The organism is Streptomyces sp. HD, assembly GCF_028369295.1.
Classification (GTDB): Bacteria; Actinomycetota; Actinomycetes; order Streptomycetales; family Streptomycetaceae; genus Streptomyces.
The window spans coordinates 57,672-115,342 of record NZ_JAQMYP010000016.1; the positions used below are offsets into that span (position 1 = coordinate 57,672).

The window sequence follows — 57,671 nt, forward strand, 5'->3', positions numbered from 1 at the left end:
CCAGCGCAATGTCGCCGCGTTCAACGCCCACCAGAAGGCGAGCCCGCGGGCGGGGAAGTGATCCGGTGGGCCGGTCGTTGCGGTTCGGCAGCGAGCCGAAGGGGCGCGGGCCGTATGGATGCGCGGCTCCGCGTGGGCGCGACCAGCCACGACGTAACCGCAGAGGACCGACGACACAGCGCGGCACTTCTCAGCACGGCCTTCCCGCGGAGCGCTACGCGGCGACCGGCTCCTGAGCCAGCAACCTCCTGATGTCCCGTACGGCCGCGCGCCCGGCCCGGTTGGCGCCGATCGTGCTGGCGGACGGGCCGTAGCCCACGAGGTGGACGCGGGGATCGGCGACGGCGCGTGTCCCGTCCACCCGGATTCCACCGCCCGGCTCGCGCAGCCGCAGCGGAGCCAAGTGGTCGACGGCGGCCCGGAAACCGGTCGCCCACAGGATGACGTCGGCCTCCACGCGGCCCCCGTCCCGCCACTCCACACCGTCGGGTGTGACCCGGTCGAACATGGGCTGCCGGTCCAGGACCCCGTCCGCGAGGCCCTGCCGGACCGCGTCGTTGAGGGGCAGTCCCGTGACGGAGACGACGCTCTTCGGTGGCAGTCCCTGCCGGACCCTCTCCTCGACGAGAGCGACGGCCGCCCGGCCCACGTCCTCGCTGAACGGGCCCTCGCGGAAGACGGGCGGGCGCCGTGTGACCCATGTGGTGGCGGCCGCGTAGGGGGCGATCTCCAGCAGATGCTGGGTGCCGGAGGCGCCGCCGCCCACGACGACGACCCGCCGACCGGCGAACTCCTGCGGCCCGGCGTACTGCGCGGTGTGCAACTGCCGCCCCCGGAACGTCTCCTGCCCCGGATAGCGCGGCCAGAACGGCCGGTCCCAGGTGCCGGTCGCGTTGATCAGCGCCCGCGTCGCCCAGGTCCCCGCCGAACTCTCGACGAGCAGCCGCCCGTCCGGGCCCTCACGCACGGCCTGCACGTCGACCGGCCGCCGAACCCGCAGGTCGAAGGTCCGCTCATAGGTGTCGAAGTACTCCGCGACGACCTCGGACGACGGCCGCTCGGCCGCGGCACCGGTCAGCTCCATGCCGGGCAACGCGTGCATCCCGTGCACCTTGCCGTACGTCAATGAAGGCCACCGGAACTGCCAGGCGCCGCCCGGGCCGGGGGAGTGGTCGAGGACGACGAAGTCACGGTCCGGTTCGAAACCGGTGCGCCGCAGGTGGTAGGCGCTGGAGAGTCCTGCCTGACCAGCGCCTATGACGACCACGTCGACCATGCCGACTGCCTTGACCGCCTCAGTGTTGTTCACGCTTCCACTAACAGCCCCGGGTTCGCGGATCTTCCCCGACACCGGACCGGGTGCCGTCGCGGGGCGTGAGCGTGCGGCGCGTCACGAACCCTCCGAGGCATGCGCAGCAGTCGTCGACGGCGGCAGACCGCCGTTGTACCGGGTGTCCACGAAGTCGCCGAAGTCGACCTTGTTCGGGATGAGCTTCAGCGCGGTGAAGGTGTCGGCGATCTCCTGCTCGGAGGCGATGAGCGGCTTGTCGACCGCGACCGATATCCGGGTGGCGTTGGTGCGCTTCACCGAGGCCAGCGCGACGTCGTAGGGCAGTCCGGTGTCCTTCGCCCAGACCTTGGCCCACTCCTCCTCGTGGTCGTGCACCCACGTCGTGGCGCGCCGCAGCCGCTCCAGGTAGTCCTTGATCGCCGCGGCCTTCTTCTTGTCCCGCAGGGCGGAGGGCGCCGCCACCTGGAAGGTCAGACCGTTGGTGACCCCGTCGCCGGTCGTCAGGATCCGCCCCTGCCTGGACAGGAGCACCTGCGAGGTGTACGGGTCCCACACGGCCCATGCGTCCACCTTGCCGGCGCTGAACGCGGCCAGCGCGTCGGCCGGTTGCAGGTACTTGACCTTGACGTCGCTCAGGCTCAGCCCGGCCTTCTTGAGGGACGCGACCAGCTGGTAGTTGGCGGAGGACCCCTGTGCCACGGCGATCGACCTGCCCTTGAGCTGCTCGGGCTTCGTCAGCTTCGAGTCGTTCGGCACGAGGATCGCGTCGCCCTTGGAGGTGCCCTTGAAGGCCGCCACCGCCGTGATCTTTGAGCCCGCGCCGGCCGCGAAGACCGGCGGGGTGTTGCCGACGCCACCGATGTCGACGGCCTTGGCGTTCACGGCCTCCAGCAGCGGCGGCCCGGAGGTGAAGGTGGACCACTTGATCTTGTAGGCGAGGTTCTTGAGCTCCCCGGCGGCGCGCAGGATGGCCTCCGAACCGCCCTTCTGGTCACCGACGTTCAGGGTGAGGGAGCCCTGGCCGTCGATGTCCGTCGAGGTGTCGGCCGCCGAGTTCCCGCCGCAGGCGGTGAGCACAAGCGCGAGGGGGAGGAGAAGCGCGGCGGGGACGAGGCGTCGTCGCATGGTGGTTCCGTTCTCGGGTGGGTGATCAGGCGGCTTCGGCGGCGGCGTCGACGCCCAGCCGGTGAAGGAGTTCGGCGCGCAGTTCCGCGAACCGGGGGTCGGCGATGTCGCGGGGGCGGTCGAGGTCGATGCGCTGCTCGTGCGCGATGACCCCGTCGTCCATCACGAGGACACGGTCGGCGAGCAGTACGGCCTCCTCGACGTCGTGCGTGACGAGCAGGACCGCGCAACCGCGCCGCTGCCACAACTCACCGACCAGCCGCTGGGCCTTGATACGGGTGAGCGCGTCGAGCGCGCCGAACGGCTCGTCGAGCAGCAGCAGATCGGGCTCGCGCACCAACGCCCTGGCGAGGGAGGCGCGTTGGGCCTCACCGCCGGAGAGCGTCTTGGGCCAGGCGTTCGTACGGTGATCCAGGCCGACCTCCTTGAGTGCCCGCTCGGCGACCGTGCGGTCGGGCTTGCCCGGCAGGCCGAGCAGCACATTGCGCCACACCTTCTTCCACGGCATCAGCCGCGGTGCCTGGAAGGCGACGGCCTTGCGACGCGGCACCAGCACGGTGCCCTCGATGTCGCGGTCGAGCCCGGCGAGGACGCGCAGCAGCGTGGACTTGCCGCAGCCGCTGCGGCCGAGCAGCGCCACGAACTCGCCCGGCCGGACGTCGAGTCGGAGCCGGTCGATGACGGCACGCCCGTCGAAGGAGCGGGTCAGCTCCGCCACGTGCACGGCCTGCGTGGCCGGTGCTGTGCGCGCGGGCTCGGTGGCCGGTACGGCCTCGGGGCTCACCGGCCCGTGAACGTCGGTCGCCATTGCAGCAGCAGCCTTTCGAGGGAGCGGACGATGAAGTCGGCGAGCAGGCCGAGGAAGGCGTAGACGATGAGGCAGACCACGATCACGTCGGTCCGCAGGAAGTCCCGTGCCTGCACCATCAGGAACCCGATGCCGGAGTCGGCGTTGACCTGCTCGGCGAAGACCAGGGCCAGCCAGGCGATGCCGAGCGAGTAGCGCAGGCCGGTCAGGGCGCCGGGCAGCGCACCGGGCAGTACGACATGCCGTACCAGCCCCCACCTGGACAGCCCGAGGGACTCCCCGGCCTCGATCAGCTGGGCGTCCACGCCGCGGATTCCGGCGTAGACATTGAGGTAGAGCGGGAAGGTCACGCCGAGCGTGATGATGGCGACCTTGGGCGCCTCGCCGATGCCGAACCAGATGATGAACAGCGGGATCAGCCCGACGAAGGGCACGGTCCGCAGCATCTGCACGGGCGCGTCCACGAGATCCTCGCCGATCCGGAACAGGCCCGAGACGAGGGCGAGTCCGGTCCCGACAACGGTACCGAGCGCCAGCCCGGCGGCGACGCGCTGGAGTGACGTACCCATGGCCGAGGGCAGCGATCCGTCGGCGATCAGGTCGCTCCCGACCTGGGCGATACGGCCGGGCGAGGCGAGGACGTCGGCGGTCAGCACGCCGGTGCTGGTGAGCAGTTGCCACAGGAGGAGGAGCAGGACCGGGCCGGTGGTGCGGCGCAGCCAGCGGGGGACGCGGGTGCGGCGGGAAGAGGCGGGGAGGAGGGGGACGAGGTCTACGGAGATCGGCGTTGAGTCATCCGCAAAATTGGATTTAAGGGGAATATCCTTCTCGGGGGAGCTGGGTGGGGCATGGCTGATGCTCATGAGTGCTCCAGGGGGCGATGAGCGGTCGGTGAGGAACGCGCGTCAGCGCCGCCGGGTCAGGTCAGGACCGGGCGGGTACGCGCGGGGGAGGCGCGAGTGAGGCGAGGAGAGAGGGGAGGGGCGTCAGCGGCCGCGGCGACACGCGGCGGAGGCCACCCGCAGCAGGTCGATATGACCGCGCGTGGTGAGCAGGACTGAACGCAACATGCCGTTGAAAGTAGCCAGATGGCGCGGTGACGGTCAACGGTGTCTCGCGAAGTGGACCTTGCGTATCACCGCTCGACCACCACCGCGCCGTCTCCTGGCGGGTGAACTCCGCGGCATGGGCGAGGATGGAAGGCATGTCAGACGCCTTCACCACCCGAGTACTGAACGTCGCCTCCGGTTCCGCTGAGCGGGTCGTGGACATCACCCCCGACTGCGTGGCCTTCCTGCGGGAGGCGGCGGCCGGCCGCGACGGCCTCCTGAACGTCTTCGTGCCGCACGCCACGGCAGGCATCGCGATCATCGAGACGGGCGCTGGCAGCGACGACGACCTCCTGGCCGCCCTGCACACCCTCCTCCCCGCCGACGACCGCTGGCAACACCGCCACGGCAGCCCCGGCCACGGCCGCGACCACGTCCTCCCGGCCTTCGTCCCACCCCACGCGACGCTGCCGGTGCTGGACGGCCGATTGGAGCTCGGGACATGGCAGTCGGTGTGCCTGGTCGACACGAACAAGGACAACGCCAACCGTCAGGTTCGGCTGACCTTCCTTGCGGGTTCCTGAGGCTGGTGGAAGCTGCGGGGTCGTTCGACGCGCACGGTTCCGTCGGCTGTCTCCGCGACCGGCGCGTATCCCTCGGTCCGCAGTGCGGCGAGGGTTTTCTCCAGCGGGGTGCGGCTGACGAGGACGGTCGGGGCGAGGTGCCGCAGGCCCAGTTCGGAGAGTTTGCGGTGGGCGGCGATGTCGGTGAGGAGGGTGGGTTCCTCGCCGTGGAAGACGCAGGCGGCCGAGGCGATGCGGATCCGGCCGTGGCTGCGTGCCGTGTCCATGATCAGGTAGGACAGGGGCTGGGGCAGCGGGTTGGCGGTGACGGCGGCCAAGTCGGCCTCGATGGAGTCCGGGCTACGGCCGGCGTACAGGGCGCGGCGAACGCTCGCCGGGCTGAACCGCCACACCGAGGCCGTGCCGCCGGCCTCCCGATCGGCGACCGAGTCCAGGAGCGTGACGAGCCGTGCGGCGGGTGTGCCGGTGACGACGGCGGTCAGGTCGCCGCCGAAGCGGGCCGTCGCGGTGGCGGCGGGAAGCAAGCGGTGGCAGGCGGTGGCCAGTCCTTCGGTGCTGTCGGCCAGCAGAGCGGCGCCGATCGGGGACAGCGCGCCGCGGGCGAGCACGCCGAGGAGTTCCGCCTCCCCGATCACGGTGGCGAACGGCGTCGCGTCCTGTGACAGCACCTCGGCGAGCGGCCGTGACCAGTGGGTGAGAGGACCCAGTTCGGCCGAGTTCTTCGCGGCTTGCCCGGCCGGGAGACGGGAAGCGGCGGTGAGCAGCCCCTTCCGGGCCTGGAGGCAGCCGGCACAGGGCGGGGCCCCGGCCAGGGCGGGCAGCGCCTTGTTGTCGCCGTCGCGGGCCTGCGAGGGGGTGAGCCCAAGTGCCCACCAGGCGTGCAGCAATACCGGGAGCCGCTCTGCGGGCTCCGACTCGGCCCAGGTGTCGTAGGCGTCCGTCGTCGCGACCCGGTCACCGTCACGGGCCAAGAGACCGCCCTCGTACGCCGTCTCAAGGGTGAGGCGTACGACGGTCTCCTCGCAGCGTGCCGCCCTGCCGATCCTGGCCAGTTCGCGGGCTCCGACGCCGCCGGACTTCAGCCGGGCGGGCGGAGCCGTCGCACACACCGACAGGACCGAGGCGGCGTGGGCGGCGAATGCCGTGGCCGCGGCGGACGCCTCAGTGTCGACCTCCGCCGGGCTGACGGGTACGAGCAGCGTGACGGGCGGCGCGGGGGCGAACGGAGCATGCCAGCCCGGCCCGCGCAGCGCGAGCACCACCTCGGCGGGCATCCGTACGGGGCCGTAGCTGTACCGCCCCTGGACCAGCAGTCCCCGCTCCAGCGCCCAGTGCGCACCCGGTTCAGGGGCGGACTGGCCCCCGAAGAGGACGAATGCCTGCGGCCGGTACGCGGGGTCCGCCCTGCGTTCCAGCAGTTTCCGGGCGTCGGCCGGTGCCTGTGCGACCACCGCGGCGACACGTGCCGGGTCGCTGTGGTGTTCCACGAGCGTCGCGAGGCGCTGCGGTTTGGTGCCGGGAGGCCGCACGCCCAGAGCCGTGAGCATGCGGCGCAACTCCTCGGAGGTCGTGTCCTTCAACAGCGTCGCCAGCGGCTGGTCCAGTCCGAGCGGTGTGTCCCACGCCTGCCGCAGGGGCGCGGCCATGCGCAGTGTTCCCTCGTTGTCCAGCCAGACCAGCGCATGCGTGGACAGCGTCTGGAGCGCCGCTTCCAGGCCGTGTGCGGTCTCGTCCTCCGTCGCGTCCAGCAGGTCCGCCAGGACGTCCCGAGAGGCCGGCGCACTCAGTGACGCCAGTGCTTCGGCTGCCTGCAGTGCGGGCAGTGCGAGCCGGGGCAGCGCGAGCGCGACCGAGCCCGGGCGTTGCAGGCGTTCGGCCAGTTCGCTCACCGAGCGGGGTTCCGGCGGGGACACGGCGTCCGGCCGTGCCGCGAGTACCTGCTCCAAGTGTTCGGCGTCGAGGCGGTGGAGCCATGCTGCGAGGGTCGACTTACCGGACTTCACTGATCAGTGCACCTCGTCGAGGGAAACGCCACGCTTCGCGCCGGCAGGCCGGGCGAGACGCGCTGTGCCGTACGGCCTCCAAGCACGGCGCATCCGGCGGGTGCCGTCGGTGCCGTCGTCAGAGATTCGCGGACGGGCCGCACTGGTTCTTCCCCGCGAAGTCGCCCCCGTGGCAACTGGAGAAGCCGGAGGGGGAACGGTTCCGAAGGGCGAGAGGGATCATGGTGGCCGCGGCGTCGATCGGGCTTGCGGAGCCAGTCGGCCCAGTTGCTGCTCGTCCCGGAGGTAGTTGGACAGGGCGGCTCGCAGACCGTCGCGCCCTGCTCCCATGCGGGGAGCATGCATGGGTGCGAAACGAGCGAAGATCTTGTGCTGGGAGATGAGTCCGGCGAAGACCGGGAGAATACGGGTGAGCACATCGAGCCCGCGGGTGATGTAGTCACGGAGGTTGTCCTCGACGGTGCTCCGACCGGCCACCGGCGGTTCACCGGCGCCAGTCATGACGGTCGTGACGTGCGCGTGCAGGGCTTCGGCGAGGAGTTCTTCCTTGGCCGCGAAGTGGTTGTACAACACGCCGTCGGCGACCTTGGCCTCGCGGGCGATGCCGCGCACGGTCAGGTCCACGCTCCCGTGTTCGGCGATGAGGCGTGCAGCAACGGCGATCAGGTGCTCGCGGGGCTTCTGATCGCCTCCGCCGTCCCGCAATAGTGCGGGTTTCCTAGGTGACATCACGTCGCAGTGCAGTGAGGCTCGCAGCGGTGGCGATCACCACGGCGTACATGGCCGACATGACGCACCACCCCACAGAGGCAGCAGGGCCGTCCTTCACTCGTGGGCCCTCGACAGGTTGCGTACTGATCGCGTTCGGTAGGCACCGGGGGTCGCACCAGTCCACCGGCGGAAAGCGCGGATGAATGCCGCTGCGTCGGCGTACCCGAGACGTATGGCGATCTGGTCGACCCCGAGTCCGAGGGTGGACAGCATCTCGACAGCACGCGTGTGCCGCGCTGCGTCGACCAGACGCCGGTAGGACGTGCCCTCCACCGCCAGATGCCGGCGCAGAGTGCGGGTGGAGACGTGCAGCGCGGCTGCGGCAACGCCCATGTCAGGGATGCCGTCCGGCCACTGCATGAGCAGTTCCCGTACCCGCGCTGCGAATCCGGTGTCGGTGCGCCGGGCCAGCAGGAGCCTGCACTCGCGTTCGCACACCTGCATGGTGTGCTGGTCCGCCTGCGGCAGCGACTGCTCCAGTACCGCCGCGAGGGTGACGATCGCGTTGCGCGGCGCCCCGAAGGCGATGGGCACGTCGTCAAACGTCTCGTACGGCGCGGACGTTTCAGGCCGTGGAAAGCGCAGATCCAGCCGGAGGGGGGTGAAGGGCCTGCCCACAATGGTGTCGAGGATGGCCCGGATATTGGCTATTTCCCGCTCGATGAAGAAGTGCCGGACGGGCGGGGGCACCAGCCCGTCGTCCAGGACGAGACGGACCTCGTTTCCGTCCTCCTGAAGGTGGATCCCGACCATGGCGAAGGTGAGTTCCAGGTAGCGCAGTCCCACAGCCGCGGCCTCGCGCAGCGTCGGGCTGGCGAGCAGTGCGAAGCCCAACACGCTGTACGTACGCAGCGGAATCCGGCTGCCGACCTCGAGCCCCAGGCCGGGAGCGTCGCCCGTGGCGCGGACCAGGTTCTGCGCCACAGTGAGCTCCTGCCAGGCCCGGACATGTGCGGCATCGTCGGCAAGAGCGTTCTCGTCCACACCACTGCCGTCGAGGCATGCCGGTACGGGCACTCCACGCTCGACGCCCACGTCCACCATCGCGCGCACACCTGCGATGCCTCGGGTGAACAGCCGTGGAGCTGTGGAGACTTCGTCGGCCGCCGCCCTGTGGCCGGAACGGCCAACAGCATGGCCGCCATTGCCTGGAACCAGCACTGCCAATCCCCCTAGCATCGGAAGGGATCGATGCGGCGGATCCCGCCGTAGGCTCCCATTCAGCCTAGTCGGGATGTGCGTGCGGGCCAGGGGGCGCACGCGTTATCAGCCACCGCTGTCTGTAGCGCTCGGCGCGGCCCGCGGTCCTCACGTGCGCGACCGCTGCACCGGAAAACATTCTCGAGCACAGCTCGTGAAACGCACAGTTCCGGTTGCTGGCTACCGAAGGCAACGGGGGCACTTCCAAATTGCACGGGAGGAGCGAATGATGGACGACTTCAGAGCGTTGGAAGTAATGCTGGTCGACAATGAGGATCTCGTGCGCCGCGGATTCCGGCAGGCCCTCGGGGAGGAGCCGGATATCACGGTGGTCGCCGATACGAGGGTCGGTGAGGAAGCATTACGCATGGCCGAGCTGCGGCGACCGCAGGTCATCCTCGTGGATGCCGAATGCGAATTTGTCCGGAAACTCGCCCGGCCCTTGGGGACGGCAGTACCCGGAGTCGCGCCGGGGATAATTGTCCTGACCAGCAACGCCCTTGACAGCCATCTGCTCGGGTCGCTGAAGGCGGGCGCACGTGGTTTTCTGCTCAAAAGTGCCAGCCAGGACGAGCTGATCTCAGCTGTCCGTGCGGTTGCTGACGGCGCGGCCTTCTTGTGCCCCACGATGACCCGACGGCTGATCGATCGGTTCGAGATTCTGCCGCCGCCACATGAGCGGTCTCACGCGGTCGCCCTGGCGAGCCTGAGCGGCCGCGAGACCCAAGTTCTCTGCGGTATAGCCATGGGCAGGTCGAACCAGGAGATCGCCCACGAGCTGCATGTCACGCTCGCCACCGTGAAGTCCCACGTCTCGCGCATCCTCGCCAAGCTCGAGTTGCCGAACCGGATGCACGCGGCGCTGATGGCCCAGCGGAGCGGTCTCGTGCACCTGCCCCAGCCACCGCGGGCCAAACAGGCCGCGGCAGGCCCCCTGTCCTCCGGCCGCCCGTCCCGAGCCCGTGGTCAGGCGGGCTTGGTGAATGCGAGGACCACGTTGTGACCGCCGAAACCGAAGGAGTTCGAGATGGCCGCGGTGACCCTGATGCGCCGCTGGGTTCCCGTGACGATTTCCACCTTCACCTCGGGATCCTTGTCGTCGAGGTTTCTGGTCGCGGGAATCACGTCGGTGAAGACGCTCAGGACCGTGAAGATGGCCTCGATCGCGCCGGCCCCGCCTATGAGATGGCCGGTGATCGACTTGGTCGCCGTCACCAGAGCATGCGGACCGAGCGATTCCAGCAATGCCGCCGCCTCGATACGGTCACCGACGGGCGTACCGGGAGCGTGGGCGTTGACGTGAACGATGTCCTGCGGGCCGAGGCCGCCGGAGCGCAAGGCCTCGCGGATCGCACTGATCTGACCGTCCGCTGACGGAGACGTCATGGTGTGCGCGTCGGAGCTCATCCCTGTACCGGCGAGCGTGGCATACATCCGCGCGCCACGAGCTTTCGCGAACTGGGTCCGCTCCAGCACGACGGCGCCGCCGCCCTCGGACATGACGAAGCCGTCACGGGCACTGTCGAACGGCCGCGATGCGTTCTGAGGGTCCTCATGACGGCCGGACAGGGCTCCCATGCGGGCGAAAGCCGCCATGGACAGTCGGCCGATGCATGCCTCGGTGCCGCCGGCGACAACGACATCGGCCCGCCCGTCCCGCAGTAAGGCGAGCCCCATGGCTATTGCCTCCGCTCCGGAGGCGCAGGCGCTGGTCGGCGCGTGGGCGCCGGCCCGGGCGTCGAGAGCCAGACTGACGGCGGCGGCCGAACCGTTGGGCATCAACATCGTCACCGCGAACGGCGACACGCGGCCCGGCCCTTTGGCCAACGACACGTCGTGCTGGTCGACCAGCGTCCCCCCGCCGCCGAGACCGGTGCCGATCACCACGGCCAGCCGCTCCGGCGCCACCTCGGGCGCGCCGGCGTCGGCCCATGCCTGCCGGGCGGCCACCATCGCGATCTGCTGGCAGCGGTCCATCCGTCGGGCCTCGACCCGGTCCAGTACCTCGGTCGGTTCCTGACTCAGCCGACCTGCCAGTCGTACGGGCAGATCGCGAGACCACGGTTCGTCGAGCACGGTGATCGGGGATTCGCCGGCGAGCAGCGCCTTCCAGGTGGAGTGGACGTCGCCGCCCAGCGGCGTGGTCATTCCCAAACCGGTGACCACCACGCCGGTCGTACCCAGGACCTCCCCGTCCGGGCGACCGGGGAGATCGGGGAGTTCGGGGAGCTTCGGATAACCCAAGAAGTAGTCGTCAGATGCGTCGTAGGACATCGAGGTTCCCTTTCTGAAGCCTTCTGGGGAAACGTTCTCCCTTGGATACGGGCCATTCGTCGTCGACTGGCCGTCGTCATGACGTTATCCAGTACGAGGCACTTTCCGTAACGGCCGACGGACCGAACCGTGACGGCGACCGGAGGATGGCTTTCATCCGTCTTCCGGCCTACTCGAACTCGCCTCCGGTAGGGGGGATGGACCCATCCCGCGGCGGATACCCGATATTTCTCCGCCGACTTAGCATCTCTTCGAGCGGAAACCACCAAGACGCACACGTACAGCAATGGCTGAATACTTAACCAAGTCCCGGCGGCTCAGTGGGGAAATGGCAGGGGAAATGCCAATGGCCGAGTCGAACAGGAGGACCACGATGTCAGAGGATGCCGTCACAGAATCCCGACTGGAGCCGACGACCTTGGTCGAGCTCTGCAGGTATCGCGCTTCCAGGGAGCCGGATCGACGGATGTTCGCCTTCCTGGAGAACGGCCTCGAAGAGTCCGACTCGCTCACCCTCGCCCAACTGGACGCCCGGGCAAGGGCAATCGCGGCGCGTCTGAGCAGGCAAGCCCCGCAGGGCGCCCGCGCCGTGCTGAGTTACCCGCCCGGCCTGGACTTCGTGTCCGCCTTCTTCGGCTGCCTGTATGCCGGCCTGATCGCGGTGCCGGCTCCTCCGGTGCTGCGCGTCGGTGTCGACGACCGGTATGCGCGCTTCCGGGCAATCGTCAACAGCTGCCAACCGGATGTGCTGCTGTCGAACGGGTCAAGGCTGAACCGTGTCGACGCGTTGCTGAAGGACATCTCCACACCACGCCGGCCGACCTCTGTGGCGACCGACGAGATCAGTGAGACGGACGCGTATGGCTGGAATGCCCCCGGCATCGGCCCTGACACGATCGCGTACCTGCAGTACACCTCCGGCACGACCGGTCCGCCCCGGGGTGTGGAGCTCACCCATGGCAACGTTCTGCACAACCTCTCGTTGATCTTGGCCAACGGTACCCGGGCCACGGACGACTTCGACCGGCTGCCGCCTGTTGTGTCCTGGCTGCCCGTGTTCCACGACATGGGGCTGATCACCGGGGTCCTGCAGCCGATCTACGTCGGGTACGACGCCGTAATGATGCCGCCCTCGGCGTTCACCCAGCATCCGGTCAACTGGCTCCGCGCGATATCGGAACGCGGGGCGGGCATCAGTTCAGCACCCGGTTTCGGGTACGAGTTGTGCCTGCGGCGCGTCTCCGAGGAGCAGGTGCGTTCCCTCGATCTCAGCGCCTGGCGGATCGCGGTGGTCGGCGACGAGCCGGTGCGTGCAGAGATGATCGACCAGTTCAGTGCCATGCTCGCCCCGGCCGGCTTCCGCCGCGAGGCGTTCTTCCCGAGTTACGGCATCGCCGAGTCCACTGTCATGCTCAGCGGCGGGCCGGTGGAGCCCGAACCGGTGATCCGCCGGTTCGACGCGGTGGCGCTGGCGAAAGGCAAGGTGCAGCGAGCCGGACCCGAGGACGAGGTGCGCTGGCTGGTCGGCCTGGGCCAGGTGCACCCGTCCATGACCATCGCGGTGGTGGATCCGGCCACCGGCGATCCGTGCGCCCCGGACGAGACAGGGGAGATCCTGGCGTCCGGACCGAGTATCGGTGCCGCGTACTGGAACGCCCCGAAGGAGACAGCGCGTACGTTCAACGCCACCGTGCGCGGCCACGAGGGCCGCCGGTTCCTGCGCACCGGCAGCCTGGGCTTCCTGGACGGCGGTCAGCTCTTCGTCACCTGCCGTGTGGACGACCTCATCGTCGTGGAGGGCATGCAGCACTACCCGTACGACATCGAGGCGACCGCAGCAGCAAGCCATCCCGCCATACGGGAGGGCTGCTGCTGCGCCTTCACCGCCGAGGACGGCGGACGCACACGCCTCGTCGTCCTGGCTGAGATCAACAGCCGGTACCGCGTCATGACCGGCCCCGTCCCGGACACTCCGCCAGGTGCCCGCGCGACCCACGCGGCGGATGAGGTCGAAGAAGCCGTCCGGGAGGCCGTCTTCGCCGGGCACGGCCTCCGGGCCGACGACGTCCTCCTGGTCAAGGCCGGTGCGCTGCCGTTCACCACCAGCGGCAAGTTGCAGCGCGCACAGTGCCGGTCCAGGTACCGGGCGCGGGCGTTCGCGACAGTCTGAACCTCGCTCCATGCAGGGGGCGCGCGCACTGTCCGCCGCCTTCTTCCTCTTCCTCCGTTTGGAGTGGTCATATGCGAACCAATCCCGAGCACGGCGTCCGACTGCCCGAGGCGGTGGCCGGCGAGCACGGCGCACTGCCGACGCTGATCGACCTGTGCCGCACTCGTGCGGCAGCCGAGCCCGACCGGAAGAACTTTGTGTTCCTGGGCGACGGTGTCGAGGAATCAGAATCACTGACCCTGGCCGAACTCGACCGCCGGGCGCGGGCGGTCGCCGTGACGCTGCGACAGCAGGTTCCTGCCGCGCGCGCACGCGTGCTGCTGAGTTACCCGCCGGGACTGGACTTCCACGTCGCCTTCCTGGGCTGCATCTATGCCGGTCTGATTCCGGTGCCGGTGGCTCCGCTCGACGGGACGCGGAGCAATGCAAAATGGACTCGGGTGGAGTCGATTGCCGCGAGTTCCGAGCCCTCCCTGTTCCTGTCGACCGGCCCCGTGCTTGCCGCCGCGGAGCCCGTCCTCACCGACACCGACGGGCTCGCCCAACTCAACCGGGTGGCGACCGACGAAGTACGCCTGGACCTGGCCCAGGAGTGGACCCCACCGGTGGCCGCCGCCGAGATGGTCGCCTATCTGCAGTACTCCTCGGGATCGACCGGCGTGCCGAAAGGCGTCGCGATCACTCACGGCAATGTGCTGAACAATCTGTCGTTGATATACGACAACACGCGTCGGTCTGCCGACGACGCCGGGCTGCCCCGACCGTCGGCGGTGTCGTGGCTGCCGCCGCACCACAACATGGGCCTCATCTGCAATGTCCTCGACCCCCTCTTCTCCGGCCGGGATGCCACCCTGCTGCCGACGATGACCTTCGTGCAGCGTCCGCTCACGTGGCTGCGGGCCATCTCCCGGCTCGGACGCGCGGACAGCTGCGCGCCGAACTTCGCCTACGACCTGTGCGTCCGCCGGGTGACGGACGCTCAGCGCCGGGAACTCGACCTCAGCCGCTGGGAGATGGCGCTGGTCGGAGGCGAGCCCGTCCGCTCCGATACGCTCGACCGCTTCAGCGCGGCATTCGCGGAGGCCGGCTTCCGGCGCGAGGCGCTGTCCCCCGCGTACGGCCTCGCCGAGGCGACAGTGATGGTCACGGCCGTACCGGTCGGCCAGGCCCCGGAAGTCCTGCGGCTGGACTCCGAGTCGCTCGCCGCCGGAAAGGTGCGCCCAGTCGCGTCGGCACAGGACAGCCGGGAGTTGGTCGGCTGCGGCCCGATCCATCCGTTGAGCACGGCTATAAGCGTAGACCTGGAGACAGGCAAGCCCTGCGGGGAGGACGAGGTGGGTGAGATCTTCGTATCCGGCCCGAGCGTCGCAACGGGGTATCTGAACGCTCCCAAGGAGACTGCCGAGACCTTCATGGGGTCCATTCCCGACCAGCCGGGGGAGCGGTTTCTCCGTACTGGTGACCTCGGATTCGTGCAGAACGGGGAGCTGTTCATCACCGGCCGGGCAAAGGATGTCATCATCATCGCCGGTGCCAACCACTACCCGCAGGACATCGAGGCCACCGTTGAGGCCAGCCACCCGGCAGTCCGCGAGTTCGGTACCTGCGCGGTGTCGGTCGACGACGGCGCACACGAACGGCTCATCGTGCTCGCCGAGACGACGATGGCAGCCGGAGGCGAGACCGGTGATCAAGTGATCGCCCAGGAGATCAAGCAGGAGATCAGGCGCGCGGTCCATGCCGGACACCGCATCCAGGTACACGATGTCGTCCTCCTCAAGCCGGGGACGCTGCCGCTCACGACGACCGGCAAGCTGCAACGGCGCGACAGCCGGGACCGGTACCTCGGGGGTTCCTTCGAGGCGGCCCTCATCGAATGACGGTGCGTCCTCTGCGCATCCGGTGCCCTGGCGGGCCTTGCCCGGCCAGGGCACCGTGCAGGTACGCCGACGCAGGATCCCGGCGCCGGGTAACCGGTGCCGGTCGGCACTCTGCGCTCAGGCCGCAGGCCCGTCCCTTCCTCCTTCAGCATGTGGTGATCGACATGCACCGGCGGTGTCGGTGTGTCTTGCAACGGCTAAACGCAGTGAGGTGAATCGGCGCTGCTGGTCATTCATGAGCCCCGTAAGCGGTAGCAGTCTCGGCAAGCCGTCGGCCGTGGGTTCGAGTCCCACCCGCCCCACCATTGCTAAGTGTGCAGAAACCTTCTGACCTGCGGAAACGCCGGTTTTTGCTAGTGGGCGGCGTGCAGCGGAAAGGTGCACGATGGTGCAGCGAACTGTGCTTCGTGTGCGTCCAGGGAGACGCTTTCATGGCTATGACCTGCGGTTCCTTCGCAGAGTTGCCGTGGGAGTGTCGATGCCCGGATCCCACGTCCGTCTACCGACCACTGCCGGTGCCGCTCAAGGGTGTCTCGCAGCTGCCAACTGCCCTGGGGAGACGATCCGATCCGCCGGACGGATGCTGATGCGGTTGTTCTCTCGTAGCGCCCAGTCATGGGGAAGCCGACCATGGAGGTGCAGGCCGATCCGGTCGCTGGGGGCGTGAGCCCAGGGGCGGCTGCGACTGCTTTCCGGCGTGTTGGTTCAGGCGGAAGAGCGTTGTCTTTCCGTGCAGATGTCAGGGGTTCGACTCCCCTAGGCTCCACCTGTGATAGCCCCTCTGACCTGTGAAAACGCGGATCAGAGGGGCTACTCTCGTGCTGACGGGATCTAGAGCCAATGCCGTTGCTCTACGCGTTCGCGGGTTGAGGTCGTTTGATGCGGACTGCTCGGGTGCCGGTGCGGGTGGGCTGGGGCCAGGTGTGATGTTCGGCCCGTTTGAGACGGTAGTTGGACATCTTGCGTTTGACGACGCGCGGCTGGCTGCGCAGGCGTCTGTGCGGCAGGAGACGTTCGAGTAGGTCGTGCTGGAGCACGACGAGCGTTCTGACCAGCAGGTCAGGGGGAAAACTGCCCGGCGTGACGGTCACGCTGCGCCGGGTGGAGCGCAGGGCTTCGGTGAAGGAGATCCGGTCGGCATCCAGGCCCCGGGTTGCGGCGGTTCTCACCATCAGCTCGTGCAGCGCGTGGTGGACCAGCAGATGGGCCCAGATCTGTTGCAGGACGCCGTCGGGGGTTTTGCTGCTGAGCACGATGCGGGCTCCGCGTTGATGGGTCTTGAGCTCGGCGAAGACGGCTTCCGCCTCCCAGCGCTCTTGGTAGAGCGCGGCCAGCTGGCGGGCGGGACAGCGGCGGGCATCGAGCAGGCTGGTCACCAGCCGGTAGTCCTCACCCTCACGGCCAGTGCCGTTGAGCTGGTGGGCCACCACCCGCACGATGACGGGAGCGGTCCGTGCGCGATCGGTCTGAGCGTGGATGCGGGAGAGCCAGGAGCCGTCCCGCACCTGCCGGTCGACGGGCAGGATGCGGTTGGCGGGCACCCGCCACGGCAGATCGGCGCCGCTGGCGGTGAAGGCCCGCCACAACGGCACGCCGAGGAACTCCCGGTCGGCCAGGACGAGTTGGCCCCGCCCGCAGGAGCGGGGCAGGTGGCCGACCAGGGTGACTTCGCCGGTGCGGCAGCCGGCCGGCTCGGCGTCCAGGACGAGGTGGGTGCCCACCTCGATCAGGCAGGCCATCCGCACCTGGGGAAAGCAGGACTTGTCGTGGCCGCGGGGGGTTGCCGGGGCCGCCGAAGGCGGCCTCGTTGGCCGGGCTGTCGGCGACGTCCCAGCAGGTGGCGTCCACCGCCAGCAGCCGCAGCCCGCGCCAGAAGCAGCCCGGGGTGGCCTGGGTGCCCATCGACTTTGAGGTCGTGGCGAACAGCACCCGCAGCGGCTCCGGACCCAGCCGCTGGCGGGCCCGAAACAGTGACGACTTCGCCGGGATGTGCCACTTGCCCAGCAGACCCGCACCTCGCAGGCCCTCGACCAGGTGCCGCATCACGTCCAGATACGGCGCCGGGGAGAACAGGGCCAGCGCGAGCACGAAGTAGACCACCAGCCGGGCCGGCAGCAGGCGTCTACGCCGCTCCGCACGACCGCACGCGGCCACCACACGATCCACCAACCCCGGCGGATACACCCAGGTCAGCAGCCCTAACCCCGATAACTCACCGACATCTGCAGACACCCGCACCACCCCCGGGAGCACTGCACAGCAGCGTACGCCCACGAGCTATTGCAACGGCATTGGATCTAGAGCCCCTATTAATCGGGGGTTGCAGGCGGTCTGTCTCCCCTGGGGCTCCCCTAGGCTCGTGTGGTGTCAGGGCGTCCGGATGAGCTCCCGGTGCTCCGACGAGCAGGCCACGCAGGAGGTGGGTGGCGCGGGCGGGGGTTGGTGCGGAGTTTGGTGAGGGCCCGCCAGTTCTTGAGGTGGGCGAAGCCGTGCTCGACGGGGCGCGTCCGGAGGCATGGACCCGGTTGGCCTCCTTCTGGCCGGTGGTGAGCTTGTCGGCGCGGGTGGCCTTGAAGCCGGTGACGACCACGGGGGTGTCGGGGGCGTCGTCCACGCCGACGTAGCCGAGGTCTGCGAGGGCCCCGAGGCCGACGGCGGGAAGGTGGGCCAGGAGGTGGTCGCGGCCGGGCCCGGCGGCCGAGATCCAGATCAGGCGGCCCGGCTCGTCGGTCAGGGCGAGGCAGTGCAGGCCGCGACGGTGGTGCTTGCCGGAGTAGTTAGGCCGGTCCGCTGTTCCGGTGCGGTGCTGGGTGGGGACGAGGGTGCCGTCGCCCAGCACCACTTCTCCGCCACACCTGCTGGATCAGCTCAGCCGTCGCGCGGTTTGTGCAGCCAGCCCCGGCCAGCCAGTCTGCTCAGCTTGCCTCGCAGCGGTTCCAGCTTGCCCCGCACGCCGGTGTCCAGCCCCAGCTCCTCGCTGACGTGCCGGACCGTGACCGGACCCGCGGCCTGCCTCACGACGACTGCCGGACGGTCGACGCGCGGGCGTAGCCGAATCTGACGTGCCCGGCCGGCTCGGCGTTGTGTCACCGGCCGGGGCAGTTGACGAGGTTGTCGGTGTCGCCGTCTCGATCGGTGACGTCGAGCATCCAGGGGCGGGTGCCGCCGAGGCTCCACTTGCCAGCCTCCAGGCCACGGCTCCTCAAGCCCGCGCGGGTCGGCGCGGTTATGGCTCGGCGTGGGTTGGGTGCTTCGCGGGGGTGTGGATGTCAGGGTGTGGGCGTCAGGCTGTTGCGAGGACATTGGTCAAGGCGATCAGGGTGTGGGTGTTCGCGAGTTCTGGAAAGTCGTAGGGGATGGGGCGAGGCCCGACTTGGTCGGGTGGGGAGGCGAAGGTGCCGTCGTTGCGCCGCTGGCCGATGAGGTAGTGGAGGCCACGGTTGATCGAACTGGGCTGGCGGCTGTGGCGGTTGATGACGGGGAGGGCCTGGGCAGTTGAGAGTAGGTCGCTGGCGTGACCGGGCTGGTGTCCCCAGCCGCCGTCGGGGTTCTGGGCGGTTTCAAGAAATGTGGTGGCTTTGTTGATTGCTTGGGTGATGCGGGCGGCGCGGCGCTGGCCGGGGAACGTGAAACGTTGTGCGTCGTCGAGGGCGTCGATGACGTGGAGGATGACGGCCGAGGCGCTCAGGGTCCAGCTCAGATCGAAGCTTCCGTCGCGGTGCTGTGCCTGGAGGATGTAGTCGAGTGAGCGGTTCAGTGTTGGAGTGTGGTGCGGCCAGTCTGGTGACAGGGCGATGATTGCTTCGGCGGTGAGTTCGACTTCGGGTTGGTGTCCTTTGACGTAAGTGGGGAAACCCCCGTCGGGGTCTGCGATGCGTTCCAGGTATCGGCGTGCGTTGTGAAGGTGGGGGCGGTGCGCTGCCGGGCCGAGTATGCGGAGGAATGCGATGCATTTGCAGGTGTCGTCGACGTCGGTCTGGGTGGTCGTGCGGGTGTAGCCCCAACCGCCGTCGCGTTGCTGGGTCTGTGTGATGAAGCGTCCCATCTTGGCTAGGGCGGGATGGCTCAGACCTGCCGCCTCGGCGATGGCGGCTCCCGCAAGCGCGGTGCCCCAGATCTCCTGTTCTGTACAGAAGGGGATGCCGCCGTCCGGGTTCATCGTCTGCACCAGGGCTGTGATACCGGCCCGGATGACATCGCTGTGCATTTGGGAGGCGTGGAGGGCGTGCAGCGCGACTAGGTGGACGAGTAGATGCCCCTCCCAGACGCGGCCTTGGTGCTCCTGGAGAAGCTGCACCAGGTAGGCGAGATCGGCGTGGTCGGGTGCTCCGCCGCAGCTAGAAGCGTGCAAGATCTTTATTGCGCAGAGGAGTGCGTCAGTCCACCGCGCTTGATCGCCGTAGCGAAGCGTTGCTGGATCGGTCGATAGCGTTCGCGTATCGAGCGGGACTGCCCCAAGGATTGCAAATAGGGTGTTAAGCAGCAGATACTTCCGCTCCCCGGTGAAGTGCTGGAAGCCGCGGAGATATTCTTCGAGCTGCTGGCGCCCGCTGTCGTCGCACAACGCCGCTGCCTTCGCCTGGGCTTCGAGGAAGGTGTCGGGGTGGCTGTCGAGAAGGTAACGGCGGAGCCTTTGCTGAACATCCAGGTGGGTGCGGTTCCTGTCGAGCAGGACGAGCAGTAGCGCGGATTCCAGCATACGGCTGCCGCATTGATCGCGAATGTAGCCGGCCTCGCTGAGCAGAGCCGCGTGGTGCGTCACGAGCTGATGCTGGATGGAGCGGCATTCGACGAGGAGGGCGGCGGGCATAGCGGTCGTTGTCTTCATTTCTATCTCCTTGGCGGTGCAGGTCATGCCATGCGGGCCGATCGTCGCTGATTCCGATCGTCAATCCGCAGGGAGTGAAGTCGTGGTCATGCTCCCGGCGCCTCCGCTGCGGCCCCAACTGCCCACCACCAGGCGATCGATGGAATCGGCAACGGTTCGGGAGAATCGTCACTGGGGGTGTCCCGCCATCCTGTGCTGCAGAATGCGCGGCTGCCGCCGCTGAGCCCGTCGAGGTACACATACCGATCCGTGTTCAGGCACCAGTCCAGTAGGCCGCGGATGTAGTGGCCCAGGCTCTGCAAGTACCGGCCGGTCGACGGGTCCCCTTCGGCCATGACCTCCTCGCGCAGACGAAGGAAACGGCACATGACTCGGTCACGCATGCCAACCGCCGCCCTCAGCGCCCGATCGCTGGGATACCCATAGGTGTTGCGGACGACGTCGATCAGATTATGGCCGTCGCTGCTGCGGTGGCTTTCCTTGGCGTAGGAGAAGATATCGGTGTCCCACACGCCCAGCGAGGTGGCCATCTCCGTCAGGGCCCGGATCCGCCGGTCTTCCCAGACTGCCGAGGGCAGATCGATTCCCTCAGCGATATGAGGGAGCATGACAACAGCCCGCGTGCCGCCCGCGTGCAAGCTAATGAACGCATAGTCGCTCAAGTTCGGTGTCAGCTGTCGCGCGATATTGCCGGCCCTGTAGGTCTCGACGAAGAAGTAGCCGCGCATCGCCTCCACCCAGCGGCCCACCTGTACGGGAGTGGCTACAGCACCCAAACGCAACCGAATGTCCCGCAGCGCCTCTGCGAAGGGATCGTTCCGGGCAGGGGACTCGGGGGTCTCGATGACGCGCTGCAGCCGGGCCATAACCTCAATCAGTTCGCCCGGTCGACTACCCAGGGGACTCTCATCACAAATGTCGTCGAAGGCGAACACCCACACGGCAAGGTCACTGGCTACCTGTACCGCAGCCTGGTCGCCACGGGGGATGATGAGCCCAGCTACTCCACCCATCCCTGCTTCCAGCCGGTCGCGTTGTTTCTGTTCTTTGCAGAGATTGAACCTCGCAAGGAACTCGACCGAGCATGCATCGATCTCGGCAGCTTGGGGATGGATCAGTGGCGCGATCGGGCAATAGTAGGCAGGGATTTGCAGCAGGGGTGTTGCGGCGCCCATGCCGGCCTCCTGCGAGTGAGGGGCTGTCTGGTCAGAACTCACAAGTCCACCTCTATTTATGAGGTCTTGAGCATTGACACGTGAGGAAGAATTCACAGTCCATCTGTCCTGCCCTCCGCTGAAGCGATCTCGGATGCCGGAAGAGAGGGGTGCACTGCGCTCGCAGATGGAGCCATCTGCCGGGGCAGGGTGAAGCGCTGGTGCTCTTCGACTGTTTTGACGATCTCAGCCTCCGCGTAGCCGTGCTGTGCCAGCCGGTCGAGAACCTGCTCCACGAGTACCTCGGGAACGGAGGCGCCGGAGGTGACCCCGACCGTCGTCACCGCGTCCAGCCAGGCCGTATCGATCTCCTCCACGCAGTCGACCAGGTACGCCGCGCCGGCGCCCGCTTGCTCGGCGACCTCGACCAGGCGCTGGGAGTTGGAGGAGTTGCGCGAGCCGACCACGATCACCAGCTCCGCGAGTTCCGCGATCTCTTTGACGGCCTGCTGACGGTTCTGGGTGGCGTAGCAGATGTCGTGGCTCGGGGGCGAGATCAGCTGTGGGAGCTTCTCCTTGAGGGCGGCGACGGTCTCCATCGTCTCGTCCACGGACAGCGTGGTCTGGGAGAGCCACACGACCTTCGAGCTGTCGCGGACCTTGACTCCGGCGACGTCGTCCGGGCTGTCGACGAGGGTGATCCGGTCGGGGGCCTCTCCTAGGGTGCCGATGACCTCTTCGTGCCCGTCGTGGCCGATCAGCAGGATGTCGTAGCCTTCACGTGCGTAGCGGACGGCTTCCTTGTGGACCTTGGTGACCAGGGGGCAGGTCGCGTCGATCGCCAGGAGGCGGCGGGCTTTCGACTCGTGGCGCACGGCGGGGGCAACTCCGTGCGCGGAGAACAGCACGACCGTGCCCTCGGGCACGTCGCAGACATCCTCAACAAAGACCGCGCCCTTGTGCTCCAAGGCCTTGACGACGTACGTGTTATGGACGATCTCGTGGCGTACGTACACCGGCGCCCCGTACATCTCCAGGGCTTTTTCGACGGCCTGGATGGCGCGGACGACGCCGGCGCAGAAGCCGCGCGGGGCTGCGAGCAGCACACTCTTGCGGGCGGATGATGCTTTGCTCATGAGGCGCGCTCCGTGGCCAGGGTGGCGAGGTGCCGCAGGGCGGCGCTCGCGGTGGACGGGCAGGGCAGGTGGTCCAGCTCGGTGAGTGCCTGTTCGTAGCGGGCGGCGATCATCGCTTCGACCAAGGCTGGGGCGTTGGTGGCGGTGATGATGCGCCGGGCCGCCTCGGCCTGGTCCTCGGCGAGCTGGGGGTTGCCGAGCAGGCTGCGGAGCTGGCCGGCCTGGGCGGGGTGGGCCCGGTTCAGGGTGAGGGCGATGAGGACGGTGTGCTTGCCTTCACGGAGGTCGTCGAGTGCGGGCTTGCCGGTGGCTTCGGGGTTACCGAAGACGCCGAGGAGGTCGTCGCGGAGCTGGAAGGCCTCGCCCAGCGGCAGCGCGAATCCGGACAGGGCCGTGAGGAAGGGGTCGTTCGCACCGGCGAGCGTGGCACCGATGTGCAGGGGCCGTTCGACGGTGTACTTGGCGGTCTTGTACCGGATCACCTTCAGGGCGACGTCCACGTCCTCGGCCGGGCCGAGCGCGGCGGTCAGGTCCAGGTACTGGCCGTAGATGACTTCTTCGCGCATCACGTCGACCACACGGCGCAGGTTGGTGAAGAGCCGTGGTGCGAGGTCGCTGCTGTGCAGGAGCTCGTCCGACCAGGCCAGGGCCATGTCGCCGACCAGGAGCGCGGCGCCTTCTCCCAACTGCCGTGCATGCTCGGGTTGTTGGCCTGCCCCATGGAGCGTGGCGAGGTGATGGTGGATGGTGGGCTGTCCGTGGCGGGTGGCGGAGTTGTCCATGATGTCGTCGTGGATGAGGCAGAAGGCATGGAACATTTCCAGGGCGGCCGCGGTCCGTAGCACTGCACCGGTGTCGCCGCGGCCGCCGGCGGCGTGCCAGCCGGCCACACACAGCAGCGGCCGCAGCCGTTTTCCGCCGGCGTGCAGGTGCTGCCGGATGGCCTGGGAGATGTTCCCGGGAAGCCCGGACTCATTCGCGGCGGCCGATTTGGCATCGAGGAAGTCCTGCAGCACGGCGTCGACTTGCGTGCGGATTGTGGAGGGATGGAGTGGGTGGCCGGCCAGGGTGGAAACACTCATGAGTCGTCACCTGCCTGCGCGGACTGGGATGCGGAATCGCTCTCGGTCAGCTGCAGCGCTTCATCCAGGAGAGCGTCCACGATCTGCGATTCGGGTACGGTGCGCAGGACTTGGCCCCGGCGGTAGATCTTGCCCTTGCCGTTGCCGCACGAGACGCCGAGGTCGGCCTCGCGGGACTCGCCGGGCCCGTTGACGACGCAGCCCATGACCGCGACCCGCAGGGGGTGGGGGAAGCCGTCGAAGGCGGCCTCCACCTGGGCGGCGAGCCCATGGATATCGACCTGCAACCTGCCGCAGCCGGGGCAGGAGACGATCTCCAGCTTCCGCGGCCGTAAGCCGAGGGAGGACAGGATGTGGCAGCCCGCTTTGACCTGCTCCACCGGGTCGGTGGACAGCGAGACCCGGATGGTGTCCCCGATCCCCTCGGCCAGCAGGACCCCGAACGCGACCGCGGACTTGATGGCGCCCTGGAACGCGGGGCCCGCTTCGGTCACCCCCAAGTGCAGGGGATAGTCACACTGCCCGGCGAGCAGCCGGTTCGCGGCGATCACCGTGAGCGGGTCATGATGCTTGACCGCGATCTTGAGATCCCGGAAACCGTGCTGCTCGAACAGCGAACATTCCCACAACGCCGACTCCACCAGGGCTTCCGGCGTCGCGCTGCCGTGCTTGGCGAGCAGCCGCGGGTCGAGGGAACCGGCGTTGACCCCGATCCGGATCGGCACCCCCGCAGCCGTGGCGGCTTCGGCGATGTCGCCGACCCTGTCGTCGAAGCGTTTGATGTTGCCCGGGTTCACCCGCACCCCCGCGCAGCCCGCGTCCAGGGCGGCGAAGACGTAGCGGGGCTGGAAGTGGATGTCGGCGATCACCGGGATCGGTGACTTCGCCACGATCCGCGGCAGCGCGGCGGCGTCATCGGCGGAGGGGACGGCGACGCGGATGATGTCGCAGCCCGCTGCGGTCACCGCGGCGATCTGCCCCAGCGTCGCATCCACATCCGCCGTGTTGGTCGTCGTCATCGTCTGCACGGACACCGGTGCGCCGCCGCCGATGGGCACCGCCCCGACACGCAACTGGCGGGTGGAGCGGCGGCGCACCGGGGCTTCGGGGACCCGTGCTGTGGGCAGGCCGAGATCGGTCGTGGTCAACGTGCCCTCCGGACAGCAGGCGAGGCAGAAGAAGGCGGGACGGCCAAGGGGCGGGAGGCGGCGGGAACAGGTCGGCGGCGAGGTTCGGGAACCCCGCCCGACGAGGTGGCGGGAGCGGAGAGCGGGCCGTGGACGGAGCGGGCCACCAGCACCGCGTTTGTGATCGCCTTCGCGCTCAACCCCGCCCGCTCCAGCAGACGTTCACGCTCCCCGTGCTCGATGAACGTCCGCGGCAACCCCAGCCGCACCACCGGGACCGTGGCCGCGCATTCGCCCAGCGTTTCCAGCAGCGCGGTGCCCACCCCGCCGTAGCGCAGGCCGTCCTCGACCGTGATCACGAGGCGGTACCCGGCCGCCAGATCGGCCAGCGACCGGGAGACCGGCAGCACCCACCGCGGATCGATCACCGTCGCGCCGATCCCGAACTCGGCCAGTTCGGCTGCCGCCTCACACGCCCGGTGCGCCATCGGCCCCGCCGCCACCAGCAGCACATCCCTGCTGCCCGACCGGGCACGGAACAGCACGTCCCCCGCCGCACCCCGCTCCAGCGCCGGCAAGTCGTCCGGGGACCGGCCTCTGGGAAAGCGCACCAGGGTGGGGCCGTCGGCGTAGGCCACCGATTCGGCAAGGAGTTCTTTCAGGCGGGCCGTATCCCGCGGAGCGGCGATGCGCAGCCCGGGTACCGCCGAGAAGACGGACAGGTCCCACATGCCGTGATGGCTGGGCCCGTCCGGGCCCGTCACACCGGCCCGGTCGAGCACGAAGGTGACCGGCAGCCGGTGCAACGCCACATCCATGAGGACCTGATCGAACGCGCGGCTCAGGAACGTCGCGTAGACGGCGACCACGGGACGGAAGCCGCCCATGGCCAGGCCGGCGGCGGAGGTGACGGCGTGCTGCTCGGCGATCCCCACGTCGAAGACCCGCTCCGGGAACCGCTCCTGCATCGCCCGCAGGCCGGTCGGGCGCAGCATCGCCGCGGTGAGGGCGACAACGTCCGCACGCTGTTCAGCCAGCTCCAGCAGGCTCTCGGAGAATGCGCTGGTCCATGACGGGAGGACAGGCGAGGCGGGTGTACCGGATGCCCCAGGCGTCGAAGGGAGAGGTCGGCCGGTGGCCGGATCCACGGCACCGACGGCGTGCAGGCGATCCGCCTCATCCTGCTCGGCCGGCGCATAACCGCGGCCCTTGACCGTGACCACATGGACCACGACCGGGCGTCGCAAGGCTCTCGCCCGGCGCAGTGTGTCCTCAAGTTCGGTGGTGTCGTGGCCGTCCACGGGGCCGAAGTAGGCGAAGCCCAGATCGGTGAACAGGTTGCGGCACGCCCCCCGGCCACCGTCAGCCCTGAGTTGTTCCAGGTGGGCGGCGAGCGCGCCGGCCGTGGGGGCATAGGAACGGCCGTTGTCGTTCACCACCACGATCACCGGCCGGTCCTTCGCGGCGCCCAGGTTGTTCAGCGCCTCGAAGGCCAGGCCGCCGGTCATGGCACCGTCCCCGATGACCGCCACCACGGCCCGCTCCTGCTCGCCGGCCAGTTGGCGGGCCTTGGCCAGACCGTCCGCGTACGACAGGGCCGTGGAGGCATGGGAGTTCTCGACCAGATCATGCTGGGACTCGCTGCGGGAGGGATAGCCGGACAGGCCGCCGGCTTGGCGCAGCGTGTCGAAGTCCTCGCCGCGGCCGGTCAGCAGCTTGTGCACATACGCCTGATGGCCGGTGTCGAAGACCAGGCTGTCGCGCGGCGAGTCGAACACCCGGTGCAACGCCAGCGTCAGCTCCACCACGCCCAGATTCGGTCCCAGGTGCCCGCCGCCCGCACACACCTTCTCGATCAGGAACGCTCGGATCTGCCCGGCCAGTTCGGCTAGCTCCTGCACAGGGAGCGCCCGCAGTGCGGCAAGGTCCCCGCACACGGCGAAAGGGTGGGGAGTGGTCATGACCGTCGGCTTCCGCAGCGGTCCCGCTCATAAGCCGGAGAGTCGACCCCAGGGCGTTGCACAACGTTGAAAGACGAAGGAAATTGGGATCGGTGTTGAAATCGGGATGGGTGTTGAAGGTGGAGCAGGAAGGGGTCTGACGCGCGCTCCTCCGTGTACTGCTCCGTCCCTTTCCTTGACGACTGGTGCCTGCGCGGCCACGAGCCGCCGCTAACTTCGATCGTTCATGAGGGCCCATCAACTTACTGACGGGCCCTTTGCGGTGAGTGTTGTCGGGGGATTTTCGGAGTCTGGGCAGCTTGGGGCCCGGCTGTCGCGTCGGGTGCGCGCCGGGTTCCACGGCTCCGGTGGGCTGGTGCTGCTCGCAGGGATGAGGATGTGCTGGTCAGCCGGGGTTCGGGAGGGCCTGGAGCCGATCCAGGGCATCGGTGATCACGCCGGTCCAGGGCCAGTGCTTGGCGAGGCGGAGGTAGCGGCGACGGCCGGTGGTGACGAACTGGGCGGCGGTGGAGAACAGCCGAAGCCGCAGGCGGCGGGGCTCCCAGAGCCGTGCTTGGCCGGTCAGGGCGAGCAGGGGCATCCAGGCAAGCAGGTCCAGGGCGATCTGGATGATCTCCAGCCAGATCTGGTTCTGCGCGGCGTCGTGGAGGGGGAGGTTGCGCAGGCCGGTGGCGCGGGCGGCGCGGATGCGGTCTTCGGCGCGGGCCCGCTGCCGGTGGCGCAGTTCGAGGGCGGCGATCGCCTCGCCGGCGGTGTTGGTGGCGAAATAGGTCAAGCGCATCCCGTCGGCGTCAGTGAAGCGCAACTGGGCGCTAGGGTGCGGCCGTTCCTTCCGCACGATCAGCCGCAGCCCCTTCGGCCAGCCCGTCAGGCAGTCGCCGGCGAGTTCGGCCACCCAGGCGCCGTCGCGGACATCGCCGTCGGGTTCCACGGCCGGCGTCCAGGCCGAGGCCGGCACCTTCAGGACGGCCTGGTGGATGGCCTCGGTGATGGTCATGCCGACCGAGTACGACAGCCACCGCCGGGCGAGCCAGGCGACGAACTCGTGGGTGCCACCGCCGGAGTCGGTACGGATCAGCGTCTGCCGTCCCCTCCGCAACCGTTTTGGCAGCTGGGCCAGGGCCAGCGTCGTGGCCTCGATGTGGTCCGCGGCGGTGTTGGAACCCGCGTTGCCGGGCCGCAGCAGGCCCACGACCGGCTCACCGGACCCGCCCCGGCCGTGGTCGACGAACCCCATATGCGGGTGGTGCCCGAACGTCTTCTTCCAGGTCGCGGCGGCGTCCTGCTTCTCGGAATGTGCCAGGACGAGGACGCCGTCGATGTCCACGATCACCTGCCCGCCCGCGTCCGGCGCCGCATCACCGGCCAACTTCCAGACATGTTCGCGTACTTCAGCACGGGCGGTGCGCAGCGCGGCCAGGACCCGCTGTCCACCCGCCGCCAGCTTGCCGATCAGCCGGGAGACCGTCGGGTCGGAGGCCACCGGCCCGGACACGGCCGGCTCGGCCCGCAACATGCCCACATCGGCCAGGCAGTCCCCGCCCAGCGCCACCGCGAGCGCGACATCCAGCAGGATCTTGCCCGGATCGTGCACCGTCCGCGGCTTGCGCCACGGCGCCAGCGCCGCTGATATCGCCGCATCCAGACCGCACTTGCGGATCGTCTCGACCAGCAGCACCGCCCCAGCCTACGAAACCACTCCGCGACCGCCGCCCTCGACGCGGACACGCGGATAGGACCCGATACGCTTCTTCCCCTGGAAAGTGCCTCCGACGGTGGCGGGAACAAGGACCTCAGCAATCCTCATTCTCGCTGGGCAGAGGAACTTTCTGCTTTCTTGATCACCAGGCGGACAGCCCGCCTCGTGAAAGCGCGAGGTTAGCGCCCGCCCGGGGTCAGCTCGGGGCGCACGGGGATAGGGCAGGGGATACGGGATTTGCGGGGCATACAGGGGAACCTCTGATCTTGTCAACGGGACTAGAGACATGACGTTTCGTCATGGCAATATCACCGGGCGGCGCTAGTCGCCGCGTCTTGGCAATGAACTGGTCTCTTAATCAAGGGGAATTCATGCTTGCACCGCTCTTGACCAGTGTCGTCACCGCGCTCACCAGTGGACTCACCAGCGTTGTGACCGCGCTCCTCGGCGGCTGACCAACCACTCGCACGCCTGCCCCGTACATGCCTATCTCGGCTGTGCGGGGCATCGTGCCGTCCCGGGCTCGCAGCGGCCGCCCGTGGTCAGCTCGGGGCACCCGGGGACACTGCAACGGGGCGAGGCATGGGGGGACCTCCCGAGGGGTGGGGGATCGTTTCGCCGACCCCCGTTCGAGTGATCAGCGTATGTCCGTATGGGGAGTTGGGTACCACTGGGGCGACTCAGACCAGCCGCCGAGTCAGCCCTAACTCCCCTTTACTGAAAGGAAATCGCCATGCGCCGTATCGCTGCCGTCGCCCTCGGAACTGTAGTCTTCCTCGGTGTGCTGACTGTTCCGCCCCAGGCCCAAAGCGCAGTTGCACCTGAAAGCAACGCCGTCGGTGACGCGCTTAATTGGGTGCTTGATACCTCGAACAATGCCCTCATTGGCCAACTGGCATTTAATACACCCGCGACGAATTTTCAACTCAAAGCCCTAGCCGACAAGACGGCAAAGCTGGCCGAAGCTTTGAGTGATGTGTAGGGCAGGCGGAATCGAACCGTCACTACCGCCGTGTTCAGCCCTGGTGACTAGCCGGACCTACTAAGGGCTGTCCCGCAATTGATCTTCGGCTCGGGCTGGACGCGGGTCCCCCTGGCGCGGTTTGCTCGTCTATCCGGTGAGGGCGAGGTTGTGCAGGCGGGCGATCCCGAGCATGGCGTGGTGGACGCCGTCACCTTTGAGTCGGCAGTCGCGCAGGATCTTCCAGCCCCTTCATCCGGGCGAAGACATGCTCGACGCGGGCGCGGACCTGTTTGTGGGACTTGTTGTGTGCCTGCTTCCAGTCGGGCAGCTCTTCGCCTTTGCGCCTGCGGTGCGGCATGACGAGTCCCGTGCCGGGGATAGCCGCCGTCGGCGATCGTGGTGGTCCTGTCGGCGGCGGCCTTGGCGCCGGATTCCGTCCATGCCTTGCAGTCGGCACGGTTACCGGGAACCGGTCGGCCGACCATGACGACCAGGCGCGTGTCGGCGTCGATCACGACCTGGTGGTTGGTGGAGTACCGGTAGTTTTTCGACTGCTCGGCGACCGTGTGGTCCTGGGTGGGTACGAGAGTGCCGTCCAGATGAGTACGGCGTCCTCGCGGAATCGCTTGAGTGCCTGGAGCGCGAGCTTGGGGCCGAGGTGGTCGATGACGCGGTCAGCTGCGGACTTTGAGATGCCGAACAGCGGGGCGAGCTGCCGCATCGTCAAGTTCGTGCGCCAGTAGGCCGTCACGAGCAAGACTCGGTCCTCCAGCGGAAGACTCCACGGCCGACCACTTCGGACCGCATCTGCGCCCTCGCGCCGCAGTGCGCTCACCAACTTGGTGAAGCATCGCGGGCTCAGCCCGGTGAAGGGGCCTATCCAAGACGGCTCCGACGCCGTGATCGCACCAGCCATGGAAAGATCATCTCTATCGTGACCAGCGAGTGTGGGACAACCGTCAGATGTGTAGAAGGCGCATAGCGAGCAGCGTCTGCCAGGTCCAGCCGATCGTGAGTGAGACGCGCTGGATCAGTCCGCCCAGATCCACCCAGCGTTGATGCTGACTGAACGCGGCACTGGCCAGCGCCATCGTGGTTGCGAAGAGAACACCACTGGCGATCGAGTAGAGGGCCCATCCCGGCGAATTGGACAGCGCGAAGACGAAACAGGCCACGGCAAGGGCGAGGAATCCGATGAGGGAGAACAGATCATGCAGAGCCCCTGCACAGGTGGGGCGCTGGAGCTGATCAGGGGTGCCGACAGGGTAACCGCTCACCGGATCCGTGCGGCAGACACCTGCGCCCAGCAGACCGACCGCCCAGACACCGATCAGCAGTGCGCCCCAGTGGGAAGACCCGACACGCCACAGGCCCACGGCGAAGATCAGCGACAGCAAGCCCGTGAAGAGGAAGTTGACGGTCTGTGCCCACCCGGCGCGGCCGAGGGCTAGCGAACTGACGGGATGGCGGAACGGCTTGTAGTCCACACGGCTGGCGCCTTCCAGTAGGTACGCGACCGTGAAGAGAGGGCCAGCGGCCATCCCGCAGGCAAGCAGCGTTTGGTTACCCATCCTGTCAACATAGGTTGACAGGATGGGTAACGTCAACCCTCGTTGACATGAGGGTGGGCATCAGCCATCAACCGAAACGTGCAATCGCCAGCCCAGGCACCGACTCATGCCTCTGCTCCGGAAGATCAATTGCGGGACAGCCCTTAGTCTCGATCTTTCGTGACGGTCTGCCGACGGAGTCGGCGGACCGTTTGGGTTCCGTGACTTCTAGGGCCAGTGGCGGGCGAGGCGGAGGATCTGGCGGCGGCCGGTGGTGACGAGTTGGCCGACGGGCCTGAACAGGCGCAGCCGCAGGCGGCGGGGTTCCCAAAGCCGGGCTTTGCCGCTCAGGGCCAGCACCGGCATCCAGGCCAGCAGGTCGAGTGCGATCTGGACGATCTCCAGCCAGACGCGGTTTTGCGCGGTGTCGTGCAGGGGCAGGTTCCGCAAGCCGGTCGCGCGGGCAGCCCGGATGCGGTCCTCGGCCCGTGCCCGCAGGCGGTGGCGGAGTTCGAGCCCGGCGATGGGCCGGCCGGTGGTGTTGGTGGCGAAGCACGTGATCCGCATGCCGTCGGCGTCCGTGATCCTCAACTGGGCACCGGGGTGCGGTCGTTCCTTCCGGACGATCAGCCGCATGTCCTTCGGCCAGCCGTCGAGCATGCCGCCGGCGAGTTCGGCGCCCCAGGCCCCATCGCGGATCTCTCCGTCGGGCTCGACGGCCGGCGTCCATGCCTCGGGCGGCACCTTGAGTACGGCCTGGTGGATTGCGTCGGTCATGGTCATGCCGACCGAATACGACAGCCACCGCCCGCGTTTCGCGAGCCAGGCCACGAACTCGTGGGTGCCGCCCGCAGAGTCGGTGCGGATCAGCGTTTGGCGCCCGCGCCGGTAGGACTTGGGCAGCTGGGCCAGGGCCAGTTGGGTGGTGGTGATGTGATCGGCGGCGGTGTTGCTGCCCGCGTTCCCGGGCCTGAGCAGAGCGGCCACCGGCTCGCCGGACCCGCCCGCCCCGTGGTCGACGAAGGCCATCAGCGGGTGGTGACCGAAGGTCTTCTTCCAGGTCGCAGCCGTGTCTTCCTTCTCGGAGTGAGCGAGCACCAGGACGCCGTCCAGGTCCACGGTCACCGAGCCGGTCGCATCCGGCGCCGTCTGCCCGGCCAACTTCCATACATGTTGGCGCACTTGGGACCGGGCACCGTGGATCGCGTTCAAGGCGTGTTGACCGCCCGCCGCGAGCGTGTCGATCAGCCGGGAGACTGTCGGGTCCGAGGCCACCGGCCCGAACACGGCCGGCTCGGCCCGCAGGATGCCGACGTCGGCCAGGCAGTCGCCGCCAAGGGCGACCGCGAGCGCCACATCCAGCAGGATCTTGCCGGGATCGTGCACCACCCGCGGCTTGCGCCAGGGTGTCAGAGCCGCCGATATCGCGGTATCCAGGCCCGTCTTGCGGACCGTCTCCACCAGCAGCACGGCCCCGGCCTGCGAGACCACTCCGCGACCGCTGCCCTCAACGCGGACACGCGGGTACGACCCGATACGCTTCTTCACCTGAGAAGTGCTTCTTTCCACGGCACGATCTGGACCCTCGACAAGTCCTATCGTTGCAGGTCAGGACCACTTCTCGCGTTTGTGATCAAGCCTCGGACAGGCCACCTCGCGAAAGCCCGAGGCTAATGGCCGCCCCGGCGCGCGAAGGGCCCGCTCGCTCGGGAAGCTGATGTCATGAACGATCCGTTTCTCGTGGCGGAGGCCACCAGCCCTGCCGGCCTGCCGAACACCGCGCACACGCGGTACGCAGATGCTCTGCGGCCGGGATCGCAACGCATGTCGCCCCGCGTCTGGGCCGTCTGGGTCCGCACTGCGGGAGGACACGGGAAGGTCAGCGCGCTACGTGAACCTTGCTTTCGGCTGCGGAGGGATTCTCTCCCTAGCCCTGGCCATCACCGCGCGTACGTGCGGTGAGCGGCGGTAGGAGGCCAGGGCTGCCAGCAAGTCGCTCAGAGCCCGAGCGGCCCGTGGCGATTCGAGTTCGTCGATCCGTTCCATCGCGGTGAGGGTGACCGAGCAGCACTCGTCCAGATGGCCCAGGCTGAGCAGCGTCGCCGCCAGGCGCATGGCCACGAGGGTCCGGCCGCGGCGGTCGGCCTGGGAGTACAGCGTCAAGGACGAGTGCAGTGCGGCCGTTGCCGCCCGCTGGTCTCCGACCGCTTCCAGGGCCTGGGCGCGCTGGAAGGCCAGTGCGGCCGGCGGGTAGACCTCGAAGGGGTCCGTCTCCTGCTGGGCGGTGCGGGGCATCTCCTTCTCGTACTTGCGTTCGGCGGCAGTCAGCGTGGCGAGCGCCTGCCTGTGATCTCCTGCCGTCGCCTGTGCCACCGCCTGCTGGGAGAGCAGGAAGGCGGCCACGTGCGGGGAACCGTGATGCAGGCCCGTCGCCACCGCGGCTTCGGCGTACTGGACCGCGAGTCGCGGCTGGCCGTGCTGCAGGGCCAGGGTGCTCTGGGCCCTCAGGGCCATCCCCCAGGTGGCCCGGTCGCCGCAGGCCGCCGCGAGCCGCTGGGCGTGCGCGTATGCGGCCTGCGCATGACCGGGCTGTACAACGTCCTCCTCCATACGGGCCAGCAGATAGGCCAGCCGCGCCGCCCCGCTCAGAACGGCCCGCCGCCGCTCCTGACGGCCGTGTGCCGCCCGGAACAGGCGCGGCACGTCGGTGGCCGCGTACTCCATGAGCGCGGTGCGGGCGTTGATTCCGCCGAAGGCGTTCATGGACGCCGCGAAGAAGAGCGCGGCCTCCCTCAGTCTCTGATCCGCAGGCGACAGCCCATCCAGCACGCTGTCCATGGGGCTGGGGGACAGCTGGTTGGACAGGACGAGTGCGTGCACCCGGTAGGGGAGCGGATCCTGCCAGCCCCTGGCACGTCTGCTGGCGGACGCGAAGTCCTGGACGGCGCGTACCTGTGCCGCTTCCGAAGCGGAGGCCGCGTCCCCCCGTGCGGCACGCGGTTCGGCCGGCACGAACGCCGGGGCGTCGGGGAATCCCGCATCGGGCAAGGACACCGCGCGCCCCAGCCGCCGTGAGAGAGCCTCGACGATCAGCTTCCGTACGACGGGCCGGGGCATGGTGCCCGACAGCCAGTGGGACACGGACGAGCGGTCGTAGCGCAGTTGTAGTCCCAACTCCGCGCCCACCGCGTTCACCGACCGGACCAGAGCCCCGTAGGACCAGTCGGCTTCATCGAGCAGGGTACGCAAGTGCGTGTTGGCCGGCCGAGAACTCATTGAGGCCCCCTCTGCGGCGCCATGCGCCCGGCCCGCCCATGGAGTGCGCTTTCTCTCCTCCGTACTACCCAGTTGGGATTGGCCACTCGACATGTGAACGATCTCGAACGGCCTCGCCTCTGCCTGCGGGAGGCCGTAGGTCGTCAGCGTTACTGATGGTGACGAGTCATTCCTTCGGGCCCGGTGGGGGATGAGTTAGCCGAGTGTTCCCCCGGAGTAGGGGGCGGTGCCACCCGCCCATCATGAATCCGCTCTGTGCCTGTGGCGGTGGTGTGGTTACGCAGGTGAGGAGTGTCTCGGTTTCGGGCTCGACTCCCCTGGGATCCAAAACCAAAGAGCCCCTCTGACCCCGTGCAACGTGGGTCAGAGGGGCTCTTTGTTGGTGGGGAGCAGTTCCAGGAGCATCCCCGCCGCGCGGGTGCGGGAGGAGTGGGGGAGGGGGGCTGCGACACGTGCTGGATCAGAGCCGCACGCCTGAAAGGTGCTACTCCAACGGAGGTGTGTCCGGTGCGGGTTGCCCGTGGTCCAGGCACCGTTCCATGAGGATCTTGGGCGTTCGTAGGTGTGACCGACTCTGACGAGGAGCCCAAGAATGTCACGTCGCCCTGTCCGGCCTGCGCCGCGTTCCCGCCTGACCACTTGGCTGGCGACCGTCGGCGCGGCCACGGCCCTGGCACTCGGTCTCGCGGGTACGTCAGCCGCCGCGGCTGACGGCCCGAACCCGCCTGTGTGGCCGACCACCTCGGGCCCCGCGGCCGTGATCGGCGGGCTCGTGCATCCGGATGCCTCGCCGCCGGGGGCGAACGACTGGCAGTGCAAGCCGACTGCCGCGCACCCCCGCCCCGTCGTCCTGCTGCACGCGACCTGGACGAACGCCTACACGAACTGGGCGGGACTGTCCCCCTTGCTCAAGCGGGACGGGTACTGCGTCTTCGCGCCGAACTACGGCGGGCAGCCGGGAGTTCCGTTCAAGGGCACGCAGCACATTCCCGACTCCGCCCGTGAGATCGCCCGCTACGTCGACCGGGTGCTCAAGGCCACCGGTGCCCGGCAGGTCGACCTGGTGGGGCACTCCCAGGGCGGCGGTCTGATGCCCCGCTGGTACCTGCGGTTCGAGGGGGGTACGGACCCCGCGAAGCCGGCACGCAACAAGGTACGTCGGCTCATCGGCCTGGCCCCGTCCAACCACGGTGCCGGCGCTTCAGGTCTGGGTGACCTCTCCACCGCCCTCGGCCTCAACCCGACGATGTCCCTGGTGATGGGGCAGGCGTACGCGGACCAGATGCCGGGGTCCCGGGTGAACACGACGCTCGACCGGGACGGCGACACCCAGCCGGGGGTCGACTACACCACGATCGTCACCCGACTCGACGAGGTCGTCACGCCCTACCCCAACCAGTTCCTCAAGGCCGGGCCGGGCGCGAGAGTACGGAACATCCTGCTCCAGGAGATCTGTCCCCAGGACCTGTCCGAACACCTTTCGATCGCCTACGACTCCAACGCCCTCCAGCTCGTCTTCAACGCCCTCGACCCCGCGCATGCCGAACCCGTGAACTGCCGTCTCTCGCTTCCTCTCCTCGGCGGCTGAGAGACAGCCTCTCCGGCCAGCCCGGCGCCGGGCGTGGGTGGGATGTTCCGACGTTCCTTCCTCACCTCAGCGGACGGGCTGGCCGGGGGCGGGGTTGGTGCGGTCGTGGGTGAGCGGGGCGACGGACTTTCCGCCGTCGACGGTGGGGTGACGCCAGTGATCCAGGAGGAGCGGAGGAGGAATGCCGCAGCGTGGGCGACGTCCGCCGGTTGGCCGACGCGTCCCAGGGGGTAGCTGGCGGCGATGGTGTCCGGGGGCAGGGCGGTGAGAGTGTCCATGAAGGAGGTCTGGACGAAGGCGGGGGCGAGGGCGTTGACGCGTACGCGCGGGGCGAGCTGGTTCGCGAGGTCGGCCGTGAATCGGTGGAGTGCCGCTTTGGTCGCGCTGTAGGTCGGCATCCGGCACACGCCGGTGGCGGCGACCGTCTTCATCAGCAGGACGGATCCGCCGTGGTCCTTCATCCATGCCTGCCAGGCCAGTTGGGTGAAACCGAGCGCGCCCAGGACATTGGTGTCGAACATGCGGCGGCAGCAGTCGAGGTCGATGGCGGAGGTGTCGAGCGCGGGGTTGACGCCGGTCGTGTAGACGAGCAGGTCGAGGCGGGCGAAAGTATCCATGACGGCGTCGATGGCGGTCTTGCGGTCGCCGTCTTCGCGGCTGTGGGCGGTGAGGGGGAGGTCGCGGCGGCCGGTTTCCTCCCGGATGGCCTCGGCCGCCAGCCGCCGTTGGCCATCGCCCCGGGCCCGTGAGGGCCACTGACGCACCCTGGCGGGCGAGTTCGGCGGCGATGGCGTATCCCATGCCCCCGGCTGGCAGAGACCACCAAGGCGACCTTTGCCTCGAAGAGCTGCTCCCCGGCGCCGGGTACCTCCGGAGTGCCCGAGAGGTAGTTCAGGTCCCTGAGGCGGGAACGTCGTCACCGGGCTGTCCCTTCCCGTGCCGTGCCGGTCGCCCGGGGCTTCCGCGGTCGGTTGCGTGGGAGATGGGTGACGGGGACCCTGGGCGAGGCCGTCGGCAGGCGGCTGGCCTGGAGTGAAGTCGCGTCGGTCCCACCCTCGGGCGCCTGGTGCCTGACTGACAACGAGGCTGTCGCGGGCACGTCTCGTCGTCCCGCAGAGTCCGTGCCCGCCGGAGAATGGTCAGGCGTGTCAGCGACCTGAGTCGTCGAGGCGACTGGCAATGGTGTTCACGTACTGTCACGGTGCCGAAATGGCGACGCGCCTCGCCTGCGGGCTCCGAGGCTTGGGATCACTGTCGGGAGAGTCGCTGTCTTCATGGCCGCGTACGGCAGGTCTCGAAGTGTCCACGTGAGTGCGGTCGGGTGGTGCAGCGAACGCTGCACCACTCTGGATCGAGCAGGACCGAGTAGGACCCGGCAGCATCGAATCGGGGGCATGAATCGGGCGCTTTGGTAAAGCTGCAGGTGAGAAGCGTCACCTGGATAGGTTCGAGTCCCACCCGCCCCACTCGTACAGGTCGCTGACCCGCGCTCGCCGCGGCACTCGGTCCTCTTCTTCGCTTTCGCCTTCGCCGTGATCGCGGACCCGGTCTCCTCCGTCCCCTACGCGATCGAGGCCGCGCTGCGCGCGCGCCCCATTTCCGCCGGGACGGCTCGTGCACCGCAGTTCCGCGCGCCTCATCGTCACCGGTGGCCCGCCGGTCGTAGCTGCTCCGTCAATCACTGCCGCAGGAAGGGTTCGGTGAGCGGCTGCTGGGCCTGTTGCTGGACCGGGCCCACGAGATGCCACCGCAGCTCATCGCTCCTCTGGTCGCGGAGGAGGTCGCCAGGTTCGGCGGTCGCGAGGTGTCCATCCTGCCGCAGGACTACGGGCAGGAACTGCTGGCGCCGCTGCCGGGCAGGGGACTGCTGGTCGGTGGGCCCGAGCCGATCGCCGACTCCTCTGCCGGCAAGGCCTTCCTCACCGCGACCACCGTCGAGGTCGCGCAGGCGGACGGCGTACGGATGTATCTGCCCATGCTGGACGGCAGCGACCAGGTGGGGGTGATGGCCCTCACCCTCGACACCGTCGTCGACGACCGGCGCCCGCTGCGCAGGCTCGTTGGCCTGGTCGCCGACATGATCGTCACCAAGCGCAGAACCACGGTGCCGGGGAGTACGGGCTCACTGCCGGTATCGGCGAGAAGCCTGACGGGGATCACGAGAACTCACCCCACTGCCTTCCGGGTGTGTTGCCTGGGCCGGAGTCGCCCACGTCCCCCGTCACGATGGTCACGGCGGTCACCGACGCCGCTCGCCCCGGCCCGACCGCGTGCCTTCTGCGGAACCGACGGAACCGGTCCCCGGACAGCCGGCCCGGAGCGGCCGTAGCGGAAGGTGGCGATGCGCTCATCGTGCTGCGAGTTGAGCAACAGCCGCCTCTGCTGTTTCTTGCCGTACGGACTGCTCTCCCTGCCGGCTGACCACCGCCCCACCACGGCCCCGGTCGTCTGGCCTTCGGCGGCGTCCAGCGAGCAGAGCACCAGGTGGCCACCGTGCCCGAGCCGCTGTCCCTGAAGGGACGGCAGGCCCTCGACGAGTTCAACCGAGCCTTCTCCGGCCGCTCGGCCAGCGGATATGTGGCCCCTTTCACATCACTGCGGCCGCCACGAGGGACAGTGCCAGGACCTGGGACCCGTCGGGTTACCAGGGGGCGTACGGGGAAGATCCGGGGGCAGGGGACGGCGGCGTCGGAGAGCCTGCTGCCTCACGGCGGCGGGCCGGAGCCGGCGCGTGCGGACGCCGGCTATGTCGCCGTCTGCGGTGGCGGGGCGTACTCGGTGAGCAGGAGGGCGATGTCGTCCGCCCTGTCGGCGGAACGGCGGGCGTCCCGCAGCAGCGCGTCGGCCAGATCCTCCAGGCGGCCCCCGCCTATGCGGGCCAGTGACGCCCGGAGCCGGTCGACGTCGGAATCGATGTCCGAGTCACGCCTCTCGATCAGTCCGTCTGTGTACAGGGCCAGGACCGACCCGGGTACGAGGCGCAGCTCCGACTCCGGAAAGTGTGCCGCTGTGTCGATGCCGAGCAGAGGGCCGCCGGGCACATCCAGGATTTCGGCCTGCCCGTCGGGCAGGCGCAGCAAGGGCGGGGGGTGGCCGGCACGGACGATGCGCACGACCCCCGAGCGAGGATGGAGGCGGGCGTAGCAGCAGCTTGCGAGGAGCGCCGGGTCGAGGTCCATGTGGAGTCGGTTGGTGTTGGCGACGACGTCGCTCGGCCGGTGGCCGGCGGTGGCGAAAGCCCGCACCGCGCTGCGCAGCTGGCCCATGGCAGCCGCAGCGGCGACATTGTGCCCCTCGACGTCCCCGACGATCAGCGCGACCTCGTCGCCGGTGGGGATGACGTCGTACCAGTCGCCGCCGATGTCCATCCCTCTGGTGCCCGGAAGATAGCGCCCGGTGACATCGAGGCCCGGCAGTGTGGGCAGCCCGTGCGGCAGCAGCGCGTTCTGCAGGCCGCGGGCGAGGGCGAATTCGGCGTCGTAGAGCCTGGCGCGTTCCAGGGCCTGGGCGATGAGGCCGCCCAGCGCGGTGAGGACTCCGCGCTCCTCGTCGGGAAATCGGTGGACGTCGTCGAAGCCGAGCAGGCAGACGCCGACCGGGCGGTTCGAGGCGATCAAGGGCAGGAATGCCCAGGAGTTGGACTGACTGACCATGATCCCGGGGTAGGTCTCGAGAAGCTCCTCACGGGACTCGACGAACAGCGGGGCCCCGGAGGTCAGCGCGTCCGTCACGGGCAGCCGGGCATGCAGCGGGGTGCCTTCGAACCGGGTGAGAAAGCGCTTCGAGTAGCCGCGCTGATCGAGCAGGCGCAGGCGCCGCTCCTCCACCACGGCGATCGCCAGCTTCTGACCGCCGAAAGCGGGCAGGAGCTGCTCCGCGACGGCCTCGAACACCTCGTGCGCGGTGACCGCCTCGGTGAGCGCGCTGCCCAGCGTGAGCACCCGGTAGAGGGAACCCACGCGCGGGGCCGCGGGCGGAGGTGACCAGGAGGCGGGCGGCCCCCCTGCCGTGAGGGTGGTTGCACCGGGTCCGGTGTCGGCCGGTACGGGCTGTCGCGCCGGTGCCACCCACCCCGTCATGCCCTGAGCGCCCGGGTGGAGGGAGAAGACCAGCCAATTGTCCGGTGGGCGGCGGACCAGGAAGGAGACCGGTTGCTGGGAGACCAGGGCGGCCCGGTAGCGGTCCTCGTACACGGGATCGGCCAGCCAGGGCAGGACGTCCCAGGGGCGTCGGCCGAGCAGTTCATCCTGGCGGACCCGCAGCAGACTCTCCAGGCTGTGGTTGGCGTAGGCGAGGCGTCCGTCGGGCGAGAGCGCGAAGAAGCCGTCCGCGAGCCGCTCGATCGCCGCCACGGCGGCCATGCGGCTCCCGGAGTCGAGTACGGCGCCGACCAGATGGGCTGAAGCCTCCAGGTCGTCAGGGCTCTCGGGCACCCGGCCCCACAGCTCGACGGTGTGGTGGCCTCCGCGGCCGTCCCGGATGCGCAGGCAGTGTGCCAGTACGTGGCGTTCCTGGACCGCGGCACGGGCGGCGGACCGGAAGCCGGGCAGATCCGTGGGCTCGATCATGGCCGCCAGGGTGGCCGCCCGTCCGTCGAACTCGCGGGGCGGCATTCCGAAGATCGCGCACAGCTCGTCGTCGGCCGTGAGGGCTCCGGTCTTGAGATTCCAGTCGAACAGACCCACCCGGATCACCGGAGCGGATGGCAGCGGGACCACTACCGGAGCCGTTCGCTCGTCGTACTCACCGAGCGCGCCGCGGGCCCGCAGTCCGGCGAGGGTGGTGCCCAGCCGGTCGGCGGCGGAGCGCAGCTTCCGGCGCTGCGCCCTCGACAATCCTGTCCCGTCCGGCCTGGCCGTCCACACCACGGCGATGGTGCCGAAGGTCCGCTCGCCCGCCCGTACGGGGACCGACGCAGAGCCGAACGGGTAGGGCAGGGCGACCGAGAGCTGCGGGAAGCGCCGCATGGTCTCCTCCGCGCCGGCCAGATGGACCATGCGCCCGGAGCGGTATGCCTCCGCCACCGGCAGACCGCTGTTCACCGGGATCCGACGCCACCCGCTGAGCAGGGAGGGTGGCGACCCGCACGACGCGGCTACTACGAGCGAGCGGTGGTCGCCGGAGAGCAGAAACACGCTTCCGGTATGCGCTCCGGCCAGCTCCACGGCACCGACGATGGCACTGACCAGCGCGTCGTCGCGCTCGGGCGCCTCGCCGACACTTGCGGCGCCGAACGGGTACAAGTTCGATGCCACACCGTTGGCCGACACGTTGCCCTCGATCATCGATGGATAATTTGTTCCATTTTAGGGCGGTCCATGGCTCCCCGTGGACACGTGTCGGGCCGGGAAGGCCGTCCAGCATCCATGGACCGAGCGGCAAGTTCCTACGTTTCCGCTCGGCCGGCCAGAGCAGGGGCCCACCCGACCGGGATCGACCTGTCGCAGAAGCAGCTCGCCACGGCTCGCACGATGCGGGCGGATACTGAGGGCCCCGGCACCCGCCCGAAAGACCGCGAAATGTATCCGGTGGAGATTCCGCGCTCGGGTACCTTGACGGTTGTCTTAACGGAGTTTGGCGGACACGAACAAGGACAATCCTCGTCGGCAGGTGCGGCTGTCGTTCCTTGCGTGACGAGGGCGCCGACTGCAGGTCTGAAGCCCGGCCGAACCAAACGCGTCCGCTGTGTTGTCCGAGCAGCGGGCCTTGCCTCTGATCGGCCGTGGTTCGGATGGGGTGGGCGTAGCGGCGGACTCATCATCCGTCGGCCGTGGGTTCGAGTCCCATCCGCCCCACCATCGCTCACCCATGCAGAAAGGTTCTGACCTGCGGAAACGCGGTTTGGAGGGGTGTTTCGTGTTAGGCGGTTACCTGGAGTCGGTGTGGCGAACGGGCTTCTTCGTGAGTCTCGCCCGGCCACTGACCCCTTCTGACCTTGGCTTTAGGGGGGGGGATCGGTAGTTGACGGTCCCACGTGCCGTCCACTGAACACTGCCGCTCATGGACGTCTTCCAACTGCCGACACGCTCAGGCAGGTTGCGCCACGGTCTGCCGGTGTGGTCCTGGAGCAGGATCCCGTTGATCGCCGGGCGGTGGTCGTTCTCCTGGCGGCCACGATCCGATCCGCCGGACGGAACCTGGACGGATGCCGATGCGGTTGTTCGCTCGGAGCGCCCAGTACCTAGCAAGGTCTCTCTGACCTGCGGAAACGCGGCTGGAGAGGCTATGTGCGGCGTCCACCGCCGCTACGGTGAAGACAGGGCCTGCTGGAACCACTCGGAATGGGGTCGCCCCCCGAGCTACCAGGACGCCCTGCCTTCGTGCGCGTACGGCTGGAAGATCACCCGCTCAGGAACTCCGTTCGATCTGCGCGTTCCGAGATCGGTTGAGAGACGGCTTCTCACCCTGGTCTGTCAGTCGGCCTGATCTGGCCTGCGTCCAAGCGTGCGGCAGCTGCGGCGAGCTGGCCGGCACTGTCCTTGAGCAGGCCCCAGTTGTGGTCCTTGGCTGCTTGGATACACCGGGCAAGGTGGGTGTGCAGCGGGGACCACAGCGGGCCGAAGGACCAGAGATTCAAAGGCCGACGCAAGACCGTCAGCCACGTCGGCCAGGCCGCGCGCGCCGCAAGCCTGCGCCAGGTGCAACGATTCCAGGAATCCATCCGGGCCGCTGAGCAATGGCGGACAGTATGTGAGGGCTTCACTTCTGCGGCCCGGGCCCCGGTCGGCACAGTGCAGCGGGCGGCTGTCGAAGAGGGCCTTGGGGTCGCTGTACCAGACAGAGCGCTCTTGTATCCGCGGTATTCCTCGCCCGGCCACCACCCCAGCAGCCGCCGCGGCAACTCGTCGGCCAGGCGGGACCGAAGGAGATTCAGCCGGGTGCGTACGGTTCGGCAGGCGGCGCAGTCGCGCAGATGGGCGTAGACGTCGCCGTGCAACGGCAGATAGGCGGAGATCAGGACGTCCACTCCGCCGTGCAGCCGGCAGTCGACGTGGTCGGCCTGGTGCAGATGGGCGGCGGCCTGGGCTCGGCGCAGTACCGTCAGCGCGGACCGATACCGGTCGGGGAGCTGGGCACGTGGCAGCCCCGTCACGTCGGCCACGGCGGCCGGAGACTCGCGCTCGACCAGCGTGTGCCAGATGAGGCACCGGTCGACGGCGGGCAGCCGTTGGTAGGACTGCGAGAGTCCGTAGTCCTCGTCCATCGACCACAGCCCTCCCTCCGACACCCACCTGCGGAATCCGGGGGACATCTGGCGCGGATCGACCTCGACCGCTTCGCGGCGCACCGAGGCCAGCAGATTCACCCGCAGGCAGGTGCCGTGCAGGCCGGTCGCGGCGCGCGACCCTCTGGACACCTGATCGCGGAGCCGTGAGAAGGCGTACGCCGACAGGAGCTCTGCCAGCTCAGGCACGGCAACGCATGTGAGTGCGTACGCGTGGACGGCGGTGTGATGGCGGTGATGGATGGCTTCGAACCAGGGAATCCGGTCCCGGTCCACTGTTCGCAACAGGGCGTGGTCACCGGGCAGTTGGACGCTGGAAAAAGGACGGGGGGTGGCAGTGGGCATGGATGCTCTCCGAGGGAAACGGACACGGCCCGACCTGGTTCATGGTGTCCAACGAAGCGGTCTCACGGGGGTGGTTGCTCCAAGTGCGACAAGAACAGGGGGACTTGAACGCTTGGTCGGGCCTTCTCCGCCCGGCGGATGATCCGCCCGACCTTCGTCGCCGCTTCACTGCGTCCCGTCCGGCAGGCGAGCCTCCTGAGGCCCGCCGCGCATTCTGCAGTTCGGAGGAAGCATGGGACGCGCAAGAGGCGGAAGCAGGCGCAGGCCCTTCATCGGGAAGTGGAAACTGGCCGTGGCCGGTATGGCCGTGACCGTCGGGGCGGCCGCAGTGCTCGACTCGGCCTACGGGTCCGAGACGAGCTTCATCGTCGGTGGGCAGGAGGCATCCGAGGAGTACCCGTTCATGGGATCGCTGCAGTCCCCCTCGGGAGACCATCAATGCGGGGCGGCGCTCGTCGCACCCGCGGTCATGGTCACCGCCGCGCACTGCGTCCAGGGCGGGCAGGCGAGTGGGATGGCCGTGCGCATCGGCTCGAAGGACCGTACGAGTGGAGGTGTGGTCGGGCAGGTGGCCCGTGTCGTACCGGCTCCGGATCGTGCGGACTTCGCCCTGCTCGTCCTGTTCGAGAAGGTCGCCGGCGCGCCGGTCGAGGTGGCCGGCAGCAGCCCGCAGCCGCGGCAGGCGGTCCGGCTGATCGGCTGGGGGCAGGACTGCCCGCAGAAGGGCTGCTCCACAGCACCACCCAAGCAGTTGAAGGAACTGGACACCACGGTGCTGGCGGCGCAGGACTGCCCCGGGATCCAAGGGGGCGGGGAGTTGTGCTTCGCGGGCACCCCGACGGACACAGCCTGCTTCGGGGACTCCGGCGGTCCGGCACTGGTGAAGGACGGGGCAGGCTGGCGGCTCGTCGGTACCACCAGCCGGGCGGGCGACGACTCCCGTCCCTCATGCGGTGACAGCAATGTGATCTACACCGATGTGACTGCCTTCCGGGACTTGATCGCCGCTCACGCCGCCGACGTCGGCGGCGGACCGCCCCCGTCAGGAGCCGAATCGTCGCAGGGGCCCGGGGGGAAAACCGGCGGGACACCGGGCTTTCCCGGCCTGCCGGGTTTTCCGGGTCTTCCGGGTCTTCCGGGGTTGCCGGGGGGAGCAGGAGCAGCCGGGGGCACTGGGGGCCCGGGCGGTCACGGAGCTCCGAGCAGTCCGGGGTTTCCGGGATTGCCGGGGTTGCCAGGGTTGCCGGGTGGCCCCGATGGGCCGGGGTTTCCGGGGTTGCCAGGGTTGCCGGGTGGTCCGCCGGGGTTCCCGGGCGATCCGGGGTTGCCGGGTGGTTCGCCAGGGTTCCCGGTAGGGCCGTTCGGCTGACCCGGGCATGGTGAAGAGCTGCTCCGGCGGATGTTCGTCTCATCCGCCGGAGCAGCTCTTCGTGCGTTTGCGGAAACCTTCCGCGTCGGCGGGACGAGTACGGGCCCGAGCAGGACGATGCCCGTCACCGAGCGACTGTGCTCGGTGACGGGCATGGCGGGCTGCGTGTGCTCCACGGGGGTGGACGCGGGCATGGCCCGAGTCCCTTGGGCTGCCGCGGTGTCACGGGCGCCGAGCGGCGGTCGCATGCCGGTAGAGACGGGCGACGCGCTGCCGGACGGTGGCATCGAACTCGGGGGAGGGCTCCACGAACGTGTGACGGACTGACTCCTCGACGACAGCGTACGGGGGCTCGTACAGATCTCTGTCGTCGGTGTAGTCCCCGCCGGTGAGCGGTGCGTGCAGGTAGCTGTCGACCCAGGTCATGGGGGTCTCCTCAAGGGTTGGGAGTCGGAGGAACGGCCGGTGGAAGGACCTCCGGCCACACCCGCATCACACCGGCGACGGAAGTCCGACGCATCCACCTGAGGGCGGGTCGGCCCGGCCCGGAAGTCGGGCTTGGCATGAAGCAGGGGACGCCGGACGGGAGCCCTGCTGGTTTGTCAGATTTCGACAAGACACGGCTCAACGGGGTCAAGCGGCTGAGTGGCGTGCCGACACCGGGCGTACTCCACGCCACACACCCTTACTGGCCGTTGGAGAACACATGAGATTGAGTGCCGGGGGAGAGGCCAGGGGCGCGACCAGCGGCGGCAGCGTCGCCGTGACCTGTGAAAAGGACGGGCAGTCGGCGCATTGCGCTCGACGCCGGACGATCCGCCCCCGTGGCGAACGGCAGGGAGACGGCCTCTCCCGGCCGCACCCCCGGCAACGGCACCGTCGGCGCCAGCCGAGCCCGCGGCCGATCAAACGCGGGCGCTTCTACGACGTCGCACTCGCCGTCGGGTCAGCCGGCTTCAACCTGCTCAACCTGCTCGTCTTCCTGCCCATGGCGGCCGCCCCCGCATTTGACGTGCCCACCAAACGCCGGCTGACCGTGATTGTTGCGGTGGCGGTGCTCGGTTCTCTGAGCCAAGCGGTGCGCAGGTCGAGACCGCTCGTGCCCGCCGCGCTGGCGGTGGCGGACACGGCGCTGCAGGGAACCAGCATCCTCCTCCCCGCCAGCGTCTACACCCTCGTCATGCACAGTCGGCGCCGCTGGGCCGCGGTCGTCGTGGCCGCCGGGCTGGTGCTGCCCTGGCTCCCGTTGTCGCCCGTCTTCGGTAGGTTCCCCGCCGATGCGCCGTGGGTCGCGGTGCTCGTGGACGGGACAATACGCTCCCTGGTCTCGGTGGGCGTTCCCCTCCTGGTCGCCTGGGCGGTGCGCGGCCATCGGCTGCACATCAGCGTGTTGTACGACCAGGCGCAGCGGCTCAAACGCGAGCAGGAGCTGCTGGCGTACAACGCGGCCCTGCAAGAGCGGGTCCGGCTGGCCCGGGACCTGCACGACGTGGTGGCCCACTACATCGGCCTCATCGTGATCCAGGCAGGGGCGCTGGAAGTCGGCGCACAGGCCGCCGGAGAGCGGACCGGCGCCCTGATCGGCGGCTTGGGGCGCCGGGCCATGACAGAGCTTCGGGACCTGGTCGACGTACTGCGTGATCCGGCCGCCGACAGCCGCAATTGCGCCGGCGAGCGGTGGTTGAGGGACGTTGCGGAGCTGGTGGAACGCGTCCGCCAGGCAGGGGTCGACGTTTCCTGGCGGACGACCGGAGAACTGCCGGACACGGGGGCTGCCGCCTACAAGACGCTTTACCGAGCCGCCCAGGAGGGCCTTTCCAACGCGATGCGGCACGCTTCCGGCTCCTGGATCCGACTGGAGGCGACAGGTGACCGGAACAGGCTGGAGCTGACCGTGCGCAACGGACCAGCGGCCGTGCCCACTGCGGCGGCCCGGCTGCCCAGCGGCGGGCGCGGCCTTGCCGGAGCGCTGGAGCGCGTCAACGAGCTCGGTGGCCACCTGAGCTGGGCGCGCACCCCCGACGGGGGCTTTTGGATGCACGTGAGCATCCCGGCGCATGCCGAACGCCAGGCGGCCTGACCCTACGACAAAGCAGACCGGTACGAATGACCGTACGGAAGAGGGGAAGAGGCCATGATCCGAGTGCTTCTCGTAGACGACGAGACGCTGGTCCGCCAGGGGATCCGCCTGGTGCTCGAGTCCGTCGACGACATCACGGTGGTGGGCGAGGCCGCCGACGGCTCCGACATCGGCCATCTCGTGCGGCTGCACCGACCCGACATCGCCGTCATCGACGTCAACATGCCCCGCGTCGACGGGCTCACCGCCATCCGCGGGATGGCCCAAATGCCGGGCCGGCCACGCGTCGTGATGCTGACCGCACACGCCCTGGACGACCACCTGTACGCCGCACTGAGCGCCGGCGCCGACGGTTTCATCCTCAAGGACGTCGCCCCACAGGAACTCATCGCCGCCATCCGCACCGTCGTGGCCGGAGACGCGCTGATCTCGCCCGCGATGACCCGCGGCCTCATCGAGCGCTACACCCACTCCACCAGCGCACGCGGCGGTCAGGCCCGGGAGCGGATCCGGTTTCTGACCCCCGGCCAGCGGTATCTCCTCGCGCTGATCGCACATGGCATGTCCAACGCCCGGATCGGCCAGAGCCTCGGCATGACCGAGTCCCGTGTCAAAGCCGAGGTGAGCCACCTGCTGAAGGTGCTGGATCTGAGCAACCGGGTACAGGCGGCCACACTGGCCTGCACCGCGGGCCTGCTCGACCAACCGCTCGGGCCGCCGCCACACGCAGCGTGACGGGCGCAAGCGGCGCAGCGCAGGAGCGCACGGCTGCGGCGTCTGCCGTTGCCGTGCGCTCCTGGCCCAAGGGCGTTCTGGTCCCGCCGATCCGCTAGTCGGTGGGCCGGCCGGACGCAAACGAGTCGATCTCGTCACCTTCCTCGGGTGTCGCGGCGAAGTTCATCCAGCCGCCTACGCGGAGCCCGGCCCAGAAGACCGTGGCCGCGTAGGGGTGCCCCGAGGCGTTGAAGTCATCCCACAGCTGGTCGTCGGCATCGCGGCGCAGCGTGGACGGGTCCTGCTGGGTCCGGGCTGCGATGTTGGGGCCCACCGTGTACGCGAAGTCGTGCCGGATGCAGGCGTCGACGATCTCCTGTGGGAGGTTCATGACCTGGCTGATCCCCGTGCAGCCGTTGGAGTAGAAGCTGTTCCTGAGACGCTGGTCCTGCGTGCTGGACGACGGCGCGCTCAGCGCGGCCTTCCGGATCTGCAGAAACTCGGACAGGGGCGCCTTCTTGAGCCTGTCGAAGAGCGCCCGGGAGAACACCGCCCCAGGATTACCGGCATCCGGGGCCACAGCGCCGTGGTTGTCGAGCCGCGGTGCCTCGTTGCCCCACAGCGCCCGCCCGCCGCGCTGCTCCTGCTGCATGGCCCACTTCAGAGACGCGTCGCGGTTCGCCCACAGCACTTCGAGGTCCGCGGTGCTCAGCGTCCTGACCCGCTCGGGGTCCCCCGCCAGCTCCTGCTGCACCTGCACGAGCCGGCTCGCAACCGCCGACGCCTCCGCCCCGCCGCCGATGCTGCTGTCCGCGCAGTCCTCGGCCACTCCCTCCGGGGAATCGGCCGGGGAACTCTCGGTGTTTGCTGCGGACTTGTCTCCCTCGGCCTGGTAGCTGTGACCAGAGCCCTCAGAACTCGGCGCGGTGTGCTCCGGGTCCGGGGCGGCCGGGGCCGGGGCCGGCAAGGTCGTGGGGGCCTCGGTTTCCGGCGTGACCGTCGCCCCGCCGGCCGGTGTGGTGTGCGGCCCCGCCGAGCATTCGACGGACACCGCACCGCCCGGGCCTCCCGAGGCCTCGGCGCTGCTTCCGGCGCCGGGCTCGTTGGCGAAGGCGCCGGGCAGCGCCAGTGCCCCTGCCGCGACCACGGCCACCGCCGAGGCCGCAATCCACTTCTTCCTGTTGACGGGTCGATACGCTCGTTGACTCACTGTTTCCTCCTGCGCGTACGGTGCCCCGCCGGGCGGGGCTCGCTTTCCTGACGCAGGGAGCAAAGCGCCGACGAACGGTTCGGCTCTTCGGCCTTGAAGGGGATTCCGGTCGTGACGAAAGTGTCTTCGGGCAGTTACTGCGGCGGCTGCCGGAAACGGCGGTTGCGCAGGGCCAGTTCCAGTGCGAGGCAGATGTCCGGTTCGGACAGCGACTGCCCGAACAGGGCATGCAGGCGGCGCATGCGGTAGCGCACCGTCTGCGGGTGAACGTTCAGTGCCCGGGCGACCTCCGGCGCAGCACGCCATTGAAGCCATGCCAACAGCGTGGCCTCCAACTGCTCCCTGCGCAGCGGAGTGCACCGGTTCAGCGGCTCCAGCATGGCCGCGCCGAGTGAGTCCGCCACCTGCCGGTTGTTCGCCAGGATCCAGCCGGCCGGATGGTCCACGGCGCGGTGGACGCCGCGCGCATTCCGTCCCAGCTCCGTCAGCACATACTCCGCCCAGCGCAACGACGTTCCGGCGAGCGCGAGGGGGACGCTCGGGCCGACGACGGCCGAGGAGCCGCAGAAGGCAGCGCCGAGAGCGGTGGCCGCGTTCCGGCCGGGGCCGGAGCCGGATTCGGCGACGAGCACACGCACCCGGTTCGCGGACACCTGCCATAGCACGCGACAGCCGTCCGGGACATGGACGCTCGTACGGGTGTCTCGGGAAACGACCGCCTGCACGGACTGGGGCAGCGGCCAGCAGGCGGCCGCCGCCAGTTGTTCCAGATCGCGACTCTGCAACCTCTGTTCACCGGTGAGAGCCGCGAACAGTCGCTGCCGGGCGGCGTACAGCCCACCACCGGAGGGCGGTTCGGGCGGATGAGGGGAGGCGTTCTCGGGGCCCTTCGACGGGCGGGTGACGCGGGGCGTGGACTCAGGGTGGGGGAACAGTGGGGGCTCCCTGGTGAGGATGATCTTGGGGTCGTCCCATTACCCCAGGCCTCCGGACGCCACCGCCAGAGGTGACGGCGCGCCCCGTGTTGAACGTGTTGAACGATGAACTTCTGGGTGTGTCTCAACGTGCGTAGAGAACCGCCGTCAATGGCCGTAGGGGCGCGTCGACACCGGGCCCTGTCGCAGCAGGTCCTGCGCCTGCTGCAGCAGGTCGGCGGCCGGCCTGGCCCGGCCGAAGGAGCCGACCATGCCCAGCAACTCGCCCAGAACGCCTGCCATGTCGGCGCTGCGGAGCCGGGAGAAGTCGGGGAGGAGCTGCTGGAGCGTGGCACATGCTTCGTCCAGGAGCCCCAGCCGGAGCTGGGCATAGGCCGTGTTGGCCATGACGGTGACGCGGAAGCGGCGGTTCCCCTGCGGGATGTTCCGCAGCGATGTGCGCAGCACCGACACTACGTCGCCGGGCCGGTTCTGGAAGACAAGGACCCCAGACCGCTGCCAGTGATGCCTGGCCAGCAGTTCCTCAGTGGTGGCGGATGAACCGCCGCAGCGGGACAGGCTCTGCTCGGCGGTGTCCAGGCACCGCTGGGCGGCCCGCATGTCGCCGACGGCCGCGTACGCTATCGCGAACTCGCCCTGGGCGAAGACGACCGCGTCCGGAGCGCACTCGGTGAGCAGAACCTGGGCCGCGTCGGCCAGGTGGGCCGCCTTGCCGTACTGGCCCAGAAGCCGCGCCACCGTGGCCGACCTGGCGAGTGCCGTGACATACATCGTCCGGTCGTCCGCGCCCCGGGCCAGCTGCGCCGCGATGCCCAGATAGCGCTTGGTGAAACCGTATTGGCCGTCCTCGAAGTACATCAGGGACAGCCACAGCGTCAGTTCGGCGGCCCTGGACATGAGGGCCTTACGAACTCCGTCGGCCATCGGGGAGCGCAGCCAGACGGCCACGTCGTCCGCGAGGCAGGCGGCGAGCGCGCTGGTGCCGTGGCCGCCGCCGAACGTATCCCAGACCGCGTTGTAGTACCGGCCCATGGCTTCCAGGCCGTCGACCTCACTCATCCCGATCCGCCAGTGCGGACCTCCGGTCGACGGCCGTTGCACCGGACCACACAGACCGGTGCCGCCCGAACTGTCGTCGTCCGCCCAGTCCGGCGACGGCCAGTCGTCGGCCAAGAGGCTCCGGCGCATCGACTCCCTGAGCACGGGGTCGAGATAAGCCTCTCTGAGTTCTCCGAGCCTCACCAGCGGATCGGGGGATCCCGGCAATGCGGCTCCGGGTATGCCCGGGGGCGCCAGTCCGGTGTCCGTGACGGGGACGGTTCGGCCGAGCTTGCGCGAGAGCGCCTCTGCGGCCAACTCGGGGACGGGCGGCCGGGGACGGACGCCCCGGACCCACTGGGCAACGGCTGTCCGGTCGTAGCGCAGCCGGAGCCCAGACGAAGCGCCGAGGGTGTTGACGGCGCGGGCCAGTGCCTCGTACGTCCAGTCCGACTCGCGGATCAGCTCGCGCAGCCGGTCGTTCGGGGTGCGGTGATCGGTTCTGCTCATGGCCTGTTCTCTGGGGGTGCGAACGGCATCGGAAGCGGAGGCACGAGCGACCGCAGCGCGGGACTGGGTGCCGCCGTGGCAGCCCCGGATCCCCACGGTCATGGATCCCTGCAGATTCCGACCTCGGCGGCAACGTGGTCTGCCGTCCCCTCTGACGGGCTTGTGAGCAGTGACGTTCCATGAATTCTGCGGTGATGTGATGTTGGAACAGTGATCAGTGAGTGACGGGGCGCGGGTCCTGGGCCTGGCCGAGGTCGTCGACCACTTCAAGCTGAACAGTGAGGAGACCGGCTGGCCGGGCAACAAGACCGGAGCCACCCGGCTCGGCTTCGCCGCGCTGTCGCTGAACAAGGAGGGCAGCGTCTGCCGGCTGCCTGTTGCCGCCGGCGCCACTCAACTTCGGTATGCATGAGCCTGGCATGGCCCCTTGAGGGTTTGCGTGGCCGGTCAGGCGATCAATTCCCACCACCATGCGATTTCTGGCAGTGCCGATGGCACCAAATGATGTGGCTGCGGGGCAGCAACGACCCGAAACGCCACGGGGTCACCGTTCACGTCATATCGAGGCGACCGGAGCCCCCAGTCCAGGTTTCCTCGCACCAGGTGCTCAAGCTGTACCAGGTATCGCGTCAGCTCAACGCTCGCACCCGCTCGTGCCTGTCGGATCAGCTGCATGAAGAGTGCCATCACCATGTTCCGCAGCTCGAACGCTTTCCTCGCGGCGTACCCGGCTGGGTGCCCCTCCTGCATCAGAGCCGACACGACGTTCATCTCCAGCGTCCCCTCCAGGGCCTCCTTTTTGTAGGAGTACAGATCGCTGTCCACGGTCACCAGCAGATACGCCGCTTCCGTCACCGCCCGTACCAGCGGCGACTCCAGCTCGGCGTTCGGCAGCACTGTCCCTTCCGCGATCTGGATCACCACCACGCAGTACCGGATGGCCCGGTCCATGTAGCCGAGATTCAGATAGTCCCGGAAGCCCAGCACCTTGCCCATCTGCCGGTGCGCCACCACCGACAGCGCACCCACGTACCATTCGACCATCGAGTCGATCCATCTCCGCACCGTGTCCGGCCGGCACTTGGCTCTGATCTCCGCGGCACACGCACGCTGCGCGGCGACCGCACGATCGAGCCCGGGGAAGCCGCTCGGCAGCGGCTCCGCCTCGGGCGACGCCAAGGAACGGACCAGCCGACCGACCAGCAAGGACACGTGGTCAGGACTCCGGCAGATTGGCCCGCTGTCGAAAAGCAGGTCATCCAGTGCGAAGGTCACGTACGCGTGGCGCGTCGCCAGGTCGAGCATTTCCCGATCCCCATCAGGAGCCCAGCGGCACACCATCTGGCCGTAGTCACTGTTGTCCTGTCGCGTGCCTGTGCAGATCCCCATCGCCCTTGCCCAGCGCCGCGCTGCTTCGTCAACCTGCGCCGCCTTCGGATGAACTGCAGGTTCGATCGGGCAGTAGAAGCAAAAGTCATCGAACTCAGCAAATGCCATGATTCCCCCGGAACCTGTGCGGGCCGTTCAGGAAGGCCCTGGGTGGACGATTCCCTTTCGCGGAGGCGCGGAAGCTTGCCGAGGCTGCGCGTGCCGCCGTGGGATGGCGTTGGTCGTACGGTTGCCGCATGGGGCAGGGACGGGGTGCTCCGCCTGCGGCTGGCCGCAGGGACGCCGGGGCGAGGCGGACTGTCCGGGGTGCAGACGGATTCGCAGCGTTGGGGCCCGTGTTGGCTGGGGTTTGGATTCTGAACCGCCAGTCGACTGGGTTGAATGACACAACGACTGGCTTCAGTGTCAAAGGACACCTGCTGCGAACGGGCTGGTTGTGTAGAGCGGGGCAGGTATGGCTCTGTTCACGAGAACCGACAGCAGATGTTCACCACTTCGGGAGGCACCTGGGTGAGCCCCGGAATCGAACTGCTTGAGCCTCGTGACACAGGCGTCACAACACGTCAGGTGCGCTCTCTTGGGCGGGATCCTTGGATGCCGGGTGATCCGGACCGCCGGCCGGGTCGGCGGCACGCAGCGCCGCTTCGACTCGGCGGTTGTTGGTCATGGATGCTGTGACGGCCGTCATCGTCAGGAGGAGGACGGCGGCGGCGTAGAGCGGGGTGCGGATGTCGTAGGTGGTGGCCAGCCAGCCGCCGAGGAAGGCCCCGATGGGGGCGGCGCACATGGCCAGCATGCGGGAGGTGGAGGCGACCCGACCCATGAGGTGGGCCGGGACGATCGCCTGCCGCAGGGAGGGCCCGAGCACCATCGTGGCGCCCATGCCGGCTCCGCAGACGGCGAGCGCCAGTCCGGCCACGTACGGGTTCGGGGCAGCGGCCAGGCCCAGGATGGCAAGCCCTTCGACGACGGCTGTGCAGGTCAGTGCGGTGCCGGTGCCGAGTCGTCGGCCAAGGTAGGAGGCGATGCCTGCACCGAGCAAGCCGCCGGTGGCCTCCGCCGTGAGGAGCAGGCCGAAGCCGTAGGTGTCGATGCCGAGGCGGTCGTGCGCGAAAAGAGCCAGGACGGTCTCAACAGCGAGGAAGGCGACGTTCCCGACTGCCGGGCGGAGCGCGAGCCCGAGCAGCAACCGGTCCCGGAAGACGTACGACGCCCCGGCCCGCGCCTGCCGAAGCAGCGACTCGCGGACCTCCGGCACGGGCCGGGGCATGGCGGGAAGCGACCGTACGAGCAGTGCGGAGAGCATGAACGACACCGCGTCGGCGAGCAGCGGAACGGCCCGCCCGAGCGCGAGCAGCGCACTGCCCGCAGGCGGCCCCGCGAAGCCCGACATGGCGGTCTGGGCTCCGCGCAAGCGAGAGTTGGCTCGCTCCAGGAGTGCGGGGTCGCGGCCGAGCAGATCCGGCAGATAGGCCGTGGCGGCCGTGTCGAAGAAGAGTCCACCGAGGCCGAGCAGGAAGGCGACGGCCGCGACCAGCGGAATGCTCAGCACGTCGAGCGCGGCTGCCGCCGCCGGTATCGCGAGCAACACCGCACGCGCCGCGTCCATGACCCACATCGTGCGCCGGCGGTCCCAGCGGTCCACCAGTGCACCGCCGAGCACCCCGAACAGCAGCCACGGCAGCGTCCCGGCGGCCGTGACGACGGCGAGCGCCATCGGCTCCCGCGTCAACGTCAACGCGAGCAGCGGCAGGGCGGCATGCGACACCCCGTCACCGAGCGAGGACACCGTCTGCGCAGTCCACAGCCGTCCGAACCCCGTCGGCAACTTCCGAACACCTGAGGTCACTTGGCGCCCCCCTTGGCCTGCTCGCGCGGTGCCGGGTGGAACAGTGCGAAGACGAGTGACGCGTCCGGCAGCGACGGATCGGACAGCTCCCGGTACTCGTCCGCCAGTGCCTGCAGCCGCGCCCCCAGCTCCGCGAACTGCTCGTCGGTGAGCCGCAGATGCGCCATCCGTACGTGCCGCTCGCCATCCACCGGCGACGCCTCCAAGTCCGCCACCGCATGCCGCATCAGCACATCCGGCCCTCCCTCGCCCGGATCCGGCAGCACGATCGCCCGCGCGGCCATCGCGTAGTACCGCTCGGTGACACCCCGCACCTTCCGCGTCCGTACCACCTTCACCAAGCCGGCCCGCTCCAGCAGCCGCACGTGATAGCTGGAACTCCCCTTCGCAAGGCCCACCCGCTCGGCGATCTGCGTAATCGTCGCCGGCGCGAAGCGAAGCACGGCCATGATCCGGTGACGCGTGAGATTGGAGACGGCGCGCAGCTGCTCGTCCGTGGTGACGTGAAACGTCTCGGGAAGATCGTCAGTAGGCATGCGAGCAATGGTCAATGATTCTTGACCATTGAGCAAGGGGATTTCGCGCGGACCTCCAGAATCTGCAGCCCGGCGCGCGAGACCTTCTGCCAAAGCCCCTCATGCGCTGCCGATCCGGGCAGCTGTGGCAGATCAGACCAAGACCAATCTCAGCGGCACTTTCCGTACCTCAACATGCCTCGGCAAAAATCGAACGACCGCTGGCCGTCGTGCCTCCCTAAGTGGTGAGGCGACGTCGCGCTTCTCATCGGTAGGGGAGGAGTCGGGGAGACGAAGATCGTGACGGCCCTGTGCGAAGCGCTGCGCGAGGCAGAGCCCGCCGTCGAAGTACGGGTGCTCGGCCCCGACTTCGCCATCGGCCCGGGCTCGTTCAGGGAACTGCCGAGCACGGCAGTCTGCTGATGATCGTCGACGACGCACACGACAACACCCTCCCCCTGGAAAGGATTGTCTCCGCGGTCCGGAGTGCCAACGGCTCCGCCAACGTGCTGCTCTCCCTACGGCCCTACGACGTGGCCCACGACCGCCGCGCACTGGCCCAGGCTGGCCTGCACGCGAACGAGGCCACCATGGTTGAGATCGGGGACCTGGAGTTCGACGACGTCCTCTCCCCGGCCAGCGAGATCCTGGACGAAGCGGCACGACTCCATGCACCGAGTCTCGCCACCGCGGCACGGGATTGCCCGCCGTTGATCGTCACCGGCGCGGCACTAATCAACAGCGGCGCCCTGGATCCCCGGAGATTCGAGGGCGACGAGCAACTCCGCCTGGAACTCACGGACCGGATCGCCGAAGCGCTGACCGCCGATCCGGCATCCGGTCAGGTACCCCAGGACCTGCTTTCCGCCCCCGCCGCGTTCCAGTCTGTGCGGCTCGCGGAACCGGAGGTCCGCACGTCGCTGGAAGCCCTGACCGGCTTGCCGTTCGACGTCTGCGCCCAGCACTTGGCGACCTTGAAGGGCGCCGGGGTGGTCCTGAGCCATAGCACCACCGTGCGTCTGGTGCCGGACCTGCTGGGGGACGCCCTGCTCGTCAAGGCGGCACGTCACAACAGCACAGGTCTGCCCACGGGCTACCTTGCCAGAGCCATGGAAGCCGGCCAGGGAGGTGGTCCGCTGGCGCACGTCGGGGCTTGGGCCGAGGCGGATAGTGGATGGCGGCGAATGGTGTTGGGGGCAATCGCTTGCTGCAGAACGTAACCGCGGACCGTGGCGAACGCCTAACGGCCCCCGATGGAGCAGGATCGAGCAGGATGCGGCCGGATGGAAGCGGATGGATATGTCCGTTCCGTCGGTGAAACGCAGGTGAGACGCGTCACCAATTTAGGTTCGAGTCCCACCCGCCCCACTGTGCACTCCTGTGACCTGCGAAAACGTCTCATCGGGGGGTGCAGATTAAGGGGTTTGGGCCACGGGGCTGAATCCTCTGCTCGTGAGTTCGACTCCGTTGCTGGCGGCGTTAGTTCGAGCCGCTCTGACCTGCGCGGATGTCTTGGTCCGGCATAGGGGCAGGGCTCCGCAGGTGGCGTGCGGGAGGGATATGGAGCCGGATTCGGGACGCGGGCAGGACGCGAGGAATCGAGGGCTTGCGGTCGGCGTGAGGCTTGGTGCCCGGACGATGCGGGAGCAGCGGTAGATGCCGTCGGGCATGGGGCACCAGGCAGGTCGCAGATCGCGACGAGGTCGGTGGAGATGCTGTCGTCCCACAAACAACGGCGTGAACCGGCCATGTGCAAGCGAAGGGTCTGGGCCTTCGACTGATCACGTATCTGGTCCCCGGCGGAGCCCTGTCGGGCGGCTGGAGCGAAGGACCTGTTGGCGTGCGGGACTGCCGTAAACGATGGGCACACCGTCCTCCACTTGGGCGATGACTTCGCGCGAAGTGACCACCTGACGACATCACAGGTGAACGCGGCGCTTCATCGCCCTCCGGCGACCGCCGCGCTGTCGCGCAGGAAGCCCGTGAAGGCTTCGGCGGCCGGGGTCAGGGCGTGGTCGCTCATGCGTACCAGGAGGATGCGGCGCACCGGGGCGGGGGGCAGGAGCGGCAGGACGCTGACGCCTCCTCGGATGCCCTCCAGGGCCAGGGTCGGAGCGAGGGCGACGCCGATGCCGGCGGCGACCATGGCCTGGGCCTCCTGGTAGTCATGGGCCTCATAGGCGATCTGCGGCTCGAAACCGGCCGCGCGGCAACTGCGGGCGAGGGCCTCGGCCACCGGGTGGTGGTCGGCACGGGTGATCCAGGCGTCGTCGGCGAAGTCGGCGAGCGCGGCCGAAGAGCGGCCGGCGAGGGGGTGGTCCTTGCCGACGAGGAGTGCCGGAGGGTCGTCGACGAGCGAGGTGACGACGATGTCCTCGCGGTCGATGCGGTTCCAGTCGTAGTCCCACATCAGGGACATCTCGATCTCGCGGTTCTCCAGCATCGCCCACAGCCCCGCGATACGGGCGCTGCGCACCGTCAGCCGCACGTCGGGGTGCGTCTGGCGAAAGGCGATCACGGCCCGGGGGAGGAGGGAGGCGCCGACGGTGGGGAAGGTTCCGACCCGGAGCGTGCCGGCACGCAGTCCCGCGAAGTCGGCGAGTTCGTTCTCCGCGGCCGTCAGTTCGCGCTCGATCCGCTGTCCACGCTCGGCCAGCGCGCGCCCCGCGTCGGTGAGTGTGACACCCCGCGCATGACGCTCCAACAGCGGCTGCCCCGCCTCCGCCTCCAGGCGGCTGACCTGCTGCGACACCGCTGACGGCGTGTAGTTGAGGGCGCGTGCGGTCGCCGTGACCGAGCCCCGGCGGGCGACCTCGGTGAAGAGCAGGATGCGCCGGACGTCGAGCATCTCGCCACCTCCAGCGTTCACTTCAGCTTAATACCCATGCAGATTTCCGAGATTGTACTTCACGCTGCTCGCGCCCACTGTGGATCGCACCCCCGCACGGAAGTGCCGTCGGGGTCGGGGTTCT

The 57,671-nt window shown here is 68.8% G+C and carries 45 protein-coding genes and 5 pseudogenes (1 of these 50 only partly in view); 14 read left to right on the plus strand and 36 right to left on the minus strand.

The window, feature by feature from the left end; all coding sequences use genetic code 11:
- Window positions 1–61: the end of an endolytic transglycosylase MltG gene (gene mltG, locus POF73_RS17510; RefSeq protein ID WP_272116232.1), read on the plus strand. The gene continues 791 nt to the left of window position 1, outside the view; 61 of the gene's 852 nt are visible here — the last part of the coding sequence; the start codon falls outside the window, past its left edge; its stop codon occupies window positions 59–61.
- Window positions 62–214: 153 nt separating this feature from the next.
- On the opposite strand, the gene POF73_RS17515 is transcribed toward mltG, so the two are convergent.
- The 5 genes from POF73_RS17515 to POF73_RS46235 form a co-directional block, all read right to left on the minus strand.
- On the minus strand, window positions 215–1,276 hold the full coding sequence (locus POF73_RS17515; protein WP_272116397.1) for an NAD(P)-binding domain-containing protein: 1,062 nt from the start codon (window positions 1,274–1,276) through the stop codon (window positions 215–217).
- Between the two features lie 114 nt (window positions 1,277–1,390).
- Window positions 1,391–2,416, minus strand: a complete 1,026-nt coding sequence (locus POF73_RS17520; RefSeq protein WP_272116234.1) for an ABC transporter substrate-binding protein — start codon at window positions 2,414–2,416, stop codon at window positions 1,391–1,393.
- A gap of 25 nt (window positions 2,417–2,441) precedes the next feature.
- Window positions 2,442–3,224: an ABC transporter ATP-binding protein gene (locus POF73_RS17525; protein ID WP_272116235.1), complete on the minus strand. Its 783-nt coding sequence runs from the start codon at window positions 3,222–3,224 to the stop codon at window positions 2,442–2,444.
- The gene (locus tag POF73_RS17530) at window positions 3,197–4,087 is read right to left on the minus strand and encodes an ABC transporter permease (protein ID WP_272116237.1); all 891 of its coding nucleotides are present in this window, start codon (window positions 4,085–4,087) and stop codon (window positions 3,197–3,199) included. The genes POF73_RS17525 and POF73_RS17530 overlap by 28 nt, the downstream gene beginning before the upstream one ends.
- A 123-nt stretch (window positions 4,088–4,210) precedes the next feature.
- Window positions 4,211–4,294, minus strand: coding sequence for a putative leader peptide (locus tag POF73_RS46235; protein WP_352340592.1), 84 nt, complete (start codon window positions 4,292–4,294; stop codon window positions 4,211–4,213).
- A 134-nt stretch (window positions 4,295–4,428) separates the two neighbouring features.
- On the opposite strand from POF73_RS46235, the gene POF73_RS17535 reads away from it, so the two are divergent.
- Window positions 4,429–4,857, plus strand: coding sequence for a secondary thiamine-phosphate synthase enzyme YjbQ (locus POF73_RS17535; RefSeq protein ID WP_272116239.1), 429 nt, complete (start codon window positions 4,429–4,431; stop codon window positions 4,855–4,857).
- Here POF73_RS17535 and POF73_RS17540 read toward each other — a convergent pair.
- The 3 genes from POF73_RS17540 to POF73_RS17550 form a co-directional block, all read right to left on the minus strand.
- Window positions 4,824–6,860: a helicase-associated domain-containing protein gene (locus POF73_RS17540; RefSeq protein ID WP_272116241.1), complete on the minus strand. Its 2,037-nt coding sequence runs from the start codon at window positions 6,858–6,860 to the stop codon at window positions 4,824–4,826. The genes POF73_RS17535 and POF73_RS17540 overlap by 34 nt on opposite strands.
- Window positions 6,861–7,079: 219 nt before the next feature.
- Window positions 7,080–7,589 carry a TetR/AcrR family transcriptional regulator gene (locus tag POF73_RS17545; protein WP_272116243.1) on the minus strand — a complete coding sequence of 170 codons (510 nt, stop codon included), beginning with the start codon at window positions 7,587–7,589 and terminating at the stop codon, window positions 7,080–7,082.
- A gap of 96 nt (window positions 7,590–7,685) precedes the next feature.
- The gene (locus POF73_RS17550) at window positions 7,686–8,675 is read right to left on the minus strand and encodes an AraC family transcriptional regulator (RefSeq protein ID WP_272116245.1); all 990 of its coding nucleotides are present in this window, start codon (window positions 8,673–8,675) and stop codon (window positions 7,686–7,688) included.
- Between the two features lie 382 nt (window positions 8,676–9,057).
- Between POF73_RS17550 and POF73_RS17555 the strand changes: the two genes are divergently transcribed.
- Window positions 9,058–9,834, plus strand: coding sequence for a LuxR C-terminal-related transcriptional regulator (locus tag POF73_RS17555; protein WP_272116247.1), 777 nt, complete (start codon window positions 9,058–9,060; stop codon window positions 9,832–9,834).
- Here the strand turns inward: POF73_RS17555 and POF73_RS17560 are convergent.
- On the minus strand, window positions 9,798–11,000 hold the full coding sequence (locus POF73_RS17560; RefSeq protein WP_272116249.1) for a beta-ketoacyl-[acyl-carrier-protein] synthase family protein: 1,203 nt from the start codon (window positions 10,998–11,000) through the stop codon (window positions 9,798–9,800). The two genes, POF73_RS17555 and POF73_RS17560, sit on opposite strands and share 37 nt — an antisense overlap.
- Before the next feature lie 478 nt (window positions 11,001–11,478).
- Here POF73_RS17560 and POF73_RS17565 point away from each other — a divergent pair, with 478 nt between their 5' ends.
- Both POF73_RS17565 and POF73_RS17570 read left to right on the plus strand, forming a co-directional pair.
- The gene (locus POF73_RS17565; RefSeq protein WP_272116250.1) at window positions 11,479–13,275 is read left to right on the plus strand and encodes a fatty acyl-AMP ligase; all 1,797 of its coding nucleotides are present in this window, start codon (window positions 11,479–11,481) and stop codon (window positions 13,273–13,275) included.
- Between the two features lie 71 nt (window positions 13,276–13,346).
- Window positions 13,347–15,155 carry a fatty acyl-AMP ligase gene (locus tag POF73_RS17570; protein WP_272116253.1) on the plus strand — a complete coding sequence of 603 codons (1,809 nt, stop codon included), beginning with the start codon at window positions 13,347–13,349 and terminating at the stop codon, window positions 15,153–15,155.
- Between the two features lie 851 nt (window positions 15,156–16,006).
- On the opposite strand, the gene POF73_RS17575 is transcribed toward POF73_RS17570, so the two are convergent.
- From POF73_RS17575 to POF73_RS17620, 11 genes and pseudogenes are all read right to left on the minus strand, one after another.
- Window positions 16,007–17,170, minus strand: a complete 1,164-nt coding sequence (locus POF73_RS17575; protein WP_334313608.1) for an IS4 family transposase — start codon at window positions 17,168–17,170, stop codon at window positions 16,007–16,009.
- Window positions 17,085–17,429, minus strand: a pseudogene (locus POF73_RS46240) (transposase domain-containing protein); the annotation flags it as partial. The pseudogene POF73_RS46240 and the gene POF73_RS17575, both read right to left, overlap by 86 nt.
- Window positions 17,368–17,997: a transposase family protein gene (locus POF73_RS17580; protein WP_272116257.1), complete on the minus strand. Its 630-nt coding sequence runs from the start codon at window positions 17,995–17,997 to the stop codon at window positions 17,368–17,370. The gene POF73_RS17580 and the pseudogene POF73_RS46240, both read right to left, overlap by 62 nt.
- Window positions 17,998–18,023: 26 nt before the next feature.
- On the minus strand, window positions 18,024–18,173 hold the full coding sequence (locus tag POF73_RS17585) for a hypothetical protein (protein ID WP_272116259.1): 150 nt from the start codon (window positions 18,171–18,173) through the stop codon (window positions 18,024–18,026).
- A 265-nt stretch (window positions 18,174–18,438) separates the two neighbouring features.
- The gene (locus tag POF73_RS17590; protein WP_272116262.1) at window positions 18,439–19,983 is read right to left on the minus strand and encodes a prenyltransferase/squalene oxidase repeat-containing protein; all 1,545 of its coding nucleotides are present in this window, start codon (window positions 19,981–19,983) and stop codon (window positions 18,439–18,441) included.
- A gap of 86 nt (window positions 19,984–20,069) precedes the next feature.
- Complete coding sequence (locus tag POF73_RS17595) at window positions 20,070–21,158, minus strand: terpene synthase family protein (RefSeq protein WP_272116264.1); 1,089 nt, start codon at window positions 21,156–21,158, stop codon at window positions 20,070–20,072.
- Between the two features lie 92 nt (window positions 21,159–21,250).
- Window positions 21,251–22,273 carry a 4-hydroxy-3-methylbut-2-enyl diphosphate reductase gene (locus POF73_RS17600; RefSeq protein ID WP_272116266.1) on the minus strand — a complete coding sequence of 341 codons (1,023 nt, stop codon included), beginning with the start codon at window positions 22,271–22,273 and terminating at the stop codon, window positions 21,251–21,253.
- On the minus strand, window positions 22,270–23,355 hold the full coding sequence (locus POF73_RS17605) for a polyprenyl synthetase family protein (RefSeq protein ID WP_272116268.1): 1,086 nt from the start codon (window positions 23,353–23,355) through the stop codon (window positions 22,270–22,272). Before POF73_RS17605 ends, POF73_RS17600 begins: the two co-directional genes overlap by 4 nt.
- Complete coding sequence (gene ispG / locus POF73_RS17610; RefSeq protein ID WP_272116270.1) at window positions 23,352–24,503, minus strand: flavodoxin-dependent (E)-4-hydroxy-3-methylbut-2-enyl-diphosphate synthase; 1,152 nt, start codon at window positions 24,501–24,503, stop codon at window positions 23,352–23,354. The genes POF73_RS17605 and ispG overlap by 4 nt, the downstream gene beginning before the upstream one ends.
- Window positions 24,500–26,443: a 1-deoxy-D-xylulose-5-phosphate synthase gene (locus POF73_RS17615; RefSeq protein WP_272116272.1), complete on the minus strand. Its 1,944-nt coding sequence runs from the start codon at window positions 26,441–26,443 to the stop codon at window positions 24,500–24,502. Before POF73_RS17615 ends, ispG begins: the two co-directional genes overlap by 4 nt.
- A 385-nt stretch (window positions 26,444–26,828) precedes the next feature.
- Window positions 26,829–28,250 (minus strand): annotated as a pseudogene (locus POF73_RS17620) (IS1380 family transposase).
- Between the two features lie 625 nt (window positions 28,251–28,875).
- Between POF73_RS17620 and POF73_RS17625 the strand changes: the two are divergent.
- On the plus strand, window positions 28,876–29,124 hold the full coding sequence (locus POF73_RS17625; RefSeq protein ID WP_272116276.1) for a hypothetical protein: 249 nt from the start codon (window positions 28,876–28,878) through the stop codon (window positions 29,122–29,124).
- A gap of 129 nt (window positions 29,125–29,253) precedes the next feature.
- Here the strand turns inward: POF73_RS17625 and POF73_RS17630 are convergent.
- The 4 genes and pseudogenes from POF73_RS17630 to POF73_RS17645 all read right to left on the minus strand — a co-directional run bounded on the left by POF73_RS17630 (window position 29,254) and on the right by POF73_RS17645 (window position 33,932).
- Window positions 29,254–30,022, minus strand: a pseudogene (locus POF73_RS17630) (transposase).
- A 43-nt stretch (window positions 30,023–30,065) separates the two neighbouring features.
- Complete coding sequence (locus tag POF73_RS17635) at window positions 30,066–30,677, minus strand: DUF998 domain-containing protein (protein ID WP_272116278.1); 612 nt, start codon at window positions 30,675–30,677, stop codon at window positions 30,066–30,068.
- Between the two features lie 207 nt (window positions 30,678–30,884).
- Complete coding sequence (locus POF73_RS17640) at window positions 30,885–32,204, minus strand: IS1380 family transposase (RefSeq protein WP_272116281.1); 1,320 nt, start codon at window positions 32,202–32,204, stop codon at window positions 30,885–30,887.
- A 339-nt stretch (window positions 32,205–32,543) separates the two neighbouring features.
- Window positions 32,544–33,932, minus strand: a complete 1,389-nt coding sequence (locus POF73_RS17645) for a hypothetical protein (protein ID WP_272116283.1) — start codon at window positions 33,930–33,932, stop codon at window positions 32,544–32,546.
- A gap of 592 nt (window positions 33,933–34,524) precedes the next feature.
- Here POF73_RS17645 and POF73_RS17650 point away from each other — a divergent pair.
- Window positions 34,525–35,520, plus strand: coding sequence for an esterase/lipase family protein (locus tag POF73_RS17650; RefSeq protein ID WP_272116286.1), 996 nt, complete (start codon window positions 34,525–34,527; stop codon window positions 35,518–35,520).
- Here the strand turns inward: POF73_RS17650 and POF73_RS17655 are convergent.
- Window positions 35,421–36,284 carry an SDR family oxidoreductase gene (locus POF73_RS17655; RefSeq protein ID WP_272116288.1) on the minus strand — a complete coding sequence of 288 codons (864 nt, stop codon included), beginning with the start codon at window positions 36,282–36,284 and terminating at the stop codon, window positions 35,421–35,423. The two genes, POF73_RS17650 and POF73_RS17655, sit on opposite strands and share 100 nt — an antisense overlap.
- A gap of 902 nt (window positions 36,285–37,186) precedes the next feature.
- On the opposite strand from POF73_RS17655, the pseudogene POF73_RS17660 reads away from it, so the two are divergent.
- Window positions 37,187–37,624: pseudogene (locus tag POF73_RS17660) on the plus strand (serine/threonine-protein phosphatase); the annotation flags it as partial.
- 640 nt (window positions 37,625–38,264) lie between these two features.
- Here the strand turns inward: POF73_RS17660 and POF73_RS17670 are convergent.
- The 3 genes and pseudogenes from POF73_RS17670 to POF73_RS17680 all read right to left on the minus strand — a co-directional run bounded on the left by POF73_RS17670 (window position 38,265) and on the right by POF73_RS17680 (window position 42,934).
- On the minus strand, window positions 38,265–40,805 hold the full coding sequence (locus POF73_RS17670; RefSeq protein WP_272116290.1) for a SpoIIE family protein phosphatase: 2,541 nt from the start codon (window positions 40,803–40,805) through the stop codon (window positions 38,265–38,267).
- A 673-nt stretch (window positions 40,806–41,478) separates the two neighbouring features.
- Window positions 41,479–41,708, minus strand: a pseudogene (locus POF73_RS17675) (transposase); the annotation flags it as partial.
- A gap of 212 nt (window positions 41,709–41,920) precedes the next feature.
- Entirely contained in the window at window positions 41,921–42,934 is a 1,014-nt protein-coding gene (locus tag POF73_RS17680) for a hypothetical protein (protein ID WP_272116292.1), read from the minus strand.
- Window positions 42,935–43,322: 388 nt separating this feature from the next.
- Between POF73_RS17680 and POF73_RS17685 the strand changes: the two genes are divergently transcribed.
- Window positions 43,323–44,459: a S1 family peptidase gene (locus tag POF73_RS17685; protein ID WP_272116294.1), complete on the plus strand. Its 1,137-nt coding sequence runs from the start codon at window positions 43,323–43,325 to the stop codon at window positions 44,457–44,459.
- A 222-nt stretch (window positions 44,460–44,681) separates the two neighbouring features.
- Here the strand turns inward: POF73_RS17685 and POF73_RS17690 are convergent, their stop codons facing one another.
- Entirely contained in the window at window positions 44,682–44,885 is a 204-nt protein-coding gene (locus tag POF73_RS17690) for a hypothetical protein (RefSeq protein WP_272116296.1), read from the minus strand.
- A 280-nt stretch (window positions 44,886–45,165) separates the two neighbouring features.
- On the opposite strand from POF73_RS17690, the gene POF73_RS17695 reads away from it, so the two are divergent.
- Window positions 45,166–46,539 (plus strand): sensor histidine kinase, encoded by a 1,374-nt coding sequence (locus POF73_RS17695; protein WP_272116298.1) that lies wholly within the window; start codon window positions 45,166–45,168, stop codon window positions 46,537–46,539.
- Between the two features lie 54 nt (window positions 46,540–46,593).
- On the plus strand, window positions 46,594–47,274 hold the full coding sequence (locus POF73_RS17700; RefSeq protein ID WP_272116300.1) for a response regulator: 681 nt from the start codon (window positions 46,594–46,596) through the stop codon (window positions 47,272–47,274).
- A 94-nt stretch (window positions 47,275–47,368) separates the two neighbouring features.
- Here the strand turns inward: POF73_RS17700 and POF73_RS17705 are convergent, their stop codons facing one another.
- From POF73_RS17705 to POF73_RS17715, 3 genes are all read right to left on the minus strand, one after another.
- Entirely contained in the window at window positions 47,369–48,463 is a 1,095-nt protein-coding gene (locus POF73_RS17705; protein ID WP_272116303.1) for a hypothetical protein, read from the minus strand.
- Window positions 48,464–48,597: 134 nt separating this feature from the next.
- Window positions 48,598–49,248 carry a helix-turn-helix domain-containing protein gene (locus POF73_RS17710; protein WP_272116305.1) on the minus strand — a complete coding sequence of 217 codons (651 nt, stop codon included), beginning with the start codon at window positions 49,246–49,248 and terminating at the stop codon, window positions 48,598–48,600.
- 297 nt (window positions 49,249–49,545) lie between these two features.
- A complete protein-coding gene (locus tag POF73_RS17715; protein ID WP_272116307.1) occupies window positions 49,546–50,946 on the minus strand; it encodes a hypothetical protein in 1,401 nt (466 codons plus the stop codon).
- A gap of 217 nt (window positions 50,947–51,163) precedes the next feature.
- Here POF73_RS17715 and POF73_RS17720 point away from each other — a divergent pair, with 217 nt between their 5' ends.
- Window positions 51,164–51,358: a hypothetical protein gene (locus POF73_RS17720; RefSeq protein WP_272116309.1), complete on the plus strand. Its 195-nt coding sequence runs from the start codon at window positions 51,164–51,166 to the stop codon at window positions 51,356–51,358.
- 35 nt (window positions 51,359–51,393) lie between these two features.
- Here POF73_RS17720 and POF73_RS17725 read toward each other — a convergent pair whose 3' ends face one another.
- The 3 genes from POF73_RS17725 to POF73_RS17735 form a co-directional block, all read right to left on the minus strand.
- The gene (locus tag POF73_RS17725; protein WP_272116311.1) at window positions 51,394–52,443 is read right to left on the minus strand and encodes a terpene synthase family protein; all 1,050 of its coding nucleotides are present in this window, start codon (window positions 52,441–52,443) and stop codon (window positions 51,394–51,396) included.
- 445 nt (window positions 52,444–52,888) lie between these two features.
- A complete protein-coding gene (locus tag POF73_RS17730; RefSeq protein ID WP_272116313.1) occupies window positions 52,889–54,163 on the minus strand; it encodes an MFS transporter in 1,275 nt (424 codons plus the stop codon).
- A gap of 17 nt (window positions 54,164–54,180) precedes the next feature.
- Complete coding sequence (locus POF73_RS17735; RefSeq protein WP_272116315.1) at window positions 54,181–54,720, minus strand: ArsR/SmtB family transcription factor; 540 nt, start codon at window positions 54,718–54,720, stop codon at window positions 54,181–54,183.
- Window positions 54,721–54,999: 279 nt separating this feature from the next.
- On the opposite strand from POF73_RS17735, the gene POF73_RS17740 reads away from it, so the two are divergent.
- Both POF73_RS17740 and POF73_RS17745 read left to right on the plus strand, forming a co-directional pair.
- A complete protein-coding gene (locus POF73_RS17740) occupies window positions 55,000–55,122 on the plus strand; it encodes a hypothetical protein (protein WP_272116317.1) in 123 nt (40 codons plus the stop codon).
- Window positions 55,122–55,919, plus strand: a complete 798-nt coding sequence (locus tag POF73_RS17745) for a hypothetical protein (RefSeq protein WP_272116319.1) — start codon at window positions 55,122–55,124, stop codon at window positions 55,917–55,919. The genes POF73_RS17740 and POF73_RS17745 overlap by 1 nt, the downstream gene beginning before the upstream one ends.
- A 719-nt stretch (window positions 55,920–56,638) precedes the next feature.
- On the opposite strand, the gene POF73_RS17750 is transcribed toward POF73_RS17745, so the two are convergent.
- Entirely contained in the window at window positions 56,639–57,547 is a 909-nt protein-coding gene (locus tag POF73_RS17750; RefSeq protein WP_272116399.1) for a LysR family transcriptional regulator, read from the minus strand.
- Window positions 57,548–57,671: the final 124 nt, after the last annotated feature.

What these genes read in the sequence shown, in the direction of transcription:
- POF73_RS17515 (WP_272116397.1), bottom strand. Translation starts at nt 1,276, where the DNA reads ATGGTCGACGTGGTCGTCATAGGCGCTGGTCAGGCAGGACTCTCCAGC.
- POF73_RS17725 (WP_272116311.1), bottom strand. Translation starts at nt 52,443, where the DNA reads ATGGCATTTGCTGAGTTCGATGACTTTTGCTTCTACTGCCCGATCGAA.
- POF73_RS46235 (WP_352340592.1), bottom strand. Translation starts at nt 4,294, where the DNA reads ATGTTGCGTTCAGTCCTGCTCACCACGCGCGGTCATATCGACCTGCTG.
- POF73_RS17600 (WP_272116266.1), bottom strand. Translation starts at nt 22,273, where the DNA reads ATGAGCAAAGCATCATCCGCCCGCAAGAGTGTGCTGCTCGCAGCCCCG.
- POF73_RS17525 (WP_272116235.1), bottom strand. Translation starts at nt 3,224, where the DNA reads ATGGCGACCGACGTTCACGGGCCGGTGAGCCCCGAGGCCGTACCGGCC.
- POF73_RS17545 (WP_272116243.1), bottom strand. Translation starts at nt 7,589, where the DNA reads ATGTCACCTAGGAAACCCGCACTATTGCGGGACGGCGGAGGCGATCAG.
- POF73_RS17615 (WP_272116272.1), bottom strand. Translation starts at nt 26,443, where the DNA reads ATGACCACTCCCCACCCTTTCGCCGTGTGCGGGGACCTTGCCGCACTG.
- POF73_RS17590 (WP_272116262.1), bottom strand. Translation starts at nt 19,983, where the DNA reads ATGAAGACAACGACCGCTATGCCCGCCGCCCTCCTCGTCGAATGCCGC.
- POF73_RS17595 (WP_272116264.1), bottom strand. Translation starts at nt 21,158, where the DNA reads ATGGGCGCCGCAACACCCCTGCTGCAAATCCCTGCCTACTATTGCCCG.
- POF73_RS17535 (WP_272116239.1), top strand. Translation starts at nt 4,429, where the DNA reads ATGTCAGACGCCTTCACCACCCGAGTACTGAACGTCGCCTCCGGTTCC.
- POF73_RS17565 (WP_272116250.1), top strand. Translation starts at nt 11,479, where the DNA reads ATGTCAGAGGATGCCGTCACAGAATCCCGACTGGAGCCGACGACCTTG.
- POF73_RS17530 (WP_272116237.1), bottom strand. Translation starts at nt 4,087, where the DNA reads ATGAGCATCAGCCATGCCCCACCCAGCTCCCCCGAGAAGGATATTCCC.
- POF73_RS17650 (WP_272116286.1), top strand. Translation starts at nt 34,525, where the DNA reads ATGTCACGTCGCCCTGTCCGGCCTGCGCCGCGTTCCCGCCTGACCACT.
- POF73_RS17685 (WP_272116294.1), top strand. Translation starts at nt 43,323, where the DNA reads ATGGGACGCGCAAGAGGCGGAAGCAGGCGCAGGCCCTTCATCGGGAAG.
- POF73_RS17700 (WP_272116300.1), top strand. Translation starts at nt 46,594, where the DNA reads ATGATCCGAGTGCTTCTCGTAGACGACGAGACGCTGGTCCGCCAGGGG.
- POF73_RS17555 (WP_272116247.1), top strand. Translation starts at nt 9,058, where the DNA reads ATGATGGACGACTTCAGAGCGTTGGAAGTAATGCTGGTCGACAATGAG.
- POF73_RS17550 (WP_272116245.1), bottom strand. Translation starts at nt 8,675, where the DNA reads ATGGTGGACGTGGGCGTCGAGCGTGGAGTGCCCGTACCGGCATGCCTC.
- POF73_RS17690 (WP_272116296.1), bottom strand. Translation starts at nt 44,885, where the DNA reads ATGACCTGGGTCGACAGCTACCTGCACGCACCGCTCACCGGCGGGGAC.
- POF73_RS17750 (WP_272116399.1), bottom strand. Translation starts at nt 57,547, where the DNA reads ATGCTCGACGTCCGGCGCATCCTGCTCTTCACCGAGGTCGCCCGCCGG.
- POF73_RS17570 (WP_272116253.1), top strand. Translation starts at nt 13,347, where the DNA reads ATGCGAACCAATCCCGAGCACGGCGTCCGACTGCCCGAGGCGGTGGCC.
- POF73_RS17635 (WP_272116278.1), bottom strand. Translation starts at nt 30,677, where the DNA reads ATGGGTAACCAAACGCTGCTTGCCTGCGGGATGGCCGCTGGCCCTCTC.
- POF73_RS17745 (WP_272116319.1), top strand. Translation starts at nt 55,122, where the DNA reads ATGATCGTCGACGACGCACACGACAACACCCTCCCCCTGGAAAGGATT.
- POF73_RS17625 (WP_272116276.1), top strand. Translation starts at nt 28,876, where the DNA reads ATGCGCCGTATCGCTGCCGTCGCCCTCGGAACTGTAGTCTTCCTCGGT.
- POF73_RS17645 (WP_272116283.1), bottom strand. Translation starts at nt 33,932, where the DNA reads ATGAGTTCTCGGCCGGCCAACACGCACTTGCGTACCCTGCTCGATGAA.
- POF73_RS17715 (WP_272116307.1), bottom strand. Translation starts at nt 50,946, where the DNA reads ATGAGCAGAACCGATCACCGCACCCCGAACGACCGGCTGCGCGAGCTG.
- POF73_RS17670 (WP_272116290.1), bottom strand. Translation starts at nt 40,805, where the DNA reads ATGATCGAGGGCAACGTGTCGGCCAACGGTGTGGCATCGAACTTGTAC.
- POF73_RS17695 (WP_272116298.1), top strand. Translation starts at nt 45,166, where the DNA reads ATGAGATTGAGTGCCGGGGGAGAGGCCAGGGGCGCGACCAGCGGCGGC.
- POF73_RS17735 (WP_272116315.1), bottom strand. Translation starts at nt 54,720, where the DNA reads ATGCCTACTGACGATCTTCCCGAGACGTTTCACGTCACCACGGACGAG.
- POF73_RS17605 (WP_272116268.1), bottom strand. Translation starts at nt 23,355, where the DNA reads ATGAGTGTTTCCACCCTGGCCGGCCACCCACTCCATCCCTCCACAATC.
- POF73_RS17520 (WP_272116234.1), bottom strand. Translation starts at nt 2,416, where the DNA reads ATGCGACGACGCCTCGTCCCCGCCGCGCTTCTCCTCCCCCTCGCGCTT.